We start from the raw sequence: 57,671 nt of genomic DNA on the forward strand, positions 1-57,671 counted from the left end.
ATAATTTCCCCCTACAGGCGGATGCGATGGGGTGCGTGCCCGACATAACGTGGCGTTATGGCTGCTGATAAGAAGGCAAAACCGGATACTCCGGACGGGAACGCTGACAACCAGTTCTTGGCGATCGGAATCGGGCTGGGGCTCAGCATTGGTGTTACCTTGAGCATTGCACTAGACAGCTGGGCATTCTTGGGAGCGGGACTGGCCATCGGTGTCGCGTTCGGGGTTTCGCTGGATGCCGCGAAGAAGGACACGAAGGACAAAACGGAAGCTGGGGCGGGCGAGGCGCCGTTTGTCGGGGATGCGCCCGACGAGGGTGGACCCGACGAGCCACAGGCACCGGGCGATCCGAGTGACCCGGAGCGCGACAAGTAACTCTCGCCAATTCGCTAGTCGATCTCTAGGCTCGAGTCATGTGGACGTTCCTGATCGACATTGGGCTCGGCATTCTCGCTTGGGTCATCGACCCGCGACGGAAGCAGCCTCGCCGCGAGTCGAACTGAGTTCGCTGAAGCGGCTCTATGCGAGCAACTCGCGAACCCGCGGAATGACCTGCGTGCCGTAGAGCTCGATGCTCTTCATGAGCTGGTCGTGCGGCATGGGGCCGTTGGCGTACTTCAGGTCAAACCGGTCGAGTCCCAGCGTGCGTGCGGTCTTGGCGATCCGTTGCGCGACGGTCTCGGGAGAACCGGCATATAGGGAGCCGTGCTCCACTTCGTGGACAAACTCAGTCTCCGTGACGGGCGGCCATCCGCGCTCGGCACCGATGCGATCACGGTTGAGTTTGAAGTGCGGCCAGAGCTGCTCGCGTGCGAGCTCATCAGTCTCGGCGATGTGCCCGGGGGAGTGCGCGCCGAGGGGCATGCGCGGAAGTCCCAGCTGATCGGACGCTCGCCCGTACAGTTCGACATAGGGGAGGAACCGGCCGGGGTCGCCACCGATGATGGCGAGCATCATGGGGATCCCGGTGCGCACCGAGCGAACAACGGACTCGGGCGAACCACCGACACCGATCCATGACTTCAGGCGACCCGACTCCGTCTTCGGGTGTACATCGGCGTCCACGAGCGGGGCACGGTAACTGCCCGACCAGCTAAATGTCTCCTCTTTGAGCAGTTGCACAAACAGATCGAGCTTCTCGTTGAAGAGCGCCTCGTAGTCCGCCAGATCAAAGCCGAACAGAGGGAAAGATTCAGTAAACGAGCCGCGACCGAGGATGACTTCCGCGCGTCCGTTACTGGCAGCATCCAGTGTCGAAAAGCGCTCGAAAACGCGAATCGGGTCGTCGCTGGACAGCACAGTGACCGCGGTGCCCAGGCGAATTCGCTCGGTCTGGCCAGCGATTGCGGCGAGCACCATATCGGGAGCGGAGATCGAGAAGTCGTCACGGTGGTGCTCACCGATGCCGATGAAGTCGACGCCGACGGAGTCCGCGAGTACGGCCTGAGCGATCACATTACGGATGACCTTCGCGTCACTCTCAGGTGTACCCGTGCTGTCGACGGTGACGTCGCCGAAGGTGTCGAGGCCGAGTTCGAGCTGTTGTGCCATGGGGATCCGTCCGGTTTTTCGAAAGTCAATGCGTACGCATCAATCAGAGCCAACTGTGCCTGAGTGAATGCTATTCCCGTCGCGGGTCGGCGCGGCAAGAAGGCAGCCCAGGCTGGGCTAGGCCAGCTTTATGGTGTTGATTCGCGCCGTCGGCGAGACGACGGTCAACGACGAGTAGGAAATCAGAATTGGGATTGAGTGGGCCGGAAATGAAGCCCTGACAATCTACGAGACGGACGAGTTTGGAAACGACTATGCGCGCTCATCCGTGCCTTTGCATCGTTTTTCTCCCATCAAATCAATTGTGCGCGCAGGCGACTCGGACGCCGACTTTCACCGGGCTGTCCACGACGTGGCTATTTTCCTCCGCTGAAGCGCTTGTCCTTCGCGTTGAGGTTAGTTGCGACGTAAATGTCTGTGAACCCTGTTCCCACGTTCAAGCTTTTCGTGCCGAGTCTGGTTAACCGCTTGACCAAATGTTCTGAGCGCCGCTAACTTAGTGCGTAACCGATTAACCAGTATTGATGAGGTACCGATGAACCAACGAGGGTTCTACAAGCCGGACAACGCGTGGGTCGGGGATATCATCCCCTGGTGCGAGGACGGCGTGTTCCATTTGTTCTACCTTCACGAGTCACGCCGTGAGCCGAAAATCGGCATGCCATGGCATCGCGTCGTGACGACTAACCTCGTCGATTTCGACGACACCGGCGAAGCGCTCCCGTCCGGTGGGCACTCGGCCCCTGACTTCAATGTCTACACCGGCAGTGTCGTCCTCGACGGCGACGGGACGCACCATGTCTTCTATACCGGCCAGAACCCGGCGAACTGCGGGCCCGATGGGCAGCCAGTGCAGGTAGTGATGCACGCGACGAGCCGCGACGGGATGACTTCCTGGCAGCGCCATAGCGCTGACACCTTCGGCTCGACAGGCGGCTACGAGTCTGCGGACTGGCGGGATCCTTTCGTCTTTTGGGACGCCGAGGCCGGACTGTGGCGGATGCTCATCACGGCACGTCGCACACAGGGCCCCGCGCGGCGCCGTGGGGTTATCGCGCAGTGCACCTCCCATGACCTCAAAAATTGGGAACCAGTATCACCGTTTTGGGATCCGCAGCGGCATATCGCACATGAGTGCCCCGAAGTGTTCCAGTGGGGCGACTGGTGGTATCTCGTCTTCTCGGAGTTCAGTGATGCCTTCACGACGCGGTATCGGATGTCACGCAGTCTGCACGGACCGTGGTTCGTGCCCGAGCACGACACGCTTGACGGGCGCGCGTACTACGCCGCCAAGTCGGCAGAGCGTGACGGCCGCCGCTACTTCTTCGGATGGATCGCTTCACGCGAAGGCTCTCACGACGACGGCGACTGGCAGTGGGCCGGCACCATGTCGGTTCTCGAGGCTGAGCAGCGGGCAGATGGTACTCTCGCTTTTCATCCGACCACGGAACTCCGGGGAACCTTCACGGAACCTGTCGATGCAATCAATGGAAGCACCACTCTTCGCGCACCTGATGGTTATGCCGATGTCCTGACGACGGAGGATGCTCCATCGTCGTTCCGGCTCGTCGCTCGCTTCGATATAGCCGAGCACACGAGCGAGTGCGGTGTCCTTTTGCGTGCCAGCATCGACGGCGATGAGGGCTACGCCCTTCGACTTGAACCCAAGCGCGGCCGTTTGGTGTTCGACCGCTGGCCGCGTTCTGCAACTGGGACGGAGCAGTGGCAGATCTCGGGTGATGTACCGTTCGCCGTCGAGCTGGAGCGCCCCTGCCCCCTGGACCCAGGCAAGCATGAGCTGGAGGTGATCGTCGACGGTGACATTTGCGTCGCCACCGTCGACGACGCCACCGTGCTAAGCACGCGGCTCTACGACAGACCGACCGGCCGCGTTGGTGCCTTCGTCGGGGAGGGAACCGTCACGGTCGAGCAGTTCTCAGTCTTCACCCGTGCCAATCAGAATTCTCGTTCCGAGGCGACTGCGGACGCGCTATTCGCCGGGGCGAATTCGTCCTGACTTTCGCTAGCACTCAGACCGCACCACACCTCTGTATCCGCACCACACCTCACTGTCGATCAATCAATGGAGATCCTGACTATGTCAAACAACACGCGCAAGGCGGCGTTCATTGCCGCAGTCGCCGCCTTTGCACTCGCGCTTTCAAGCTGCGCGGGCACAGCCCCAGGCGCCGACCCCACCAACGTCAACCCAGAAGGAGAAATCGTTCCACGCGAGATTTCCTGGCTTCTCTCTCGCCCAGCGGATGGGGGTGTCATCACCGCGATGGAACAGATCGCCGAGGCGTATGCCGAGAAACACCCGGGTTTCTCGTTGAATTTGATCACCACACCGGACCGTCCGTCATACATCCAGAAGTACGAGACCCTAGCCGCCGCGAACAAACTCCCTGAGCTCTTCGACACTGATGCAACCCCGTTCGCGCAGAAGCTCGCAGAGCAGGGACGCATGGTCGATGTCGATGCGTTGCTGAAAGACCTCGACCTAGCCGATGGATATCGAGACGCCGCTCTGAACTATCAGCGCTTCGATGACGGTTCGCTGTACATGGTGCCGTTTGAGTTCCAGCTCGAGACCTTCTGGTACAACTCGACTGTGTTTGAAGACGCCGGTGTCGAGATCCCCGCGACGCTCGACGACTTTCCGCAGATGTGCGAGGCGCTCCGCGCCGAAGGGGTCACGCCGATCGCGCTCGACGGACAAGACCAGTGGCCACTGGAGCGGTACATGGCCTATTACCCCTTCCGCATGGCGGGGCCGGAGTATATCCAGGACTTGAAGAACGGTGACGCCGCCTTCTCCGATCCCGCTGGCCGGGCCGCGGCCGAGTGGCTGTACGAACTGGGCCAGGCTGGATGCTTCCAGGAGGGCTTCTCGTCCACCGGATACGCGGATGCGCAGGCCTTGTTCACGTCCGGCCGTGCCGCTGTCTACAACATCGGTACGTGGGAGCTGAGCAACCTCGCAACGGAATCACTCGACCCGGCGATGCGGGACTCGATCGACTACTTCACCCTGCCAACCATCGACGGTGCCGTCACCGAGGACAACGAGTACGTCACCCCGTCGGGCATCGGTATGGCTGTCAACTCGAAGACGTACGACCCGCTCGTGCGGGACTTCCTCGCTTTCGCGCTCTCAAAGTACCCGGAGGTCTACGCTGCGACCGGCGCCCTATCTCCGACGACGACCGCGGAAACCACCGTTCCCGCTGACGCGACCGAACTGTACACGCGCGCCGTTGAGCAAGCAGACGAGGTAGGCGAGGCGATCGCGATGCCGTGGGACACTCAACTCGATCCAGCGACCAACACTCGACTGCAGCAGGAACTGACGCTTCTCGTTCAGGGTGACATCACACCCGATGAGTTCATCGAGACCATGGATGCGAGCTTGAAGGAGAACATCGATGACTGAATTAGCTCCTGCCGGGGTGGGTGCGAGGCCTTCGCGGCCGCCCCGGCGACGGCCGATGTCGACGTCGATGCTCCCTCGTCGATCTGCGCTGTCGGTGGCAATATTTCTCGTTCCCCCGCTCATTCTCTACGGTGTGGCGGTCCTACTTCCGATCGTGCAGTCGCTGTTTCTTAGCCTGTTCAAGTGGGACGGCATCACCGACATGGCATTCGTCGGCCTTGACAACTACGTGAAGATGCTGACCCGAGACGACGTTTTCTGGCCGGTATTCGGTAACGCACTCGGATACCTGGCGATCTGCCTGATCCTGCAGCTCGGCGGAGCTTTGGTCGTCGCGGGCCTGCTCACAGCGCTCCCCCGAGCGCGTGAGCTGGTGAAGACGCTGTACCTCTTACCGGCCGTCATCTCGACTGTCGCGATCGCCATCCTGTTCCAACGCCTGTACGCACTCGAACCCGCGGGGCTGTTCAACCAGATCCTCGAGTGGATCGGCCTGGGCGGCTTGCAGACGGCGTGGCTCTCGAACGTGCAAACCGTGTTGGCTGCGGTGTCGATCCCCGAGGGCTGGCGGTTCACCGGACTTTACATGCTCATCATCTATGCAGCTCTCATCGCCGTGCCCCGCGATCTCGAGGAGGCTGCTCGGCTGGACGGCGCATCGTGGTGGCAGGTGTTCTGGCGCATTCGTTTCCCGTACATCCGGCCCGTGTGGATCACGACGACCATCATGGCGACCACGTTCGCCTTGCGAGGGTTCGACATCCCTTACCTGCTCACCAATGGTGGCCCCGGTCAGTCATCGGAGTTGCTGACCACCTACATGTATAAGACGGCGTTCGTCCACACCGACTATGGCTACGCCAGCGCGATCTCCATGTTCATCGTCGTCGAGTGCCTCGTCGCTGTCGGCCTCATCTTGCTCTTGCTTCGTCGAAGGGACGACTCGTGACTGCTCCCGCACTAACCCGACCTGCCAAGCATCTGCCACCAGTGCAGCCGAGCCAGCGAAGAAGCGTCCGCTCTCCGAAGCTTCGAGCCCAGCGCACACTGCTGACTGTGACGATCGTGATCATCGTGATCGTGCAGGTCTACCCCCTCGCTTGGTTGTTCCTTACAAGCTTTCGCACCGCAGCCGACTTCGCCGGCGGCAATCCATTCGCGCTTCCCTCCGAGTTCACACTCGACAACTACGACCGAGCATTCGCGACCGGCAACCTCGGGTTAAACATCATCAACAGCCTCATCGTCACCCTCGGAGCGAGCGCCCTCATCGTCGGGGCAGGCATGATGGCTGCTTTCGCCCTACAAGTGCTCGGATTCCGCTTCAGCGGACTCATTCGCGGACTCTTCTTGTTAGGGATCATCGTGCCCGTGCAGATCGCGCTAGTACCGCTATTCATTGACTACTCGCAAGTCGGACTGCTGGACACGCACCTCTCAATGATTATCCCGTTAGCGGCCTTCGCACTGCCGATGGCCGTGTACCTCTTCTCCTCGTTCTACGAATACATCCCACGAGAGATGTATGAGGCCGCGTCTCTCGATGGAGCCGGTCCGTACCGCATCTTCGCTCAGATCACATTCCCGCTGTCGGTGAACACGATCATCACGGTTGTGTTGGTCAACAGTATTTTCATTTGGAACGATTTCATCTTCGCGAACACTTTCGTGCTTTCCGACGGTTTGAAGACCATCCCGCTTGGCCTGCAGAACTATATCGGTGCAATGGGCAACACTGACTGGACGGCGACGTTTGCCGCCGTGTGCGTCACGGTAACACCGCTGCTGTTGGTGTTCCTCGTGCTGAACAAGGCAATGATTAGCGGTCTCGAGAGCGGAGCAACCAAGGGATGAGCACTGCAGAGCACGGTAAGAGCACCTCGGGCATCACCATGCGCGACGTCGCTAAGGCCGCGGGCGTTTCGGTAGCGACGGTGTCACATGTTGTGAACAACAAGCCTGGCGCTCGTATCGGCGATGATGCTCGACGCAGAGTGCAGGAGACAGTCACCGAGCTCGGCTATCGTCCGAACGCACTTGCGAAGACCCTCTCAGAAGGTACCTCCCGCTTCATCGGCCTCGTCGCGGACGCGATCGCCACGACTCCCTTCGCCGGCCAGATCATCCACGGTGCGCAGGATGAGGCCTGGAAGCATGGGTACGTACTGCTCGTCGCTAACACCGACGGCAACACGGCCGCAGAAGACGAAGCGATCGCCATGATGCTTGAACATCAGGTACGCGGCATTCTCTATTCGACCTGGTACCACCGAGAGATCGTCGTTCCGGAAGCGCTGCATCAGACCGACTCGGTGCTTGTGGACTGCTTTGCTGACGGAAGCGGGCTCCCCGCTGTCGTGCCCGATGAAGAGCAAGGAGGGCGCACGGCCACGGAAGAACTCTTGGCCGCCGGTCACCGCAGGATCGCGTTCATTAACACGACGACGCCCTCACCAGCCCAGAGCGGACGCCTTGCCGGCTACCGCTCAGCCCTTGAGCTGGCAGGAATCACCTTCGACGAATCGCTCGTATTCGCCGCCGCGCCCGAGCAAGAAGGGGGATACGCTGCCGCGCCGCGGATCATCGACTCGACAGCCACAGCTGTGTTCTGCCACAACGACCGCGTCGCCATGGGCCTTTATGACGGGCTCCGAGAGCAAGGGCTCCGAATCCCAGACGACATCGCCGTCATCGGGTTCGACAACCAGGACGTCATTGCGGCGCATCTTCGTCCGCCGCTTTCAACCGTGGCTCTCCCTCACTACGAACTCGGTGCCGCGGGCGTGCGGTTACTCCTTGGCCTTGACCCGGCGACGGCGACAGATCCGCTGAAGGTCGCCTGCCCGCTCATCCAGCGGCAATCGATCTGAGAACGCCCATGCCCACATCAAAAGGTCAAGTATCTCGACCCGCATTCCACTTCACGCCGCAACGCAACTGGATGAACGACCCCAACGGGCTCGTCTACCATCGAGGTGTCTGGCACCTCTACTTCCAGTACAACCCCGAGAACGCAGATTGGGGCAACATGAGCTGGGGCCACGCCACCAGCCCCGATCTCCAGCACTGGACCGAGCATCCCGTTGCCCTGCGCTACAGGGAAGGAGAACAGATCTTCTCCGGTTCAATCGTCGCATCGACAGTCAACGGCACCGAGCAACTGACGGCCTACTATACGAGCGCCTATGGCGATCACCGGCAAGCGCAATCGACGGCAACCAGCCACGACGGCGGATTCACCTGGCAGCTTAATCCCAACAACCCCGTCCTCGACCGGGGCACGAGCGCCTTCCGCGACCCAAAAGTCATCCGCTACACCAACCGGAACGGCGACTTCCAGTGGATTCTCCTAGCCGTCGAAGCCGATGACCGACAGGTACTGTTCTATGCGTCGAGCGATCTCCGCTCATGGGAATACCTCAGTACTTTCGGCCCGATTGGCGACGAAGGCCTCGTGTGGGAATGCCCGGACTTGTTTCCGCTGGCCGTCGATGGCGACCCTGAATGCATCCGTTGGGTTTTGGTGCTCAGCACGAACCCAGTCGGTCATGACGCAGACGCGGACGGCTCGTCAATGAGTTATTTCGTCGGCCAGTTCGACGGGGTTTCGTTCATCGCGGAGACCCAGGAGCTGACGCGCGTGGATCACGGACGTGACTTTTACGCAGGAGTCACCTTTGACAGCGCGCCCGGAGGGGAGGTCATCCTGCTCGGGTGGATGAGCAACTGGCGCTACGCCACCGCGTTCCCCACGGCACCATGGCGGGGCGCGATGTCGATCCCACGCCGGCTTTCGCTCCGCGTCCTCGATGGCACGCCGCGCCTCATGCAGGAACCTCCCGCCTTTGTCAGCGAGCACCTCGCGAAGGCGGTACCGGCCACCGTGTTCGGCGCTGATCCGCCGTTCAGCCTTAGCCTGAGCGGCCACTCGCTCATCGACTTACGATGGGACCCCGCCACCTCCGGAGTCCTCCGGCTGCGCCTGCAAGGCGACACCGATTCGAAAGTCGAGATCATTCATTCATCCACCTCCCAGACGCTCCACATCACACGATCCGGGCCCGTGTTGGAGGCTTTGCACCCGGATTTCGCGTCGAGGAGCACGGTCGAGCTTGCTACCGGTGGCGCGGCACGGCTCCTGTTGATTCTTGATGGGCCGCTGCTGGAGGTGTTCGTTGGCAACGGAGAGTCCACGGTCTCAAATCTCGTTGTTCCCGGTAGAAGCGCGGTGACCGCGACTCTCGAGACCGAACGGCACACCCCCGTCACCGTGACCTCCGTCGACCTGGCACAGTCAGAGAGAATCACCACGCCGGCCGCTCTCGACCATTCTGACTAGCTCGCTTAACCCGCCGAGCTCCACTACCGCTACCACCCCGCTGTAGGTGCATCTCGCATCGAGTCCGCCGCAACACCGCTCTTCCCAAATGATCACGACAGGACATGTTTATGACCGCCGAAACAACTCGAGCCCCTGTGGGTGGGGCGCCAGACGTGCTCGTCGTCGGGGAAGCGCTCATCGACGTTGTGCACCGCGCCGATGGGACGTTCAGCGAGGCGCCCGGCGGTAGCCCGGCCAACGTAGCGCTGGCGCTTGGCCGCTTGGAGCGCAATCCACGTTTACTGACATCACTCGGGGATGACGACGGCGGGCGCGCCGTGCGCGCCTGGCTGGAAGCCTCGGGCGTTATCGTGCAGGGACGGCCCACCGCACGTACCTCGACCGCGGTGGCGCACCTTGACGCGCACGGAGCCGCTACCTACGAATTCGCGATCTCGTCGGAGATCGACGCCGACGGTGTCGATCTTGCGGATGTGCTCCACATCGGATCGATCGCCGCGATTCTCGAACCGGGAGCCGCATCGGTCGCCCGACTGCTCGATCGCCACCATGACCGAGCGCTCGTCTGCTACGACCCGAACATCCGGCCGACCCTCATCCGCGATGAGGGTGCCGTGCGGCAGCGGGTGCTCTCACTCATCGAGCGGTCCGATGTCATTAAGGCGAGCGATGAGGATGCCGCATGGCTGTATCCGGGAGAGGATGTTGCGGCGGTCGCGCGACGGTGGTTACGATCTGGCCCGGCGCTCGTGGTTATCACCAAGGGGTCGGCAGGAGCGCTTGCCGTCACACGCGGTTTTGAAGTCAGGGTTGGCAGTACACGCACCGAGGTGATCGACACGGTCGGCGCGGGTGACACTTTCATGGGCGCGCTCATCGACGGTTTGGTTGCTGAAGGTGCTTTCGGGAGCAAAGCAAGGCAAACACTGATGTCACTCAATAAGGCGCACCTCACAGGTCTGTTGAATAGGAGTGGCCGTGCTGCCGCTGTCACCGTCTCTCGCGTCGGCGCCAACCCGCCCACACGGACCGAATTGGGTGCTGCGATTGAGCCATGAACGATGCGTGTTCGGAACGCGGTGGGCTCATGTGGAAGGAACTCGCGATCCCCAAACTCGAGCACCGCACCAGTCAGAGCGTCGCTACGCGCATGTCCTGCGAATTGCTTTGCGAGAATTCTTTGATTCAAGGGAACTACAAGGTGATGCCTCATATGGATCCCTCGTCACCAGCACAGTTACCCTCAGCCCGCTAACCGGGAAGCGAGGCGTCCTCAGAATGAGGCAGCCGAGGCACCCAGCACCGCACAGCGGCTCGATAGCGCTGGAACTCAGCACCGAAGCGTTCTTCGAGGTCGGTCTCCTCAAACGGCCGAACGACATAGTTCCAGACGAGCGAACCGGCGACCGCCCACGCGACGACAAGCCATGACTCGAGAATGAGTCCGACCGCCACACCCTGGCTGATGCCCGCGAGGGCCATGGGATTGCGAACCCAACGGTAGGGACCCGCGATCACCAAGTGATTGGCCATGGCTGAGGGCAACGGCGTGCCCCGCCCGAGCGCCGACATCACAATTGCTGACCAGACGCCCAACGCGCTGGCGCACCCGAGGAGTGTCAGCCCAACCGCCTGAGTGCCGGCCGGGAAGGAGATCGCGAGGTCCCAGCGCTGCTCGAGAAGGGCAATCACGCTCGGTATCACCACCAGGAAAAGGCCCCAGAAGACGAAAATTTGGCCGAACGTCGCGGCGACGTGACTTATCGTCGTGCGGCGAACCCGTGCGGGACGAAAGGCGAACGGACCGCGAATGATCCATCCCACGGGAACCCGACCAGTGCTCAGAAGGCTGAGGGCGACGACGGATCCCGCGGCGGCGGCGAACATCAACAGAACTCCCCACCCTGCCTGACCCGTCACAGTGGCATAGATGGCGAGTGCTCCCGCGACCACGCAGGTCCACACGGTGCTCACGAGGGCGGCCGCTCGCGCCCCCACGGCTGCTACAGCGGAAGCGACAACAAACAATGGGATGTCCAAGATGGCGATCGTGACTGCGTTCAAATCACCGAGTGTCGAGTCCCGCACCCACGGCACTGTGAACACGGCGATCCACCAGACGCCGCCAGCGATCGCCTGCACGCCGAAGTAAGCGCGCCCAAGCCACGCCGGTACGGTCACAGTCGCAAACCCAATTGGGCCATGGGCTCATCGTTCATGGCTCCACCGTCCCACACCGTGCGCGTCGTTCGTGTACGACCTTCGCGACACGATTCGGTTTCTTGCGCGACAGCATCCGTTCACCTGCCGTTACTCCGTGCTCCCTAGGTTCGATGAGTCCCCCTCAAACGAAGGTTCTTTCTGTGTCTACGCCTCTGCCCCGGCGCATTCGCGGAGTCCTCGCTACAGCCACCGTGTGTGCGCTGAGCCTGGGCTTCGTTGCTGCCACTCCCGCTTCCGCAGCGCCCGCTCTCGGTGTTCCGCCGTTGGTCATCACCGAGATCGTCGCGGACAACCCGGGCGACGATAACTTCGAGTACTTCGAAGTGCACAACACGACGACGGATGCTCTTCCGCTCGCGAACGCAGGCATCACCTTCGCCTATTCTTACGTGGACTCGAGCGATCGCGCACGCGATGTGCCGCTCGCCGTTGACGGTGATGTCAGCATTGCGGCGGGCGAAACCGTTCTGTTCTGGCTCAGCTATACGTCAGGGAAAATCGACTCGACGAAGTTCACGATCGACGGTTTCCGCGACGCCGTGGGAGCGGATGCCGCGACAAACGTGGTGCGCGTGACCGGACAGGCTGGCATGGCCAACGGTGGCGATCGGGGCATCCGAATTCTCGACACCAACGGCATTGTGTCGTGGTCGCACTATCCGGTCGGGTCGATGGGGCAGGGCCAGGCGACGCACTTCCGTCTGCCGGCCGATAGCGCTGACCTGGGAATGGACGTCTTGGCCCCGAACGCCGCGTTGAGCCCGGGCGTCGTTGACCCGGCCGCGTTCGTGCGACCGACACCCGAGCCCGACCCGGTGCCTGCGCCCGGTCCGGCCGCGAACTGGCCACTCATCGTGACCGAGATCGCTCCCGACCACGTCGGGTTCGACAACTTTGAGTTCTTCGAGGTGCATAACACCACGAATCTGCCAATTGACCTGGCGGCCGAAGGCTACAGTTTTGCCTACGGACCGGTGGCCTCTGACGATCTGACCGGCGACAAGGCACTCACCGCTGAGACCAACCTGGTGATCGGCGCCGGCGAGACCGTGCTCTACTGGCTCAGCTACACCGACGGCAACGTCGACTCGTTTGCGAAGACCGAGGCTGACTTCCGCACCCAGTGGGCCGTGCCCGCCGGAACTCAGGTTGCGCGCATCACCGGCCAGAACGGCATGGCCAACACCAGCGCCCGCGGTATCCGCGTTGTTCAGACCACACCGGCCGGCGTGGAGAACGTGAGCTGGTCGCACTACCCGGTCGAGTCGGTCTCCACCACGACCACCGCACAGTTCCGGATTCCCGGCGACATCGCCGAAAACGGGCTGTCCCTCCTCGAAACGGCCGCGGCGACCCCCGGTGTCGTGAAAGATGAGGCGCTCACCGCGCCTGAGCCCGAGCCGACACCCGGCTGGAGCCCGAAGCCCGACCCGTCGCTCACCACCGCTCGCCTGCAGGTCACTGAGCTGCTGCCCGACTCGACCAACGTCGGCGCCGCAGACGGCTTTGAGTTCATCGAGCTGTACAACGCCACGAGCGAGCCGATCGACTTCAGTGACTACACGATCAACTACCTCTATCCCATCGACGCCACGTCGAACAGCAACGAGGTGCTCTGGCCAGCGCAACCCGATGACGTTGTGATCAAGCCGGGCACCACCCTCGTGTTCTGGATCAAAAACAGCTCGAATGCCCAGCTGGGTGCTGACGCATTCAACGCTCAGTTCGGCGCCGACCTCGAGCTCGGCACGGACCTCGTGGAGATCACCTCCGCTGGCATGGCGAACTCCGGCGCTCGCGGCATCGAAGTGAGAACCAACACCGGCTTCAGTGTGAGCCGCGCCTACTTCAACATGGGCGCAACCGACGACACTGTCGCAGACCAGGGCATCCGGTACGCGGTCACACCCGAAGATCTTGGTCTTCAGCGGATGCTTGGACTCGCCGCAGCAACACCCGGCACGATTCAAGAAGACCAGGTTCCGGCCGGACTCATGATTGACCCGGTCGACACGACCGCACCGGTGATCACCGACCGCACAGCCACGACCATCGACCCAGCCGCGAACTTCACGATCGAGTTGGACGTGAACGACAACGTGCAGGTGCGCACGGTGAAACTGGAGCTGTCGAACAACGTGGATGACGGCATCCGTTCGATCAATCTTGTGAGCGGTGCTGATGGGATGTACCGCTCCGTGGTGAACGCCGCCGACCTGATTGGCAAGAAGTGGTACGAGTACACGGTCACCGCGCGTGACGGCTCGAACATCACGACCACAGAGACGCGCCGTGTGGCGGTCGACGGTGTGAACACCGACCCGATTCGGCTGAATGTCACCGACGGCCAGTATGTGGGCGGCGACCCCACGGTGATCGCGGCGGGCGACGACTACCCGAGCGATCTCGAGCTGAGCATCGACGGCACCCCGATCGAGGGCAGCCCGAGCCTGGAGAGCGCACCGACCTTCGTGTTCGAAGCGGGCAGCGTCAACACCTTCTTCCAGAACGGTGTGCGCATCGGCGACGACGTGCTGACCATCTTCGACGACGGCATCCCGTCGGGCTTCGAGACGGTCGTCACTCCGGTGCCGCTCGACTACGTGGTTGAGGGCGACGAACTCGTTGTGAGCATCTGGGCCGGAACCAAGGCCGCTCCGGAGATTGACCTCAACGAAAACAACGATGACTTCCAGGTGAAGGGAATGCGACTGGTCCTTCCGGACGGTCGCACGCTCACACCGGCGCGATACGACAGCCCTGCGACGGTGCTCGAAATGGGTGACAGTGCGGGCAAGCTTGACTTCTACGACGCGCGCTTCACACTGCCGACTGACGCCTTCACGGGCGAGTCGATCGTGTGGAACACCGCGGACGCCACCGACGGCGAGCACGTTGTGTCGGCGACGAATGGCGCGGCCACACTCAGCCGCACAGTGATCGTCGACAACACGGCCCCAGCGGTCACCTCGTCGATCGTTGACGGAACGGCCTACCAGGGCGAGATCCGTATCGAGGCCGAGATTAGCGACGCGGGCGCCGGGGTCGGTTCGTACACGGCCACCCTCGACGGGATGCCGATCACCCTGCCGTACACGACCTCGTCGTTGACGCTCAACGCGGGCACCCACGCCGTCGTCATCGAGTCGACCGACAAGGTGGGCAACCTCACCCGGTTCGAGGCCAGCTTCACCACCTTTGTAGAGCAGCCCACCGGCGGTGTGATCAGCCCGGCCGAGGGCGACCAGGTCGAGGCGGGCGACGTGAGCCTGTCGGCCAAGGTCGACGACCCGACAGGTGACGTGCTCGACGTGTCGTTCCGTGAGGGCTACCGGCTCGACCTGAAAGACGGCGACGTGTCGGCTCAGTCCGGTACCACACAGGATGCCGCCGCCACCGACCGCGAGAAGCCGGTCGCCCTGAAGGCCAGTGACGTGGCCGCACTCGAGACCGTCGACGGCATCGCCACCGAGGTCAGCTCCGACACCGAGTTTCCCTACCAACTCTTCGACGTCGCTGTCCCCGCCGATGCTGGGGCCGACGCCTCGGTCCGGGTCAACTGGTCGGGCACGGCAAACGCCAACGCTCAGGTCATCCTTTACGCGCTCACCGCGGACGGCGGGTCGTGGACCGAGGTCACCCGCCACTTGACGGCAACCGACGATGAGGCGTTCACGCTCACCGGCACCGTTGATGTCGCGAGCCATGCGGTCGACGGAAGCGTCAGCATCCTTGTGCAGCACTCTGAAGGGTTCGCTGGGGCAGACCAGACCGACCGCGACGACGCCGTGGCACCGCACAACGCGGCCGACGTGCCGCGGTCAGACTACGACTTCACTCTCGCGTGGGAGTCGGACACGCAGTACTACAACGCGGAGTACTACGACCACCAGGTCGCGATTCACGACTACCTGCTCGACCGTCGTGAAGAGCTCAACCTGCAGTACGTGTTCCACACCGGTGACATCGTCGACGACAGCCTGCAGCCCTACCAGTGGGCGAATGCCGACCCGCAGTACCAGCGGTTCGACGACGCGGGTCTTCCGTACGGGGTGCTCGCCGGCAACCACGACGTCGGGCACAAGGAGGTCGACTACACCCAGTACGGCCAGTACTTCGGTGAAGACCGCTACGTCGACAACCCCTGGTACGGCGGCAGTTACCAGAACAACCGCGGCCACTATGACCTGATGACCGCTGGTGGCATCGACTTTCTGATGCTCTACATGGGCTGGGGCCCGGCCGACGCTGAAATCGACTGGATGAACGAGGTGCTCGCCGCCTACCCCGAGCGCATCGCGATCGTCAACCAGCACGAGTTCATGCTGACCACCGGCGGGCTCGGCGCCATGCCGCAGCGCATCATGGACGAGGTCGTCGCCACCAACCCGAACGTCAAGATGGTGTTCTCCGGTCACTACCACGACGCGTTCACGCGGGTCGATGAGTTCGACGACAACGGTGACGGCACCCCTGACCGCAAGGTGCACTCGATGCTGTTCGACTACCAGGGGCTCCCGGAGGGCGGCCAGGGCTTCCTGCGTCTGCTGCACTTCGACAACGAGTCCGGCCAGATGATGGTGCGCACCTATTCACCGTCGCTCGATCAGTACAACTCCGATGAGGCCAGCCTGCTCGGCCCGGTGGAGGACCCGTACATGTACCAGGACTTCGAGGTCTCCTACGCGGACCTCGGTATCACCCCGGCGACCAAAACCTTGGCGACGGATGCCTTCAGCGCCGAAATCTTGACGGCTCACGACATCGCGTCGTTCGCTGATGTGCCCAGTGGGTCTGTGCTGACGGCGACCTGGCCGCTCGAGGAGTTCGGTGAGCACGGGTGGTACGTACGCACCGCGGACCCGTTCGGTGCCGTCGACTACTCGGCCGTGAGCCTCTTCAGGGTGATCGCCGCGGCGGAGGAGCCGGAACCCACGACACCGCCCGGCTCAGGTGGTGGCGGTACGCCGATTCCGGATCCGGCCGGTGATGGGGGAGCGACACCGATCGGGTCGGGCGCAACACCCGGCAAGGGCTCTGGCACGGCGAACACGGCCGACGGGTTGGCTCACTCCGGCTCGCCGATCGACGGAGGTGGTGCGGCCGCACTCAGTGGGCTCGCGCTCCTGCTCGCCGGGCTTGGGTTGCACCTGTTGCGGCGAGGGAAACGCCAGCGGGTCTAGCGAGCCGTGCTGGTGTAGCTGGTCGCCAACCTCACAGGGTTCCTCGACGATGCCTCGCGCTCGTCGAGGAACCCTGTCTGCGGCCGAGCGGTCCCATACCGTTGCTCGGGCGCTAATGGTCACGGAGGTGATTGCTCGGTCGATTTTGGTCGGAGAATCGCGAAGCTTTTGACCCTTTTAGTCCGGGCAGCTGAGTGTCTGACCGTTACTGTCCGAGCAGGCGGTGCCGAGGAAACGCGCTGGCCGAGTCGTCGAGAGTACAGTGGCTGCCCCAGTAGAGGCCCGTTGTCAAGTGTTCGTGCCAAGTCCTTTCGGGGCTTGACCCTACCCCTGTCCCTCGCCGACAGTAGCGGCATGAGCACGAGTATCGACGCCGCTCCCGCCGTAGTGGCTCTCACAAACCGCGGACCCGACGACAGGTTCGCCCACCTGTTGAATTGTGCACTCGATGACGACCGGCTGGACGCCGAATACGTCCTCCCGCTCAAGTGGAAAAATTACCGGGCCGGCGACGTATTTGAGCTCACCGACTACCTCCTCACCATCGCGGAGTACCTCGACGTCACGGTCGTCGACGGGTCACCCGGGTCTGTCTTCGCGGCACACCACGCGTTGTGGGGAGACCTTGTGCGCCATGTTCAACCCGACGGCCCCAGCACTTCCAATGGAAAGGTCGCCGGCGTGCTCACCGGTCTCCGTCTGGCCCGGCACCGTAAGGTGATCCTCGCCGATGACGACGTGCGCTACGACCACCGCGGGCTCATTCGAATGGTTGCGGAACTGCACAGTGCCGACCTTGTTCGCCCGCAGAACTATTTCACCGCCCTGCCGTGGCACGCCCGCTGGGACACCGCACGCAGCCTGCTCAATCGCGCGGTCGCCTCAGATTATCCGGGCACGCTCGGTGTCAATCGCGATCTCGTTCTTGCGTTGGGCGGATATGACGGCGACGTGCTCTTCGAGAACCTTGAGCTGATCCGTACCGTCCGCGTCGGCGGAGGCCGTGTGCGCTGCGCCGATGACCTCTACGTCGGGCGAATCCCGCCACCCTCGGCTCACTTCGTCCGGCAGCGCATCCGGCAGGCATACGACGACTTCGCGCAGCCCGGCCGGCTCGTGGTGGAGTTGGCCCTCCTGCCTTTGCTTGTCTGGAGTATTCACCGACCACAGCACCTGGCCGCGATCGCCGCCACGTTGCTCACCCTGGCCGAGTCGGGCAGGCAACGATCCGGCGGCTCACGGGTTTTCCCCGCAACGAGCGCGCTGTGGGCACCGGCCTGGCTCCTGGAACGTGCGATCTGCGTGTGGCTTGCCGTTGGCGAGCGGATGCTTGGGGGAGCGAAATACGGCAAATCTCGCCTGAAAAAGGCGGCTAATTCGACGGCCGCGCTGCGGCAGAGGCTGGGGCGGGGCGACTCTGAGGCGCCCACATCTTTTGGGCGCGGGACGCGATTGACCGGGGTCGCGCGGTCACGCAAGCCCGGTTCGCCCTGACGTCACCGAGCGTAGTCTGACCTCAGCTTTGTGAGGGGAGCCCTTTGTGACCGTCATCATCGCGTTCGTCGCGAACGTCCTCGTCGCGGTGGCCAAATCCGTGGCCGCATTCCTGACCGGGTCGGCGTCCATGGTGGCGGAAGCCGCCCACTCCTGGGCGGACGCCGGAAACGAAATCTTCCTGCTGATTGCGGATCGCAGGTCGTCCAAGGAAAAAGACGACAGACATCCGCTCGGGTATGGACGCGAAGCGTGGGTGTGGTCACTCTTTGCGGCGGTGGGTATCTTCACGGCCGGTGCTGTTGTGTCGGTGATGCATGGCGTTTCGGAGCTGACCAATCCGGAGCCGGTGGAGTCTCCCGCGATTGCATACATCGTCCTTGCGGTGTCGTTTGTGCTCGAGGGGATATCGTTCACCCAGGCGTTGCGGCAGTCGCGGGCGAGTGCGCGCAAGCGTGAACTGTCGACCGTTCGGTTTGTGCTGACGAGTTCGAATGCGACGCTGCGGGCCGTGTTTCTCGAGGATTTCGCGGCGCTCACCGGTCTGGTGATCGCGGCCGTGAGCATCTTCACGCATCAGGTGACCGGGGATGCGATTTATGACGCGATCGGTTCGATTCTGATCGGCGTGCTGCTTGGCATCGTGGCGTTGATCCTCATCAACCAGAGCCGTCGGTTTCTGGTCGGCGCGAACTCGACGCCAGCCCTGCGGAACGCGGTCGGGCACGCCCTCCTGAACTCGCCGGATATTGAGCGGGTGACGTATCTGCACCTCGAGTTCATCGGTCCAGAGCGGCTTTACCTGGTCGCGGCGGTCGATCTCGCGGGTGATGCGGCGGAGTCGACGGTTGCCGAGCGCCTGCGACGGATCGAGCGGTCGATCGAGGAGCACGACGGTATCGAAACGGCGATTCTGTCGCTCTCAGTGAATGACGAGGCATCGCTGGAGTTCGCGCCCGCCGAGTAGTGGGTCGGCAAAACCGACTCACCCCTTGACTCGTCACTATCGGATAGTGCTACTATCCGATAGTGCGAATATCCGAACTAGCCAATCATGCTGGCGTTGCTCTGTCCGCTGTGAAGTACTACCAGCGAGAGGGGCTCTTGCCGGCCGGAGAACGGACGGCTCCCAACCAAGTTGCGTATAGCGGGGAGCACGTACAGCGCGTTCGGCTGATTCGCGCGCTATTGGAGACCGGTGGGCTGTCGATTGCGGCCGCGAAAGACGTCATCTCCGCGCTGGATGCCAGCGATGCGCCTCTCTCGGAGACCTTCGAGGTCGCACAGCACGCCATGAGCACGCCCCGTACCAAAGAGTCTGAGCCGAGCGAGTCCGCGCGGGCTCGCGTCGCGGCGATCGTCGTATCCCGTGGTTGGGCATTTAGTGCGGACAACCCCGGCATTGACGCGGCCGCTCGAGCGCTGGATGGACTGAGTGCGATCGGTTTCGACGCGCCCGATGCCTATCTTGAGGCCTATGCGAGCGCGGCAGCCAGTGCCGCGGCGGCCGATCTCCGTGCACTTTCTGAGCGAACGAGCCGAGACGCCATCGCCGAGCTCATGGTCGTCGGCACCGTGTTGGGCGACCCGCTCTTTGCCGGACTGCGCCGCGTGGCGCACGAAGACGCCACCCATGAGATGTTCGCCACCCAGAGCCCGAAATGAGCCCGTCCATGCCAACTGCAACACATGTCGTTCTCGGCGCCAACGGCATCATCGGCCGTGAAACTGTCACGAGCCTCCTCAAAAAGGGCCACCCCGTGAAATCCGTTGGTCGTCGACCGTCCTCTATCGACGGCGCGGTTTCCGTCATTGCCGATCTGCTTGATCAGACCGACGTCTCCCGAGCTCTCGACGGCACGAAGGTCGCCTATCTGGTCGCCGGACTGCCGTACTCCTCGCGGGTCTGGGCAGAGCAGTGGCCCGTCATTCTGCGTAATACCATTCATGCCGCGCTTCAGCACGGCACACACTTGGTCTACTTCGACAATGTGTACGCCTACGGGCGCGTCACCGGCTCGATGACCGAGAGCACCCCGATTCTGCCGTCAAGTAGAAAGGGGCGTGCGCGTGCAGCCGCGCTCCACCTCCTGACCGAAGGGGTGACGCGGGGGCTCACCGTGACGATCGGACGCAGTGCCGACTTTTACGGTCCCGGAGCGTCGACAAGTGTCTTCAATACCTTCGCCCTCGACAAAATTGCGGCGGGTAAAACCGCCACCTGGCTCTACGACGCCGATCAGCCGCATTCGCTCTCCTACACGCCAGACATCGGCAACGCTCTCACCATTCTCGGTACCGATGATCGCGCACGAGGACAGACCTGGCACCTCCCCACCGCTCCCGCGCTCACCGGTCGCGAATACCTCATGCTCGCCGCGGACGATGAGGCCAGGATGTCGGTGATGAGCTCGACCACCATGCGGATCGGAGCGCTCTTCAACGGCTCCGCACGCGAGACGCTCGAGATGGATTATCAGTACACGTCGCCGTACCTATTCGACTCGCAGCTATTTGAAGGAACTTTCGGTATCCACCCCACGCCGACAGCGGACGGCATCGCGGCGGTGTTGTCCAACACTCCGTCACCATTTCGATGACTGCCGCCCTTCGCCGCGCCTTCGCGTGGCATCCGCCTCTCATGACGGTCGCCGCGTTCATGATTCTGTGTGCGGCGCTGTGCGCCGCAGCCATCACTTTTGATCCCCGTGAAATACTCGGTGCGCCCGCATGGGCGAAACCGTTGAAATTCTGCTTATCGATCCTTCTCTATACGGTTACGTGGGCATGGCTCATCGCCCACCTTCCGCGGTGGCGGCGGTTCGCGCGCGGGCTCGGCACTGTGATCGCCGTCACCCTGCTCACTGAGCAAGTGCTCATTGTGTGGGCGGCGGCAACCGGAACGACCAGTCACTTCAACGTCTCCACCGGCCCGCACGCGATCGTCTGGGCCACCATGGCTGTCTCGATCACAGTCATGTACCTCTGTACCTTCATCACGTCAGCCGCAGTCTTTTTCCTCCGTCTCCCTTCGCCAGCAATCACCTTCGCGGTGCGTGCGGGAGCGATCATCGCGCTGTTTGGAATCGGTATCGCGTTCTTAATGACGGCACCGACGTCGGCGCAAATCACGGCGCCGACCGGAATCTATGGTGCTCATTCCGTCGGCGTCGACGACGGAGGACCCGGCGTCCCGATTCTCGGCTGGAGCACTACGGCGGGCGACTACCGTGTCGCGCACTTTGTCGGCATGCACGCGTTGCAGGTTCTGCCGCTCATCGCGTTGACGCTCCAACTAGTGGCGCGCCGCGTTACTCATCTGTCTGCCGCGTCCCTGCAGCTCCGGCTCACCGTCGTCGCCGCGGTCGTGTACGCCGCGGCGACCGTCCTCCTCACGCTCCAAGCAGCACTGGGCGAATCGGTCATGCGGCCATCCGGGGCGATACTGGTCGCCGGGTGGGCATTGATCTGCTGCGGTGCGATCGCGGCAATCGCAGTCGTTGTTGCGGCGTTGCGGACGCCGGTCCAGACCGACGCGACGGCAAGATTCGAACTTGCGAATAACGGGTTATGAGTCCGTTCCCTTGGACCACTTGGGTACGCCGCGGTGGACGCGATGACGGGAGTCGAACCCGTTTGAACGGTTGTGCGGACCGTTTCCGTACCCTTCGGCACCGCGACTCACAACGAGGCTATGAACTGAGTTTGCCCCACGCAAGAGATGTGTCGCCGTCTTACGCCGGATGTCGTCACAGACGTCGGGCGTCAACCTTCGCCTCTTCTTGATGACGGCAGGCCTTCGTCACGGGACTGACTCAGCGCGCCAGCATGGGCGCTGAGTCGAACGACAGCAGGTGCCGTCTACCAGGCCACAGGCACCTACTCGACGCGGGACAGGCTGCTGCTCCCGGGCAGAAAGGTTGCCGTAGCTCTGCGGCATCTGCGCTGACGGCACAGGCTGGACCGCTCAACATGGCTAGGCTGGCCAGATGGACGAGGAGCTTGTCGGTCGGGTCGTCATGGCGCTCATCCTGATCGCCGGCGGAACCGTCGTGCTGGCGGTGGCACGCGCCACAGCGAGCGCACGAATTGGTCGGAACCCGATCGCAGGCATTCGGATTCCGGCGACTATGGCCAGCGACGAGGCCTGGCTGGTCGCTCACCGGGCTGCAGAGCGCCATACGACACTCGGGGCCTGGTGTGCCTTCGCCAGTGTGATTCCGGCGATACTTCCTGTTCCCTTTGGAGTTGCGGTTGTCTCGATCTTGGTCGGGTCGATCGCGATGATGGTTTTGGTGCTGATCGGTGCGGCGGTTGGTGCCCGAGCGGCCCGGGGTCTGAGCTCCGAGAACTGAGAATCCAGTCGCGTCTCTAGCCCGCGCGTCAGTCGTAGATGACGTTCTTGCCTTCCCGCTCCAGCTTCGCAAGCCCATCCCGCATGGACTGGATCTGATCGGCCGTGTGGCCCGCCCAATCGATGAGCTCACCGACCACCTTGACCGGGTCCTTGGTACGGAACGACCGCGTCGGGTTGCCGGGAAACCTCTTGTCCGTCACGTTCGGGTCATCCTCGATTTCACCCGTCGGCTCCACGAGGTAGATACGACCGGGTCCGTCGCCCGCCGCCAGTTCGGCGCCCCAGGCCGCGGCGTCGAGCGTCTTCGTCATGTAGACGTGGTTCGCCGTGCGCCCGCCGCCGTAGTTTGACTGCCGTCCGGGAACAAGAAGATCACCCACGGTCAAATCGGCTTTGGTTCCGTGGAGCATCGCTCCCGACTCGTGCACCTCAAAAGGCTTCAGCGGACTCATACTCGACGCCTCCATCCGACTCGATTCAGAATCGTAACCGGCGGGACGGCTCGACACTAGAGCGCGGCCTGATGCGAACGGCTGGATCGATCAACCCCCGTGCTGCCCACCGATATGCGTGTGACCATGGAGGAGGAACGGCGCATACGATCGACGCCGCATCGGAGGGACGTTCAGTGGGAGAAACTATGAGGGTCATCGAGTATCAGGGCGCAGGCGGGCCCGAGATTATGCGTGTCGTGGACCGCCCACGACCTGAACCGGCCGCGGGCGAAGTACAGATTCGAGTCGCCGCCGCCGGACTCAACCGCGCTGACGTGCAACAGCGGCTGGGCGTCTACCCACCGCCTCCCGGTGCCTCCGACATCCCCGGGCTGGAGGTGTCCGGCACGATCGAAGCCCTCGGCGACGGCGTCACCGGGTTCAAGTTGGGCGCCGAGGTCTGTGCCCTCCTCGCCGGTGGCGGATACGCCGAGTACGTCGCCGTCCCGACTGGCCAGGTGCTTCCCGTCCCGGCGAACACCACGCTGATCGACGCCGCGGCCCTGCCCGAAGTCACGAGCACCGTCTGGTCCAACCTCTTCATGAACGCCCACGTTAGCCACGGTGACTGGGTCCTCATCCACGGCGGTGCCGGTGGCATCGGCACGATGGCAACCCAACTCGTCGCCGCGTTCGGCGCCCACCCCGTCGTCACGGCGGGCAGCGCCGAGAAGCTCGACTACTGCCGCACCTTCGGAGCCGAAGCCGGCATCAACTACCGCGACGAAGACTTCGTCGAACGCATCCGCGAGATCTCCGACGGGCATGGCGCGGACGTCATCCTCGACGTGATTGGCGCGAAATACCTTGACCGCAACATCCGCTCCCTCGCGCTCGGCGGCCGCCTCGTCATCATCGGATTGCAGGGCGGAGCCAAAGCCGAACTCGACCTCGGCTACCTGATGTCACACCGTCAGAGCGTCGCCGGGACGACACTTCGTGCTCGTCCGGCTGCCGAGAAGGCGCTCATCGTTTCCGAGGTTGCCCAGCACGTCTGGCCGCTGATCGAAGTGGGAACCGTCCGCGCCGCTGTCGAGGCGCGCTACCCGCTCGAGCAGGTCGCCGCGGCGCACCAGCACTTCGATTCCGGAAACCACACCGGCAAGATCCTCCTGACGATCTAACGAATTAATCAATCAAACGGATGCCACGGGGCGCGTTGCGGTTCCCTTCTCTATCCAACCGCCGGTTCGGCCAGCGATCCGAGCAGGCGAAGTTTTTCCGCCGCGTCACTCTTCTCATCGGGGTAGTAGATGACGAGAATGACGTCGTCGACGGGCAACTTTTCGCGGTGAAGGTGCAGAGTGCCGACAAGAGGGTGGTGAACGGTCGTCGTCCCACCTTCGAGTGGTCGAACGTCCTGGCGCGCCCACAAAGTCCGAAAACGTGCGCTCGATAGCGAGAGCTCGCCGACGAGTTCGACCGCGCGTGGATCGCTGATGTCCTCGCCAAGGGTCTGCCGCGCGAGAGCCACAAAGCTGGTCACCGCCGCTTCCCAACTGTCGTGAAACTCGCGCTCGGCCGGATCCAGCAGAAGCGACCGCAGCCGATTCTCGCCCGGCGCAAGGCGAGGTGAGAATGCCAGGGCGAGCGAGTTTGACGCGAGGACATCGAAGTATCTGCCCTCTACAAATGCAGGCAGGTCGAGCGCTGCCAAAAGGTGGTGCAACCGATCTGGCACCCGTTCCATCCGCGGCCGGCGCTGCACCCGCCGACGTGGGTTTGCCAGACCGTGAAGGTATTCGGACTCCACCTCGTCGAGTTGTAGCACTCGAGCCAGCGCGTCCAACACCTGTGGCGACGGGTTGTGATCACGCCCACGCTCAAGCCGCAAGTAGTAGTCACCGCTGATCCCCGCGAGCAGTGCGACTTCTTCTCGCCGCAGCCCCGAGACGCGACGGTTCGAACCCGCGGGAATACCGAATTGCTCCGGCGACACCAACCCGCGTCGCGCTCGCAGGTACTCACCGAGTCGGTTCGACTCGCCTCCACCATCCATAGCCCTCACCCTACCTACGCTGTGCGCGACAAGAGGGGGCCCTGTCACTCCCCGGATCGACGGGGACCTTCCTCACCGTGGCCGCCACAGCGAACATTTCGGTGTACCAATCATCGAAACAGAGAAAAGAAGACACTCATGAACATCCGCAATCGCACCGTCCTCATCGTTGGCGGCACCTCAGGCATCGGTCTCGGTTTGGCTCGGCGTTTCGCTGCGGCCGGCAGCACCGTAATCGTCGGAGGGCGCAACACTGGCAAAATCGACGACCTAGAGACCGTCGAGATCGACGTCACCGACGCGGACTCGGTTGCGCGGGCGCGTGACCATGTCCTCGCTACCCACCCGGAATTGGACGTCGTCGTGACGATGTCGGGCATCATGCTGATGGAGGACCTCCGCGACCCGGCCCATTTCGCTGAGGCGGAGACCACCATCACCGTGAACCTCCTCGGCACTATTCGCGTGATCGACGCGTTCACTCCACATCTGATTCGTCTCGGCGACGCCGACATCATCACCGTCACGTCAGGGATCGCCTTCATGCCGTTCCCGCCGATGCCTAGCTATGGCGCTTCGAAAGCGGGCGTGCACGCATATACCGAGTCCCTACGCGCGCAACTTGCCGGGGCAGGGGTTCGCGTGACCGAGCTCGTTCCGCCCGCCGTGGCAACGGCGGGTCAAGAGAAAGTCAACCCGGCGGCGCTGCCGCTCGAGGGCTTTCTGGACGAGGTGATCGACCTGTTGACGGCCACACCAACCCCGAACGAGATCGTCGTTTCGGCCGCGAACCGGCTTCGCTGGGCAGAGCGTGACGGCACATTCGCTGAGCTTCTTGAAGCCCGTTCGCAATCGCTCGCGTCCCTCTTCGGCCAGTAGGGTTGGGGCCAGATCTGAAGGAGTCACATGCTGGTTGAAGAGCGCACATACGTCCTGCACAGCGAGGTTCGTCTCGCCGATTACATGGCGGCTTACGAAAATGTGGGGCTACCCATTCAGAAGGAGATCCTCGGCGGATTCCTCGGCTACTTCGTCACCGAGTTCGGTGTGCAGAATCAACTCACGCACTTCTGGGCATACGAGAACCTCGAGCAGCGCCGCGAACGTCGGGCGCTCCTGGCCGACCACCCGCAGTGGCAAGAGTGCATGGCCGTCATCAAGCCCATGATCCGCACCATGGAAAACAAGATCATGTACCCGACGGGCTTCTCGCCGATTCGATCACTGCCTGTGGCGAGCACCGATGAAAACACGGCGTTCACCTGGTCGATCTAAGCGAGCGGATGCCACGCGGCGCGGTCATTAAGTCCGGCGAACGTCAACCTGTCAACACCTTGCGGGTCTCATTGCCGACCCTTTGAATGGGCAACACAGGAAATCACGAGGGAGGACAACCGATGACCGAATCGCTTTCACACAGTGACCTGCCGCTGCCCGAGTTCGACCACATCCCGCTCGGCACGCTGCCCCAGCGCATCGCCCCGCTCGACGTCACGGGTGTCACCGCGTTGCTCGACTACGAGAAGGCGCACGGCAACCGCCTGCCCGTGACTCAGGTGCTCGAGCACCGTATCGAGGCGCTGAACAACGGAGCCGAGCCCAGCGGAACCCTCTCCACCTCCATGCCCGAGGTGCGCACGGGTGCAGACGCACCGCTTGCCGGACCATCGACCGACGCGCCCCCGATCAACCCGCCGTCGCACGGCGACCCCACGAACCCCGCGCAGCCCCGCTAGATCTGCCGGCCCCGTGGCATCCGCTCCTTATATGTAGAGAGCGGATGCCACGTTGTGCGTTAACCGCGCAACGAACGGCTACGGCAGTAACGGACGGAGGATCACGGCGATTCCCGACCAGACCGCAGCAATCGGTAAGACAATGGCGGCCAGCGCCCACAGCAACTTCACTCGGCGGGCGCTCGTGGCCCGACGAGTGACATCGCCAGCCAATTCGTCGAATGCGGCGATATGCGGTCATAGTGAATATTCCGGACGATCTCGATGTGGACGAAGTCAACTGTCCAGCGCAGAATGGATATAGGAGGTCCCAGTGGTTCAAAAAGAAAACAAGCCCAGTGCTCTCCAGCGCCGAATAGAAGCGGGTAAAGCCGAACCGATTAGCGATCGCGAACGCGCGCAACTCGCACAACTGCGGGCGACTTATGCCAAGCGCTTCGGGGCCAAGGCTGAGCGTCGCCTTTCCGATGCATTGCGGAGCGCATAGGGCGATTCGCCTCCTGTCCGCGGCTTTCCTCCAGTGCCATTAGTTGGCCGCGTTCAACGTAGTCATGACGCGCTGAGGTGGCCTGAACGCCGGTGTGCGGGGCATGGCCTGATCGTGTTCAGCACTCCAGCGGCGTTGATCTGTCTGCGGCTCAGCGGGTCAGCGCTGCATCAGTGCGTCCATGCCCACTGCGACCGATGCGGCCAGGCGGAAGTCAACGCGCTGGTCCGGCACGGTGACCGTGTACCGGTCGCGGAGGCTGAACTGGCGTTCGCTGGTTAGCACCGGAGCGCCGGTTGCACGATCGGTGAAGTCGAAGTGGAACGCCACCGGGATATCGACAAACCGGCGAATGAGGGCAACCGCTTGGTTGCGTTCCTGGCCGTACGCCTCGAGCCCCGGAGCGTGGAGGTGGAAGGAGGAGCGGAGCAAGCTGGCGCCGAAGTCCTTCTGGAACGAGCCGAGAACGGTCCCGTCGGCGGCGGTTATGTCGTATGACGCAGCGAGATCGAGCGCTTGCCTAGCCCTGAAACCGAACAGCGGCTGCGTCTTGCCTTCATCGGCGAAAAACGTAACCTGCTCGCGCATGGCGAGGCGTTTCTGCTGGGCGAGCGCGAACATCCGCCCCTCTGAACCGTCCGGGTTCACCTCGCGAATCTCGTAGCGGTTCACCATCATGGTGATCCGCTGCGTCACGTAGAACTGCGGGAGGTATTGGAAGGTGGGGGCAGGCATAGGGCAAGTCTTCCATGGGCCCCCGTCGGCGCCGAAGCCGTTGAATCCCTGATGACGGGCCCCAGCCGCTGGGTTGGGGCCCGTCGCTGAAGCCTCCGAGTGTCGACCGCTCACTCCGCTCGGTAGCCCCCGCATTGGGCAGCCCTCGAGCACCCCAGCGACGCGTGTGAAGTTCAGAGCCATTACAGGCCGTGGAACCATTACCCCCGTGTTGGAGTCTCGACCGACCAATGTAGGGCAGATAGCCTTCCGCATAAGCAAAGGAAAATGATGGGCAACGAACACGACACAGAAGTCGAGCACTCAGAGTTGGCTCTTGATCTCGGCTCCGAACACAGCGTCGTCGTGGAACCGAATTCCTCGCGTCTCGCGTCCACACGTCTGAGGTTGGGAGCTCTTCCGCCATGGGCCAGAAAAGGGCTGTTCGTGCTCAGCGGTGCGACGGTCCTTCTGTTGGTCGCGTCCATTGTGGGGTTTGCCCTCAACGCATCCAGCCAACAGGTGGCAGCTGATCGTCTCGCCACGTCAGAGAAGCTCGAGGAAAGCCTGACCGAAGCGAAAGAGGACCTTTACGCCGCGAATGGAATGGTTACTGATCTCGAAAAGGAAGTTGACACTATTGAGAGTCGCGAACGAGTCGTTGCTGATCGCCAGACCGGATTAGACGCTCGCGAGAAGCTTGTTGTTGAACGGGAGACCGCCGTTCAAGCCCGAGAAACAGCAATCGACGCAAAGGAGAAGCAGGTCGAAGCCTCCACGTTCGGAGACGGTGTGCGTGTCGTTGGCACGACCGTGCAGCCTGGAACGTACACGACACAGGGCGGCGATGGATCGAATTCTGTTGGTTGTTACTACGCGTGGAAGACGGGGACGGGGAGTGATTCAGACATCGTTGACAACAACATCGTTAACGGTGCTGCCACCGTGACTCTTCGTGCGGGCGAGATCTTCGAATCGTCGTCGTGTCAGGATTGGATCAAAGTCGGTTAACGAATGGTGTGTGTCGGCCGGATGGTTGTCGCGCTCTAGCCGACCTCGAAGTAGAACGGCTCAGTATCGGTGTCTCCGTCGTCGTAGGAGAGCGCCCAGTACCCGCTCGTTGGATCGTCCACCGGAACAGCGATCACGACATTGCCCGTCGTGCTCTCGCCCAAGTTGAGGTCCGGGAGCAGCGCGAACTCCGGTTCCGGCGCGATCACGTACTCGTCGTCGGGGCTGAAGCTGTGGCCGTCGGGTGAGACGTATTCCACGATCATCTCGGTGGCCGCTGAGGTGTGCGTCGCTGACAGCGATGTGACCGTCACTCGCGCGAGCGCCCACTGCATGCCGGCAGGCGCTTCGATGTTGCGGGCATTGCCGAGGACCTGCTCGGTGGCATCGACAACGGATGCCGTCACCGTCGCCTCGTAGGCCGGCTCGCCAGCCTCGTCGAGAAGGTCAACGACCGTGCCGAGTGGAAGCAGCTCGATCGGCGCGGAGAACGGAGCCTCTGTTGCCTCCTCGGAACTGCGCGGCACCTCGCTCGAGTACTCATCGACCGCTCCACCCACGGCGAAGATGAAGCCGAAGGTGTACACGAAGATCATGATGAACGCGACGATCATCGAGACGCCCGACAGTACGAGCCCCCAGATCGCCTGGCGGCGGGGCCGGTCGGCAAGCGCGAGCCCGACGATCCCCACGATGACGCCAGCGGGTCCGAGTAAGAACGAGAAGAAATTCGCGATCGGGATGAACGCCACGACGATCGACCCGATGCCGATGATGAGGGCCGCGAGTCCGGGTCCGTTGCTGCGTTTCGGTGGCGTCGGCCCGACCGCGGTGTAGCCGTACGGCAGCTGTGGCTGCGGGTAATAGTGGGCTGCGCTATACGGCGGCTGCGGCGTCGGGGATGGCAGCGGGTTCTGGCCTTGGCCTGCGGGATCCGCGGGTCCGTAGGGGCTCGGCGGGGAGTTCGTCATACTCCCCAGTCTTCCGCATCACAAGTTCTCGCTCGAGGGGAGTGACGCGCACCCGTGCAGGTATAACGTGGCCATCACCGAAACGGGTCGAGGGAGAAACGACAGTGACTGTTGAAGCATCGGTACTTTCACGGCTGGCCGAGATTCGCGCCTGGCAGGAGGACCTGTACCGCGACCTGCACGCGCACCCGGAGTTGTCGCACCAGGAGCACGAGACTGCTCGCAAAGTCGCCGAACGGCTCGCCGAGTTCGGCTTCGACGTGCACGCGGGCATCGGCGGCACCGGCGTCGTCGGCATCCTGAACAACGGCGACGGGCCGACCGTGCTGCTGCGCGCCGACATGGACGCGTTGCCAGTGAAGGAGTCGACCGGGCTCGATTACGCCAGCACAGCGACGGCAACCGATGCGGCGGGCAACGAGGTACCGGTTGCGCACGCGTGCGGACACGACACCCACGTCGCCAGCCTCGTCGGCGCTGCCGAACTGCTCGCGAACGCGACCGACCAGTGGAGCGGCACTCTCGTCGCCCTGTTCCAGCCAGCGGAAGAGACCGGCGACGGCGCTCAAGGCATGCTCGAGAGCGGGCTGGCCGAGCTCATCCCGACACCCGACGTCGCGTTCGCCCAACACGTCCTGCCGGGCATCGCTGGCACCGTCAACACTCTCGCCGGCCCCGTGCTCTCGGCCGCAGACAGCATGCGCATCACCGTGTTCGGTCGCGGCGGCCACGGTTCGATGCCGCAGGCGACGATCGACCCGGTCGTCCTCGCAGCCATGATCGTCGTCCGCCTACAAACCGTCGTCTCGCGTGAGGCCCCGCCGAGCGAAACTGCCGTGCTCACCGTCGGCAGCCTGCAGGCCGGAACCAAGAGCAACATCATCCCCGACCGCGCCGTCATCCAACTCAACGTGCGCACCTACAGCGACACCACCCGCACGACGATCCTCGACGCCATTCGACGCATCGTCACCGCGGAATGTGACGCGTCCGGGTCGCCACAGCCGCCCGAGTTCGAGCTTTTCGACCGCTTCCCGCTGACCGACAACGATGCCGAAGCCACGCAGAAAGTGACGGATGCCTTTGACGCATTTTTCGTTGATCGCGCCGGTTCACTGCCGCAACAGACCGCGAGCGAGGACTTCAGCGACATCCCGACGGCACTCGCTACTCCCTATACCTACTGGGGCATCGGCTGCACGGATCCCGGGCTGTGCCGCGCGGCGGTGGAGGCGGGCCGGGTCTCGCAGGACGTGCCGGTGAACCACGCGCCGAACTTTGCGCCCGTGCTTCAACCGACACTCGACACCGGAACCGAGGCGCTCGTCGTCGCCGCGCTCGCGTGGCTGGCCCGATGAGCGACTGGAACCAACGGATCATTGACGAGTTCCGAGCCAACGGCGGGCAGGTCGAGACGGCGGGGTTCGGTCGACGGCTGGTGCTCGTGCACCATGTCGGCGCGAAGAGCGGCACGGAACGTATCGCGCCGGTTATGGTTATCCGCACCGACCCCGACACCTGGCTGATCGCTGCGTCGAAGGGGGGAGCGCCCGACAACCCGTCCTGGTTTCACAACCTCCTCGCGCACCCCGACGTGACTATCGAAACGCCCGACGACGGTGTCGTGCCGGTGCGCGCCGAGCGGCTCGAGGGCGAGGCACGAGACGACGCGTGGGCCCGGTTCAAGGAAACGAGTCCCGGGTTCGGTGAGTACGAGCAACGAACGCACCGAGTGATCCCCGTGTTCGCGCTGCGTCGCCGAGCCGCGGAGTAGTCCTGGTTAGTCGTCGGCTCTGTCACTGTCGTCGGTGCGGACCCCGGGCGGCATGGGCGCGTTGAGGTTGAAGCGAACGCCGAGCACCCGGATGACAAAGCACACGGCGGCGGCGATCATGGCTGCGACGAAACCCTCGACGCCCAGCAGAATCGCCACAACGATGATGAGCGCGCCGATGAGCGCAGGGATCGCATAGAGCCCGTCGCTCATGACGGAGGGCACCCGTCGAATGAGGGTGTCGCGCAGGGTTCCGCCACCGACTGCGGTGATGGCACCGAGGATGACCGCTTGCGCCGGGCCGAGTCCGAAGTCGAGCGCCTTCGTCGCACCGGTGACAGCGAAGACGCTGAGCCCAACGGCGTCGAGGATCTCGATCGGCCAGGCGAGCCGGTCGAGCCGCTGGCTGAAGGCGAAGGCGATCAGTGCGCCGGCTGCGGCGACCGTGAGGTAGCGCCAGTCGCTGAATGTCGCCGGGGGAGTCGCGCCGAGGATGAGATCCCGGATGATGCCGCCGCCGATGGCGGTGAGCATGCCGAGTGTGAGGACGCCGACGATGTCGAGCCGCGCGAAGCGCACGGCGGCGAGTGCGCCGTTGAGCCCGAAAGCGAAGGTGCCGAGCAGGTCGAGCGTGAGCAGGAGCGGAGACTCAAATCCCATGGCGACCCTTCTGGCTGCTCATCATGCAAGAAGTCTGCCGCACTCTGCGTTCGAGTGCGGGATCACTGCAGCGCGTTCAGGCGGCTGGCTCGACGGCGATCTCTCGCCACACTCCGAGGAGGTGGGCGCGTGAGTGGGCCTCTGCTTCGTCGCCGTCTCCCGCAGCAATGGCCTGAGCGATCACGAGGTGTTGTTCCAGCGTCCCGGGGGCGGGGACCGTCGGGTGCAGTCCGAGGTGTGTGCGCCCCGCAAGCTCCTCGCGCACGGGAGTCTCCAGTGCAACGAGCAAGGGGTTGGCCGACGACGTCAGCAGGAGCGTGTGGAACGCGAGGTCGACCTCGAGGTACTCGGGGCTTTGCCCGAGTCCGCGTTTGCCGAGATCATGCAGCCGCTCCGCGACGCGGAGGAGTTCGGCACGCTGAGCCGGCGTGGCGCGTTCGGCGGCGAGTCGCGCAGCCATCGGCTCGACAGCCACGCGCAACTCCATGAGTGACTCGAGTTGTTGTTGCCGGAGAGGTCCGTGAAGCGTCCAGCGGATGAGGGAGGGGTCGAGTGCATCCCACTTCTCCCGCGGTTGGACCGTGATTCCGACGCGGCGTCGCGAGGCAACCATGCCCATGTTCTCGAGAACGCGGATGGCCTCACGGATCACGGTTCGTGACGCGGAGAGTTCCTTCTCAAGCAAGGCAAGTTTCAGCACGGAGCCAGGCTGAGGGTTGCCCGCGGCGATTCGCCCACCAAGCTCGTTAAGCACGTCTCCGTGCATCCCTGTTGCCATTACCGCTCCTTTGCCGTACCGATACGTAGTATCTTATCGCTCAAATAAGTAGTACCTTTGTCGAGGCTTCGTGCGATGGCCGCGCGAATTGAACGAATTCAATGGAGAAGCAGATGGAAGATTGGACCCAGACGCTGGGCACCGGACCCCTACTCGGGATCGCGGCCGCGGCGGTGGCACTCATCCTGTTCTTGGTGATCAAAGTCCGACTGCACGCCTTCCTGGTGCTCATAGTCGTCTCGTTGCTCACCGCGATCGCAACCGGAATCCCCGCGGCGAACATCGTGAACGACGTCCTGGTGACGTCATTCGGCGGAACCCTCGGGTCGGTTGCCCTGCTGGTTGGTCTCGGTGCGATCCTCGGACGGATGATTGAATCCTCCGGTGGAGCCCGTGTGGTCGCCGAGAAGATGGTGTCTATCTTCGGCGAGAAGCGCGCGGCATTTGCCCTTGGTATTACCTCGCTGATCCTCGGTTTCCCGATCTTCTTCGACGCCGGCCTGATCGTGATGCTTCCGATCATGTTCGCTGTCGCCCGCCGCATCGGTGGCAAGAACCTTCTTCTCTACGGTTTCAGCGGTGCCGCCGCATTCTCTGTGATGCACATCTTCCTGCCGCCGCACCCGGGCCCGGTCGCCGCGACGGAGTTCTTCGGCGCCAACCTCGGTGTCGTCCTCATCATCGGTCTGATCATCGCCTTCCCGGTCTGGTACATCAGCGGTTACCTGTGGGCCAAGGTCGTCAACAAGCGCTACCCGATGATCGTCCCCGACCTCTTCGGTTTCAAGGATGAGGACGAGATTGCCAACCCCCCGAAGTTCGGCACGATCATCGGAATCCTGCTGCTGCCGATGGTGCTGATCCTCATGAACACGGGTCTCGCTGCACTCGCTTCAGCGGGCGCCGTCGACGACTCGCAGCTCTGGGTCCAGGGCCTGCAGATGATCGGCACCTCGCCGGTTGCCCTGCTCATCTCGGCTCTGGTTGCACTCCTCGTTCTCGGCAAGGCGCGGGGCGAACACGGCACCGCGCTGGAGAAGCTGGTCGACCAGACGCTGGGCTCCGTGGCATCCGTCATTCTGATCACCGGTGCCGGTGGAATGTTCGGTGGAGTGCTTCGCGCATCGGGCATCGGTGACGCGCTCGCCGACTCGCTCTCCGGTCTCGGTGTGCCGATGATCTTCGCGGCCTACCTCATCGCGGTCGCGCTCCGCGTCGCACAGGGTTCGGCAACGGTCGCGCTCGTCACGACCGGTGGACTGCTTGCCCCTGCCGTCATCGCCGGTGGATTTGGACCGATCGACACCGCAGCGATCACCCTGGCCGCCGCTGCCGGTTCGGTGTTCGCCTCGCACGTCAATGACTCCGGCTTCTGGTTGGTTGGTCGCCTGATGAACATGGATGTGAAGACCACGCTGAAGACCTGGACCGTGCAGCAGACGCTGGAATCGGTGGTCGCCTTCGTTCTGATCCTCGTCATCTACTTGATCTTCTAAGCCGGGAGGTTTTTGTGAGCTTGTTCGATATCACCGGGCGGGTGGCGCTCGTCACCGGGTCGTCTCGAGGTCTGGGCCGATCGCTGGCTGAAGGCCTGGCGGACGCCGGGGCATCCGTCATTCTTCACGGACGCAACCAGGATGCTCTCACAGACACCGCAGACGCCATCGAGCGCTCGACCGGTTCGCGGCCCGCCGCGGTGAGCTTCGATGTGACCGACGCTGACGCTGTGAAGGATGGCGTCGCGCAGGTGATTGCGGAGCACGGTGTGCCGGACATTCTGGTGAACAATGCGGGTGTGCAGCGGCGTGCGCCGTTCGAGGAGTTCGCGGTCGAGGACTGGGATGCGGTGATCAGCAGCAACCTCTCCAGTGCGTTTTACGTCTCGCGCTTCGTCGTGCCGGGCATGGTGGAGCGTCGCTCCGGCAAGATCGTCAACATTGCGTCGGTGCAGTCGAAACTGGCGCGGCAGACGATTGCGCCGTACTCCGCGTCGAAGGGTGGGCTTGCCCTTCTCACACAGGGCATGGCCGCGGACCTCGCGCGCTACGACATTCAGGTCAATGCCATCTCGCCCGGTTACTTCGCCACCGAGATGAACAAGGACCTCGTCGAGGACGAAACGTTCAACAACTGGCTCGTGAACCGCACCCCAGCTCACCGCTGGGGAAACTTCACCGAGCTGCGCGGAACCCTGCTGTACCTGGTGTCGGACGCATCGAGCTTCGTGTCGGGGCAGAACATCTTTGTCGACGGCGGCATGACCGCGGTCGTGTGAGTGGGAGGACAGTAATGCGCGCAGTCATCATTGAAGGAAAAGACCAGCTCGACGTGGTCGACCTGCCGCTTCCGGTGCCCGGCGACGGACAGGTGCGGGTGCGAGTGTCGGCCGTGGGGATCTGCGGGTCGGACCTGCACTATTACTTTGCGGGAGCGAACGGCGAGTACGTCGTGCGGGAGCCGCTGGTGCCCGGACATGAGCTGTCCGGGTGGGTGGACGAGGATCCGTCGGGCGAACTTGAGGTCGGCGCCCCCGTCACCGTGCACCCGGCCCGCTTCGGCACGTCGGTTGACGGAATCGAAGACGCCGCGCACCTGTGGCCGGGCGGTTCGTACCTGGGGAGCGCCGCGACAACTCCGCACACCCAGGGTGGAATGAGCGAGTACCTCGTTGTCGAGCGCCAGATGATTCGGGTGCTCCCGGCTGAGCTCAACGTCGTAGATGCTTCTCTGGCAGAACCGCTCGGTGTCGCGCTGCACGGCGCCGCCCGTGCCGGCGATCTGACCGGGCGTCGGGTGCTGGTGTCCGGCGCCGGGCCGATCGGCCTGCTCGCCCTTGTTGCTGCGAAGGCTCGCGGTGCCGCGCACGTCACCGTCAGCGATGTGCTGGCTGCTCCGCTCGCTCGGGCTACCGAGCTCGGCGCTGACGCCGTCGTGCAGGTGAGTGCTGAGGCGCTTCCGGCCGAAGCGTTCGACGTGATTCTGGAGTGCTCGGGCGCTGCTGTCGCGATCTCGGCCGCGGTCGTTGCCGTGCGCCGTCGGGGCACCGTGGTTCAGGTGGGCATGGTGCCGAACGAGGCCCGGCCGATCAACCTGGCTCCGTTCATCTCGAAGGAAGTGACGATGGTTGGCTCGTTCCGCTTCCTCGAGGAGATCGATGAGGCGATCGAGCTTCTCGCCGCTGACCCGAGCATCGCCCGGATCATCACACACCGATTCCCCATCGACGAGGTGCGTGAGGCTTTCGCTGTCGCCCGAGATTCGGAACAATCGGGCAAGGTTGTTGTGACCTTTCCGGACGCGAACTAAGTAGAGAAAGCGGAGAGTATGAGCAGCGCTGACGTCGTCATCGGGGTCGACATGGGCACCACGGCGACAAAATCCGTGGCGTACACCGCGGACGGCGTGCAGGTCGCTTCGGCGGCGCAGGGCTATCCACTCGATGAGCCGTTCCCCGGCCACGCGACCCAGGACCCTGAGCTCATCCTGGCCGCGGTCTACGAGACGGTCCGCGCGGTTGTCGCCGAGGTGGGTGTTGCTCGCATCGCCGGCCTGTCGTTCTCCTCGGCGATGCACAGCCTGCTTGCTCTCGACACCGAACTGAAGCCGCTCACACCGGTGATCACCTGGGCCGACACCCGCGCCTCCGTGCAGGCCGAGCGTCTCCGGGCCTCGGCAACCGGTCTCGCCCTGCACCGGCGAACGGGAACACCGGTCCACCCAATGTCCCCGCTCGTGAAACTCATCTGGTTCCGAGAGCAGGAGCCCCGCATCCGCCAGAATGCCGCCTTCTGGGTCGGCATCAAAGACTGGATCCAGCTGCGGATGTGCGGCGCGCTCGTCATGGACCACTCGCTCGCGTCGGCCTCCGGCCTGATGGACATCTTCCGCCTGCAGTGGGACGACGAAGCCCTGAGCCTCGCCGGCATCCGCCCAGACCAACTCCCCGAACTCGTTCCGACCACAACCATCCTGCCCGAGCTGACCGAAGAGGCCGCGCTGGCCACCGGCCTCCCGCTCGCAACCCGCGTCGTCGTCGGTGCCGGTGACGGCCCCCTCGCCAATCTCGGCGTCGGCGCCGTGCGCCCCGGCGTCGCCGCGGTCTCCGTCGGCACGAGCGGTGCCCTGCGTGTCGCCGTCGACCGACCCGCCGTCGACCCGCGGGGTGGCGTCTTCTGTTACGCGCTCACCGAGAACCGCTGGGTCATCGGCGGCGCGATCAACAACGGTGGAGTCACGCTCGACTGGGTGCGCGAAGAAATCGGTGCGGGCCCCGACGTCACGACGGCCGAACTCCTCGACGCCGCGCAAACCGTCCCGGCCGGTTCCGGCGGACTGATGATGCTTCCCTACCTGCTGAGCGAGCGCGCCCCGCACTGGAGCAGCCTCGCCCGCGGCGCCTACATCGGCCTCACCCGCGCACACCGGCGTGAGCACCTCGTCCGCGCCGCCGTCGAAGGAGTCTGCCTCCAACTCGCCCTCGTACTGCAGTCCATGCGCGCCGCGGGCCTCGACATCGACGAAATCCGCGCCACCGGCGGGGTGATGAAGCACCCGCTCTGGACCCAGACCCTCGCCGATGCACTCGGCTCACCGATCGGCCTGCTCGAAAGCCAGGAAGGCTCCGGCTTCGGCGCCGCCCTCCTCGGCATGTCGGCACTCGGACTCGTCGAGTCCATCGACGACGCCGCCAAATACATCCCCGTCACAGAGACCGTCCGGCCGAAACCCGCAGACGCCGCTGTGTACCGCAGCCTGCTGCCGATGTTCGACGAGTTGTACGACGCCCTGATCCCGACCTTCCAGCGCCTGAAACGCCTCGCACCCTCGCTTCCGCTGAACTGAGAATCGCGAGGTACCAGGCTCGTCCCGAAAACCATACGGCGAGCGGATGCCACGTGGTCGCGACCGCAGAACACTTACGTTCGATGTTGGCGCTTGTCGCGCTTTCTTCGCGCGCGAATTCCGCCATCCACCGTCACTCCCTCGGCCATCGGGATGTGCAGCGTCCCGGCGGTGGGCGGGACTCGACTGCCGGTGCTGAACTCGACGTTCACGACCTTCGCGGAGAAGTAGCGGGCGAGCGAGGGGAACAAGTGATGGACCATACCCGCTGCCCGAGGCTTGGCGCCGACGGAGACCTCGGCCTTCGGATTCACGCACGCGGACACAATCGCGTTCACGACGTCAGCCGGGTCGCTCATCGCGTCGATTCCCACCGCATGGCCGGTGTAGTTTGCTGCGTGAGTCCAGCAGGGCGTGTCGACAGCCCACGGCATAATCGTGCTCACTCGGATCCTTCTGTGCTCCCCGCTGAGGCGAAGCTCTTCGTTGAGTGACCGACCGAGACTCAGCACCGCGGCCTTCGACGCGGCGTACGAGGCTTGATTAGTGAGCGGCACCTTGCTGTCGATCGACGCCACGTTGATCAGGATCCCCGCGCCTTGCGAGCGGAAGTGGCGAAGTGCCACGTGGGCTCCGTAAACGAGACCGGTGAGGTTCACGTCGATCAGCCGCTTGTGGTCCTCGATCGGAATGTCCCAGAACATGCCCAGGGCGGCAACGCCGGCGTTGTTGATCCACACGTCGATGCGGCCGAAGCGCTCCACGGCAGTGGTGGCCAGAGTGGAAATGGCATTTGGGTCACTGATGTCTACCGCCGTGGCGACCACCCTTCCGCCGGACTCTGTGATCAGCTGGGCGACCTCGCTTAACACCTCAACGCGGCGCGCGGCGAGCACCACATCGGCGCCGAGCTCTGCGAGCCGCAGCGCGACACCGCGCCCGAACCCGCTCGATGCGCCGGTAATGACGATCGTTTTACCCACAAAGTTCTCGTGGCGTCCCATGCGTTCATCTTGAGGCGATGCCGTCATGACCTCAAGCGGTTGCTCCGTCGTTGCCTTCGGTCTAGTTTCGAGAACGCCTCAGCGCGTTCACTCACCACGCAAACCTCTCAACGCGACAGCTTCCGCGAGTTCAGCCAAGCGGTTGCACGGGCCGACTCCGCGGGGGTGAAGGCTCCTCGCGACGTGAAAGGAACAACGCTCCGTGCTCAACCGACGGCACCTTCATCTCGGTGCCGTCCGCAGCGCCGACTATCGAAGGAACCTGCCGCGCACGCAACAACTCCGCAATGGCGTCCCTCACAGCATCCGGGTCCCTCGCGACTCGGGCCGCAATAGTCAGAGCCCGGGTCTGATTGTCAATCGCGGCGACGGAAGTCGATGGATCGACCGAAACGTTCCGACCGCAGATATCAGCAGTGCCGCGTGAATACGATCCGAATTGACACCTTCCGGTGCGCTCAGAAGCAGCTCATCGAGCACACCATCCGGGAGCGGGCGAACATGCAGGCTTACGATGTTGACGCCGAATTTGCTCGGCCCGCCGGTAACCGCGGAATACCTCCGTCGCCGGCCAGTCACCCGTGCTTTGTTCTGTAGCGGATCGTGGGACGCACGCTGTTGCCCAGCCAGTATGGCGGCACATTGGAGCTCGGCAATCGGCCGGAAGACCGAGTAAGCGTAGATCACTCACACGTTCTGGACTGCAGCGCCTGGGGTGGCAGAACCCTTTCGGAGTGATTGCTGGCGGGCCCCTGATCTAACTCAAGTCGAGCACGCCCTTCAAAGCCGCTGCTGCAACGGTCGTGCCGATGGTAGTCGCCGTATCCACCACCCACTTGCCCAATTTCCGAAAGCCTTGAATCGCCGCATCGTCATTGCCAAGCGCGAGCTGTTCCGTTGCCGCTTTGAGCGCTTCAGAGTCTCCATAGGTGAGAGCACCCTCCGCTGACGTCACTTCTTCGAGGAGAGTGCTCAGTTCGTCCAATAATGCCTCACGCTGTATTTGTTGACTCCCGATGGCGATAGTACCGTTGAGCCCGCCGATGACACTGCGGTCTACGCGTGCATTGTCGCCGACGGCCCCGTAGGTTCCGCCCGAAAACTCGTACTTCGGCATACTCAAATTCCCTTCGACGTTAATCGTGAACGCTCTGTTAAGGCCCCGGTCGCGGTCTGCGATCTTATTAGCGCGCGATCGCGCCTCCTCAGCTTCGCGGAATGCGGTCAACTCCGCACGCAATTTGGGGCGCATGACGTCAATCGTTCGATCGAGCACTTCCTCTAGATCGCGGCCGGAAAAACTGCGAGAAAAGAAGGCCGTGTCTAGGACGGCGCCGGGGTCCGCTCCGCCCGGGTGCGCCTTATTCTGAACCGTCCGGACACACGAGAGTAGGGTTCGTTGAATCGCCTCGAAGCCAGAAGAGCCCTTGATATCTGAAACTGCGCCGTGATTGGAATGGACTGCGGGTGAGGCGAGGTACAACATGAGTTCATATATGGAGTGAAGGCGAAGAAGATGAATGCGCAACTCCCGGATCCTTTTCCGGTCTCCACTGCTCCCTGTGGTGTCCCAAAGGACATGGCACATCAATGAACCACCGCCCGTGACGGGTGCGTCAAAGCTTGCGAGGCGTACTCCGCCGATGCGCAGTTGTTGCATCTTCAGTTTTTCGTGCGTGTCCGCCATAAGGCCGGGGGCCTCTACGACTACCGCTATTTTTCCCGCACGAACAAACGAGCTCGAAGCCGTATCTAGGGTAGACGTGTGACCTGCAAATCGCGCGGCGAGTTGCTTCCCGGCGGTCAAGAGCCGCACTGGGGAGCCCGGTTGTTCAGAACGAACTCGAACCGGCAAGGCGGCAGCGGCGCCGACGACGTGCCGGACTTCAGCGAGAGAAAAGACGCCACGGCGCGGGTACTTGAGCCAACGGTCCGAAGCTGGAGCTGTTTGAAGCGCCAAGTCCACATCAATTAGTGCCGACGAATTCGGCAGCGCCATCCATGCGCGCTTGCGCACTGCATGGATCGTGTGGTCGCGAAAATTCTTGTTGAAGGTTGCCAGCGGCACATTTTCGAACGAAACAGTGCGCTGCAAATCAGCAAACGATGATTCGTGGGACCAAGGCTCCACGCCTCCGGACGGTCGCCGCGTCACACGGCCGAAACCCCGAACAAAATCGCCGTCGGCCCATGCGGCGGGCAATACGACTGACTCCGCAATGGTGGGGTCTGCCGCGAACCGCCGGCCGTCAGTGATGGGTAGGCGAAATGTCATCAACACGCCCGAAGTCTAGAGGAGAGTGTCGAGAAACACTTCCCCTTCGCGCGAAGTCCGGGGGAAGTCGGTGACTCGGACGAGGGCACCCTACAAAGTAGGTGTCCACATCGAACGACCACCAAGCGCCGCTGGGGAACGCTGACTCCGATGGTCAAGCGTCTGCCTGAGCGACAATGACCACCTTAGCGTCGGAACTCGGTTGTGGCGCCATTCCTGCTTGTCTCGACTTGGATAATGGTTCAGCTGAGCCCACGCATCTATGCAGTGTGGTCCAAGTCGGGCACCCGCAGGACCCGGAGATTGAACGCTTAATGCCAACCTCCCGCGTCGTGCCGGAGGCCCTGACTATGCCGCCGCACGCGCACCAGCAGACGCAAAAGCTCCCCAAGCTTGAGAAGTCCTCGCTACCGCACCGAGAACTGACTAGTGGCACCGCCTTCCTCGATGTCTAATAGTGAGTATGGACGAGCTGTCGGACGACCCTGCGCGCACTCCTAACTGCCCCAATTGCCTCACGCGAATGGTGGTCAGCGGTACTGATAACGACCCGTACTGGCTGTGCGACGATTGCGGACTTATTCGATTGACTTGAGTAACCGCGGTTGTGTTCGCCGAGGTCTGGCACCCGCCACCGATTGCAGGTTGTGACCTGGCCCTTCCCCTTTTTCTGGCGACCGGCTACGTGCCGTTTACTGAACTCAATGGGATCTTGTACTTCTCAGACCTGATAATGGCCTTCTCTAACCGCACCCTGCTTTGAGCGCGACAACGCTCGGGCCGGGGTGTTCGCCTAAGCGGAGAAGACACAGATACGCCTCCGCGTTCTGGCTTTGATATCTGTGGGTTGTGTCACCGCGACAATTGCCAGGTCCTACCAGCCCTAACCTTCAGCGTTTGAGACTCGAATCGGTCCACGCATCCGGAAGCCGCTCGTGCAGGTCTATGAAACCGAGCCTTCGGGCCCGACGCAGGAACGAGCAACTGCTCTGCTTGTTGAGCTTGTACTACTCGATCCCGTTCTCGGCGCTCGCTACCAGGAGCCCCTGTGCTTCGCTCTCGGCGGCCTTTACCAAGGCGCGAAAATCGCTATAGGAAAGGATCGTTAGATCTTCGTCGCGAACCCATCTGAACTCTTCAATGAGGACCGGGTGTCCCGCAGCTCCCGCTTTCCAGTCTGGCTTCGAGTCGTCACTCACCCAAACATAATGGTCGCGGCCTTCTGACGGGTCCATACGGAGAGCGCCAAGCAGGAAGTCACACCATACGAAGAAGTCGCCGCCAGCGGCAGACTTGAGTTTTTCGTCGGCGAATCCCGGAGGAGTCCTCGTCGCCATGCGAATCGCCGCCAGGTCAGCGAATCGCGTGCGCGACACGCGAGTGCATATGGCGATGTCTAAGAGTGACTGGATCAGCTTCCGCGACTGATCGAAGAACTCCGGTTTTTTCGAATCGAGTAGGTCGCCAGAAACTTCCTCGACTAGCTCTTGGAGCTGACGCACCGCCCCTTGGTCATACCCTCCAAGCTTGCCGGACTCAATTCCTTTCGCCAATCTGGTCAACTCACCCTGGAAAGAGTCCAACTCGCCGCCTGCGAAAACGTGGAAGTTGTTCCAGTACTCGGTGATTGTCTGTCCAGGAGCGATAAGACCCACATTGCTCGCCTCAAGGGTAAGAAACAGTTGATCGGCGGACGAAACATCTTTGCGAAGTAGCTTCAAAATGTTCGTGTCCAAACCAATGGCGACAACTTCCTTGAGAGACGCAGGCGGTGCAACCTCGAGTGCCGCGAGGTGGTGTGTGACAGAGTCTGTAGCCGCACCCATGCGCTCAAGAATTCGATCCTCGGCTTCAGAGATCTCCATACCAGAGCTCACCCACTCTATTCAGGATCGCCTCTGTCCGCTCCCTCACCATTTCGGCAGTCCAAAGATCTAATTCAAAGCGGTCAACCGATTCCGTGCCGATCAGATTGGGAAGGATGCGCTCCCTGACGGTCGCTGGAGTGTGAGAGTTCTGTGGCCTTCGCTCCTGCTGGGTCAGCACCCAATTGCCGACAAAGCCACCCAACTCCCGGTATTGATTTGCATCAAAACCGGGCCATTCCACGCCATTCCGCGGGCGGACTTGGTGCGGGAAGCCTAAGAGTGTGGGCGTCCGAACTTCTTGTAGATAAGCAGCCCTCACAACGTGGGCCTGAGCCTTACTGAGATTTCGGGAAAGCCGGATTGTGAATATATCCCGACCGGGGCGCAATTCGCGGAGTTTGCGCAGCTCGGAGGCCCATTCTGCACCGTTATGGACGCGCCGAGCGGCGCGGGCAAACTGCGCTTCGATGCTCCCCGTCCCGAACTCGTTCGCGAGGACGCCGGGAACCAGAATGTCCAGAAGGTCTTCTAAGAGTGGGTCGGGGTCAGCGGTCAGGCTGGCAGCGAGGAGAATCGGCCGGAACCGGGACATCGACAGAGTGTCAGCTAAGGCGAACGCGCGGGTACGGGTCTCGCTGGATTCCACGTCTGCGGACGGATCTAGCATCTGCGCGTACACCGGTAGGCGTGACTCGAGCCTTTCGAATAGGCGCTCGACCCCTCGTTCGTCCCTGTAATTAGTGGAAACGACGTGATACAACTCCCGTGGAATGACGTAGCCGTGATCCAGAGTGACGACGTGCCTCACAAAAGTGGTCAATTGGTCGAGGGCATCGAGCCCGTCCAGTAAATCCTCGATTGCGTTCCACCGCTCGTGGGTTCTCCGTTGATCACCCGCTGCGCTGCTCCCAATAAGGAACGATTTGATCAGCTCTGCCGGCGTCAAGTTCCTCCCGCGGGTGTTTACGACCTCGTAAACCTTGAACGCGGCCTCGCGGTTAGGGTGCATAAACACCGCGAAGGTGACACCTTTAGTGATGAACTCGGTCCATTGGCCAACGCGCAATGCAGGGTTTTCATGGCGTTCCAAGTCCTCCCGAAGCCAAAGATACATTACTCGGTGGGCCTCGTGAATCACCGAATCAGGCCGAAGAATCAGCTCGTCGACACTCTTTGCGTTGAGCAGCATCGCCAAGTCGTCTCTATCCGAAGGGTCGGTCAGTTCGATTCGCCCCACCTGCTCTTCCGTTTGGAAGTCCATCGAGAAGAGAAAGTCAGAACGGACGCTTTCCGCCACAAGACGCCGTCCGAGTTGCTGCGCCGACAAGCGCAACACGTTCGCCAGAATGGTCAGCGTCACGAGACGCTGCTGACCATCGACGACTTCGAGCCGGTCGGGGCCGTCGGAGAGGATAACAAGCCCCAAGAAGTACTCTTTTTGGGTGATTCCACCGGAAAGGTCTCGCCAGAAGTCAACAACCTGTGTGTCTTTGTCCCAGCTGTATTTGCGCTGATAGTCAGGAACCAGGAATCGGTTCTTTGCGAAGAACCGGCCGGCGGCCTCTGTCGATGCGTCAACTTGCGAGTTCATCGGATCTCCGTCCCCTCAACCTTCTTGGCAAGGCTCGGAGATTTCTGTCGTGGGTTACGCCCGCTTCTCGCAGGTGCTATCCCGAGCGTAGTGGAGCACGCCGCGCCCGCGCATTCACGGGATATCGGGTTAGCCGTAACGCGACTAGGGAAGTCAATTGAATGCGCGTCCGACGCGACCCTGTGATCAAAGTGTCGGTGGCATAGGGCAATCTTTCGCGAGGGTAATTCGACGTCGAATGCCCTGCTCTTCGCCGAGACTAGACTCAGCGAGGCGTTCATAGTGAGCAGCTCATTTCTAACTAAGGATTTATGTGAAGCCAGAAGAATCGGTCCGACAAGACGTCATCAGGCGGCTCGAGTCCATTGGGTGGTCGTCCGACAGGTTGCGGTGGAGGCCCGAATGGTCCATTCCAGCAACACCACACGACCTGTCCAAACGCGAAAAGGGCCAGAGATACGCGGTGGCGGGGTCGGCCGACTTGGTCGCCTTCGCGGACGACAGCGGAGGCTCGCATGCCCTGCAGGTCATCTTCGAGTTCAAAGCGCCTTCCATCGACGCGGGGCGTGAACAGTTGCTCAGATACTTGTCCATGGAGCCGATGGCAAAACTTGGCTACTGGACGAACGGTACTGCAAGCCTGGCGATCTACAAGCGGCACGTAAACGATTGGCTATTTATTGAAGGGGCTGCGCTCCCTCAACCAGACGACGACCTCACGCGGCCGCCGGAAAAACCTCTGACATGGGACTCGCTGCGACTCCCAACCGAGGTGGAGCTTAGCGCTGCGCTCAAAAGACTAGTCGCAACAGTCATCGTGGCGGATTCACGCGCTACACGTAGGGAGGATCAGCTCAGGGAACTCCTGCATGTGATGCTCGTTAAGCTCGACAACGACTCGTATTTCTCCAAGTCAAAGAACGCGGACAAGCCTGTAGCCTTCCGCATCTACGGGGATGAGCACAACCGTGTAGAAAAAACGGCTGAGCAGGTGAGAAAGCAATATCGGGAGTATTTTGCTCGGCAACAGAACCGCGTGTTCAATCAGGACGACAGAAACGAGATTCAGCTAACCGACACCACGCTTTATCGTGTGGTCGCGGAGCTGAGTGGCTACCGCATCCTGGGCGATGACATGGACGTTCTATCAAAGGCTTTTCAGGTATTCCGAGCCAGCGCGTTGAAGTCGGGCGAGGGACAATTTCTGACGCCCCAGCGCGTTATTCGACCGTGCATCATGGCTCTGGATATCACATCTCAGGACACTGTTATCGACCCGGCGTGTGGCACTGGTGGCTTCCTTCACGAGGCTCTGCGCCAGGTGAAAGAGAACGAGTTCCCGGGCGCCGATGAGAGCTATCACATCGTCAAGTACGCCAATGAGAGTCTTTACGGCGTCGATATGGACAACATCGGCGTGAAGTTGACGAAAGCGCTCATGATTGCCTTTCGTGACGGGTCAACGCACGTCTTGCAGGGCGACTCCATTCGGGTGAAGAACTGGCGGACCGAATTTCCGGGCCTCGCACAAGAGCTGGGTAGCTCCCAGATGGCCGACGGTATTGCTAGGAAGTTCACCGTTGTCGTGACTAACCCGCCATTTGGCGAAAAACTCAAGGTTTCCGCGGCGGAGGCGAGAGCCAGCAAATATACGATCTCCCAAGCTGCGGCTATGGGTCGGAAAAATGGCTATGCAGATCTCGAGATTGGGCTGATTTTTCTCGAGCATGCATACCGGCTGTTGCAGGTGGGCGGTCGAATTGGCATCGTTCTGCCCGAGACTTACTTTTTTTCGTTTAGCTACCGGTGGCTCCCCGGTTGGTTGGAAGGGCGGCTCAAGTTGCGCGGCATGGTCAACATTCCCATGGAAGCGTTCGAAGAATTCTGCCGAGCCAAGACAAATTTCTACATATTCGAAAAAGTCGGCGAAATCCAGTTCATTGAACCGCAGACAGAAAGGGAAGGTGTCAAGGCATGATCCACAAGCCATCCTGGTTCCGAGACGGTGAAGTAATGGTCTCTACGGCACCAACCTGTGGACTCGCAAAGGGCGGGCGTCTACTTCCTCTAGTCGATCGCAAGACTGGTAAGAAGGTGCAGGTAGAGGATCCCGAGACTCGCGAGTTGGTCGACGCTGTCGACGATCAACTGAAGGCAGACATGGAAGCCCTCCGGGACGGGAATGAGACTCCCACACTGCGATTCGTGCCCATGGACGGTCTCTCTCTTCGTACGGCAGTGCCGACCTACTTCGATCGGCGGTTTGACAGCGCCTTCGATGAGGCGATGAGAACCGAGAAATTCGCGGGATTCACTTCGATGAGTATCGGAGAAATGGTCGAGGCGAAGCTATTGACATTCCGCAACGGCCACGGCTCACCAACCCAAAGTGTGCGGGTTGGTAAGGTGCCGTACATCAAAGTCAGCGATCTCCGTGCAGGGCTGGTGAACATCAACCCGACCAATCGGGTCCCCACGGCAGTGGCCGAGCAGTTTTGGAAGGGCACAAGTTCAGGCCTAAAGGCCTGGGATCTCATTTGTCCTGAAAGGACCTCAAAAAATATTGGCGACTTCTGTATGCTCATGCCGGGTCAGGAGCAGGTTGTCACAACAAAAGAAGTGATCGTCTTGCGACCCGGTGACCGAGCAACCTTTGACCCGTTCTATCTCATGTGGGCGATGTCGTTGACAATAGTGCGCGATCAGTGGCGGCGCGTCGTTTTCATGCAGACAAATCGAGAAGACGTTGGCGATCGGTTCCTGGAAATTCGCATTCCCGTTCCGACCGACCGTAGGCATGCGGATAGTGCATCGGAGCCCTTCCGCGGTTACTACCGAGGTCTCGCCGCTGCTCGCGAGCAGCTCAGTTCTTATCTGACTAGTGAAGATGACCACCACTTCTTCCTCGGTACTGCCGCAGAGCCTGTTGCGGACGTGCTCGCGATAGAAGAGGACGCGGCTCTGGCTGACCCAAACTAGCTATCAGATCTCAGCTTGCAGGTAGATACAGACTGTTTCGCGCCTCTCGCGAGAACTGCACGTGCGGGCGCTGGATCTTCCAGCCACGACAGGGCAGCTCGACCTCTCGGCGCTGCCGCCAGCCGCCTTCGGTGCGTGTCGCGCCTCCGGCGGCTGGCGGGGGAGCCGGGGCATTCCCCGCACAGGACCTGAGCCCTCCGTCTCGGGTACGGTAGCGGCAGGTGGGCCGCGCCACCCGGCTTACTCGTTGTGTATAGGGTCTAATTTGAATAGCGCGAGTTCCCCCGCCATCGCAAGACGTCCGCTTGCCGCCGGGCGCCGGATTCGTCGGTATCGATCCGTTGGCGGACTTGCCTGACCCAGTTATTGAATCGATGAACGATTCGGTCTCGCATTCGGCTGTGGGCGCTTGAGCCTCCACCAGCCTGCTCACGAGTCCAATTCGCCTTCATGCGGTGTAGAGGACCGCGGCCTTGTAATGTTCGTCCCCAGCCATTCGCCGACCCACGATTCGCCCGGAAGGCTCAAAGTTTCAATAGATTCGTTGAAAGCGGGACGTCCGACGTCGCTGCACCGGCTCACGGTGAGTGCTTCCAATCGTTGGGCGCAATTGCGGGTGTACGCACGCTCGATGGATTGTGCGCAGTAACACCGAGCGGCCGCTTTGCGTAACAGCGCGAGCGACGCCCTCCGGACGCAGGATGCAGCCCACAGAACCATCGCACTGAGGACTCGATACGACGTTTGTTCATTTCGATCAGCCGATTTCCGTCAGTCCCATGATCAATCAGGTTGATGCAGAGAAACCACCGCTCACCGAGCCCGATACAAGGGCTTCCCGGCCCTGCAAACGGGCCGCCTCGCGTCGCGCCGAGGACCCTTTGGGCATCCGGTGGGCGCTGCGCTTGTCGGTCTAGCGGCGCTCGAACTCGTCGGGTTGTATGACGACGTGACGTAGTTTCTCCTGCGGTCTGTTGTAGAAAGCTGCGACAGAGCGAGCGACGGAGGCGCCGGGCGATTGGAGGCGCCGGGCGATTGGAGAATGTTAACAACTCTTCTGCAAGCGTCTGCGACCGTTCGGAGATCTAGCTGCTGGGGTAGTTTGTACGGCTCGTAGTTTCAATCCATGCTGTCTCCTAGGAGTTGGCGACGCCAATAGCGATCGCAATTGCTGCAACAAACGCGCCGGTCGCCAGCGCCGAACGAATAGCCCATTTCGCGAACTCTGCCTTCACCGTCGCAATTTTGGCGTTGGCGTGGATCTGATCAGCCAGATCTTTGGTCAACTCAGCTGGATCCGCTGTAAGAGTGTGAAGGACATCGCCGTAATGCTGCCGCCTGCCTTTGAAATTTCGGGAAATGCTCGCGAAGAATAGGCGGTTGATAGCGTCGCGATCGGCGTCCTTGTCGTTGACTCTGGGTGTCAACGTCCATGCGCAAAGAGCGCCCGTGAGAACGAGCAACGCGCACGCGGTGACCACGAGGGCGTCGAAAAGTAATGAACGATACTCGAAGCCATTAGCGAGGTTGAAGGTCATTGTGCCGAGCGCTCCTGTGAAGGCAAGGGTCACACCCGCCTTTGCGTCAGAATGGCGGATCCACTCATTGACGAGTGTCAGTGCTTTCCATGCATGATCTGGGTTCGGTGGGAGCGCTGAACCACCGCGCATTGATACAGCGTTGCTCGGGCGGAGCTGGCGCGGAAAGGGCCTTCGGGTCATGCCGTTAGATTAGTAGCAGAGCTCACAGAAGTTAGAGATTCGCGCCGCCACGAGCGTCCGACGTTCACTTGAGACCAATTCGGCGATTTCTAGCATCCCTGCGCTTCTGCTGAGCAGTGACTGACAGTGCGTTCGCGAACAGTTTCTTCCTTAATGCCGCTCGAGCATCCTCCGCGTCATCTCGCTTCTTCAGGCCATCGAGGACCGCAGAAACATACTCGTCACCGTGAACAGTGCACCAGCTGGCCGACAGTAGGCGACCCTCCCGCTCGGAGTTTGACTCCGGAATTTTTGCAACGGTCACGTCGTCCCAGAGACTTGCACTCGGCCCACCGTTGCACGGGCACGTAAGCGTCAGGTAGTCATTGCGCTCAATGTGATCCCATACGGAGCCTGTGACTATAAGTTCGTGGCGCTCGGCCTGCTGAGCAGCTTTTGTTGCGAAGTTGACTGGCGTGCCGGCCCAAACAGGCTCTTGTTCGGACAGGTTCCGTGGGGTTCCGATTCGCTTGACCAGAACCCGGCCAGAGGCAACACCGACCTTGAATCCGGTCGGAAAGTCTTCCGCATGCGTCTCCCATTTGTTTTCCAGCCGAGGGACGAGATGAAGCGAGCTGAAGGTTTTTACCGTAATTCCCGAGCACAATGCTCGCTCATATCGTTTGTCGCCCCAAAATAGTGCGAAAGCGCCATCGCCCTGGATCGCAATGAAGTCCGCGCCGAAGCGGTTGTAGATGCTTACCGTGCCACCTGTCGCCGCCTGGTAAATGCTGGCTGTAGATGCTGCGTGCTTTCCCGTGCCCAAGTGGGTTGAGTTCTTAAGGTCCGCTACTACGGCCACCACATCGGGGATCTGTATCCACTTACGGGCTTCAATAGGCAGCTCGGTGACGTCGAAGTCGTCGTCCCATTCTTCGACGGTCGGCTTTGACCCGAACTCTTCCTTGCCCATTTCATCGAGCTCCGCAAGGAGCGTGTCAAGGCTGACAGTTGATTCTTGTGGCATATGGCCCTCCTGTGTGAACCATAAAAGAAGCCACCGACACAGTGGTGACAGCCCGAGGACGCTTGCCAAGCGATGGGGCCACAATCGGAAGTTGGACTCTGAGTGCCTTCTGTGTGCTGTCATCGCACCTTCGTGTTTCGTGGTCGGTGCATGCGTAAGTGCAACACCCGGCAGAATTGACCCATGACCATTCCTCTCTCCGGGACCCAGTTCGAGCTCACCAGCGGTGACTACACCGCGACCATCGCCAGCGTCGGCGCCTCGCTGCGCTCACTGAAGCACAAAGGCCGTGACCTCGTTGTGTCGTATGACGCTGACGAGGTTCGCCCGGCCTACCGCGGTGCGACGCTCGCGCCGTGGCCGAACCGTGTGGTCGACGGGCTCTACAGCTTCGAGGGCACCGATTACGAGCTCGCGCTCACCGAACCGAAGCGCGGCCACGCCCTGCACGGGCTCGTCGCCTGGCACGACTTCATCGCGATGGACGAGGCCGCCGACCGCGTGATGCTCGCCACCACGGTTGAGGCGCAGGAAGGCTACCCGTTCCGCGTCCAGGTTCGCGTCGAGTTCGTTCTCGACGCCGACGGCCTCCACACCACCGTTGCTGCCCGCAACACCGGCACCGCACCCGCCCCGTTCGGCACCGGCCCGCACCCGTACCTCGTCGCTGGTGAGGGCACAGTCGACGACTGGACCCTCTCCCTTCCTGCCGAGCAGGTTCTGACGGTCACCGAAGATCGCCTGATTCCCATTGAGAAAGCGGATGTTTCCACCGAATCAGGCGGAACGTTCGACTTCCGCACACCCCGCGTCATCGGCGACACGTTCATCGACCACGCGTTCACCGGTCTGATTCGGGACGAGAACCGCACCGCCGAAGTTCGAGTCACCGCGCCGTCGGGAACCGGCGTGAAGATGCGTTGGGACTCCTCGTGCAAATGGGTGCAGGTGCACACCGCCGACCAAAAACCGGAGACGGGGCTGCCCAGCCGCATCGGCCTCGCTGTCGAGCCGATGACCTGCCCGCCCGACGCGTTCAACTCCGGTGAAGACCTGCTCGTGCTTCAGCCCGGCGCCGTGACGTTCGCGTCGTGGAGTATCGCCGCGATCTAGGTTCGCCGCTTGTGGGTGCTGGCCACGTGGCATCCGTTTCGATATTTCGCGCCATGCGCGGGCTTGATAGGTAAGGAATTCTCTTGGAACCGACATTGAATCGCCGACTCGGCGTGCCCGGAATCGTCTTCATGGTGATTGCGGCGGCTGCGCCGATCACCGTGGTGGCGGCGAACTTCCCACTCATTCTCACCGTGTCTGGATCGATCGGTGCGCCGTTGATGGTGCTCGTCGCGACCGTCATTCTGCTGCTGTTCTCGGTCGGATACGCGTGGATGACACCGCGGGTGCCGGATGCTGGTGCGTTCTACTCCTACGTGAGTCGCGGGCTGGGGCGCCGTGCCGGGCTCGGAACCGCGTCGATTGCGCTGCTCTGCTACGTGCTACTGACCGTGTCGATGACGGCGTACCTCGGTGTGCAGGCCGGCAACCTGATCGAGCTGTGGACGGGGCTCGAGCTGCCGTGGTGGCTCATCTCCGGTGTGATGCTCGTGATCGTCGGACTGCTCGGGTTCCGCAGTATCGACCTGTCGGCGAAGGTGCTCGGCGTTGTGCTGGTGCTCGAGGTCGTCGCGGTGATCGCCATCGACCTCGGCGTGCTGTTCTCGGGGCGCGAACTCACCGCGACCCCGTTCAGCCCGGCTGAAGCTTTGTCGGGCACGCCCGGACTCGGGTTGCTGTTCGCGTTCCTCGGGTTCTTCGGATTTGAGGCCACGGCCGTGTTCCGCAACGAGGCTCGGAACCCGGAGAAGACGGTGCCGCGGGCGACGTACATCGCGGTCATCTCGGTTGGTGTCCTGTACTTTGTCTCGTCATGGCTGGTGATCGCCGGGCTCGGTGGCAAAGACGCGATTGCTGCCGCTTCAGCGAACCCAGACAGCGTCGTCGTCGGACTGGCCGGTGAGGTGATCGCTCCAATCGTGGGTGACATCGTGCAGGTGCTCGTCGTGACCAGCATGTTCGCGTGCATGCTGGCCTTCCACAACATCGTGACGCGCTACCTCTTTACCCTCGGGCAACGTGGTGTTCTGCCGCAGAAACTGGCGGATGTCCACCCCAAGCACCGCGCGCCGTCGCGGGCGTCGCTGTGGGTGAGTGGCATCACATCCGTTGTTATTGTGGTGTCGGCTCTCGCCCAGCTCGACCCGGTGGTGCAGATCTACACCTGGTACTCGGGTGCTGGCGCTGTCGGAGTCATCGTGATGATGGCGCTGACGAGCTTTGCGGTGCTCGCCTTCGGCGCGAAGCACCGTGGACCGTCTGGTGACGCGCCGTCGCGGTGGGTGACCGTCGCGTCGGTTCTCGGCGGCATCGGGCTTCTCGGTGTACTTGCCCTCTCGGTGTGGAACTTCCCGTTCCTCGTCGGTGGCACGGTGGCCGCGATCATCTGGGGAGTGGTGCTCCTCGGAGTCTTCGTTGCGGGAACGTTCCTGCCGCAGCGAGACGTCAGGCTGACGCGGGCTGAACCGGTTCTCGAGGATGCCGCGAGCTGACGTTCAGGGGAGAAGAGGTCACAATCTGACCTCAGCGGATGCCACAGTGGGCACTATGGAAAACTTGCGCTCGTCGGACCGGCTCCTCGTTGCTGATGCGGCCGCGTGGCGCGCCTGGCTTGACGCAAATGAATCCCGCTCCGACGGCATCCGCTTGGTGCTCGCTAAGAAGGGCGTGACGGAGCCAACGTCCCTGACCTATGCGGAAGCGCTCGAGGAAGCATTGTGCAGCGGCTGGATCGATGGCCGTCGCAACGCGCTCGATGAACTCACCTTTCAGCAGCACTTCACTCCGCGTCGGAGGGCCTCGATCTGGTCGCTGCGAAACGTCGACATTGTCGCCAGGCTGAGTGCGGACGGTCGTATGCGGGAACGTGGACAGGCTGAAATCGAGCGCGCGAAGGACGACGGCCGGTGGGATCGGGCGTACGCCGGCCAGGCAGCAGCCGAGGTTCCCGATGACCTCGTTGCGGCGCTCGCTGAGTCGCCTGAGGCAGCAACTCGTTTCGCCTCGCTGAACCGGGCAGAACGGTACGCCGCGATTCACCAGGTGATCACCGCGTCGAGCCCAACCAGTCGAGCGAATCGAGTCGGCAAATTCGTCGCCACGTGGGCGACTTCCGACCTCGACCTCCCGAGCCGTCACACGAAAAGCCGATAGCCACCTTTCTTCCGCCCTGTCGTCCACGGTGGTACTGTCCCGGCATGAGCTCGTGCTCCCGCAATGGCAGGGTTCCAGCGCTCACAAATTGGTGTAGTCGTATCCTTCACCGCGGAACAGATTGCGACGGAAAGCGTAGGCGAGGGCGCAAGTGATGGCGAGCGCCCCCAGCGCACAAACCGGCAACGGTAGCGAAGTCACAAACGCGAGAACGAAGGTGAGCGCGGCGGCGAAGACCGCCACAGCCACGGCAAGAAGGATCCGCAGCCGCCAGCGCAGCGATCTGGCGGATTTTCGTGTGTGTCGGGAAGCGCTTGTATCCCGATATTTATTCGCGGTCATCGTGTTCTCATCATCTCATCAGCATTCGAACGAAGAGGTGGGTAGGAACTCACGGTGGTGCTTTCCTCGTCGTTTCCGTCGTGACGAGCCCCGTCAAGGCCCCCGAGGCCGAGCGCACCGGCTGTAGATTTAAGGACGGCAGCGCAGACGCGATTCGCCCACCACACTCCCGGAGGTAATTCTTGACCACCACCGTGCCCGCACTTGTTGCAGCAACCCCCGGAGCCTCCTTCGAGCGCTCCACCATCGAACGCCGCGACGTCGGCCCGAACGACGTGCAAATCGATATTGCCTACGCCGGAATCTGCCACTCCGACATCCACCAGGCTCGTGAAGAGTGGGGAGCAGGGATCTTCCCCATGGTTCCCGGCCACGAGATCGCCGGCATCGTTTCCGCCGTTGGCTCCGACGTCACCAAGCACAAGGTCGGCGACCGCGTCGGCATTGGCTGTTTCGTCGATTCCTGCCGTGAGTGCGAGAACTGCCTCGCCGGCGAAGAGCAGTTCTGCCTCAAGGGCAACGTCGCCACCTACAACGGCCGCGAGTACTCGGGCGAAGAGACCTACGGCGGATACAGCACGTCGATCGTCGCCAACGAGAACTACGTGTTGAGCATCCCCGAGGGCATCGACCTCGACGTGGCCGCACCGCTGCTGTGCGCCGGAATCACCACCTACTCGCCGCTGAAGCACTGGGGTGCAGGCCCCGGCAAGAAGGTCGCGATCGTCGGTATGGGCGGACTTGGCCACATGGGTGTCAAAATCGCCGCGGCGCTCGGCGCCGAGGTAACCGTGCTCAGCCAGACCCTGTCGAAGAAGGAAGACGGGCTCCGCCTCGGTGCGACCGATTACTTCGCGACGAGCGACGACGAGACGTTCAAGACGAACAGCAAGCGCTTCGACCTCATTATCAACACGGTGTCGGCTGATCTGCCCATCGACAAGTACCTCTCGATGCTCACCCTCGACGGATCGATGGTCTTCGTTGGTCTGCCGGAAAAGCCGCAGACGTTCCGTGTGTTCTCCCTCACGGGTGGACGTCGCAGCCTCGCCGGATCCAACATCGGCGGCATTCGAGAGACCCAGGAGATGCTCGACTTCTGTGCGGAGCACGGCTTGGGTGCCGACATCGAGGTCATCGGCGCCGACCAGGTCGACGAGGCGTACGAGCGTGTTGTGAAGAGCGATGTGCGCTACCGCTTCGTGATCGACACCGCGACAATTCCGGAGAACGCCGCGTAAGCATCCGCTCGAGACTTAAAACCGGCCGCTGCCCTTCACGGGGCAGCGGCCGGTTTCGTCGTTAGCTTGAAAGTACCTCGACTGTGCTCAGACCGCCGTCACTCGAATCGCCATGAACTGCCGGCCTGGAAGCGGCACCTGGAAGAACCCCTCCACCGTGCCGTCGAGCCGCTCGATGGTCATGTTCCAGGTGTCGATCACGTCGACGACATACTCCTGACCGGGCGGAAGGACGATGTTGCGATAGCGTGCCTGACCGAAGCCCAGGTAGAGCAGGTAGTACGCGCCCGAAACTCCTGCCCATGGCACATCCCAGTCGGACGGCAGGGGATCGAGCACGCCATCGGGGGCGTCAGCGGTGATCTCTGCCAAGAACCGAATGCGGTCGGGGCTGGAACCGACGAGGGCGCCGCCCTTCGACCACCACAGTTCTTCGCGGTCGTTAAGGTAGGTCTCGCCGTGGCCGACATATCCGCCTCGGACGGCGCCCTCCCAGAACCGTCGCACCATTTCCTGGCCGGTAATGTTGCCCCAGCCCTGGTCGATGTCGCCCTCGTACGCGCACTCGTCAATAACAATCGGCTTGTGCCACTCGTTGCGCCAGGCATCGGTGTTTTCAGCGGTTTTGTAGACGTCAACGCGCTGCACGCTGCAGTGAGTGATCCACGGCCTCGAGTAGTCATAGAACCCGAAACAGTTGTGGATTGACAGCAGGTGGCCGACCGGGTCATTGGACGTCACGACGGTCGCGATGCGCTCCCAGTCCTCGATCGACTTCCACGGCAGGAGGTCGTACTCGTTGGCGAGCGACCACCACACCGACGGGTGTGCGGCGAGGCGGCGAACGACGTAGGAGACGAATCTATCGTCCCCGGCCGCTCCCATTTTTGAGAAACCCCACCGGTCGTAGGCGTGGAAGAGGATGAGGTCCGCTTCGATTCCCAGCTCCGCAAGCTGCTCGATCCGACGCTCCAGCTTCTGGAAGTACTCCGGATCGAATCGGGTGAAGTCCCACCCCTCGTCGAGTGAGCCTTCAAAGGGATACAGCTCTGGTTCATTCGCGTTAAAGAGGTACGCCTTCGGGAAGACGCACATCCGCACCTTGTTGAACGGTGAGTTCGCCAGCGTGGCGAGCGTCGCCTCCTCGAGCTCGTCGGTCTGGTGGGTCCAGGCGTATGCGGTCGTTCCGATCGGTAGGTAGCGCGTGCCGTCGGCGTATCGGAAGTGGTGGGTGTCTGCGACCGCGACCGGACCGCGGGATGCGGGTTCCTCCGTGCAGGTCACCGCTCCGGTGTGCCCGTCGAGGGAACGCGCGTTCGATGACGTCGCGAAGGTCCACTCGCCCGGCGAATCCGCCAGGAACCGAATCCGCCAGATCCCATCACCGTCATAGAACCCACCAACCGTGCGGCTCCGACCGCCACCAGTAACGGTCGCGGTCAGTTCGACATCGGTGAACGGGTTGCCGTGGCTTGGGCCGTCGAGAGTGATCTCCACGCGGCCGCGCAGGCCAACCGTGCTTGGTGCGCTGAGGGTCGCCGAGGCGATCGGCACCGTCGATGCTTCATAGTTTGGGTCGACGTCAACGTATCCGGCTTCGGCGGGGGCGCTCGCCGCTGAGTCACTCAAAGCGCCCAACCGGCTCCACAGTCTCTCGAGCACATCGCTGTCATCGCGGACCGTCGGCGACACCATGACGACGTTGCCGACCGGCATCCAGGCGAGCTGTTGTGCCATCGGAGCGTTGATAATTCCCGGAATGAGCTCCGCGAGAATTCGGTTGCCCTCCGGGTGTGCGAGCACCTCGGCGAGCGAGTCGGTCTTGACGAATCCCACCGTTTAATCCTTCCCGGCATAGCGGAATGAGTCGAACGCAACGGTTCCACGCACGGCATAGAGTCCGATGACACGGCCGGTGAATGACGCGGCCGTCTCTTGAGAGAGATATCGTCCATCGACTCGGGCCAGCTCGAAGCGATCGTCACCCTCACCAGCGCTGAGCACAACGATGTCGCTGGTCAGAGCCGACAGCATGCTGTCGCCGACCGAGCGAATGAAATCGATGCTCAGTGTGGTCGCACCCTTCGGTGCGTCATGGGTCCAGGTCTGCCGAATTCCGGCGACCGAAGCACGAGCGGTCACGCGCCCCTCACCGACCTCGATCTCGTAGTGGTGATCTTCGTCATAACGCACGCTGAGGCCACCGAGTCCGGTTCCCGGATCGATAACCACGGATGCAGTCGCCCATGGATGCTGCTGCCTCCAGCCCACGAGTGCGGGGCGTTGGTCATCGAGGGTTGAGCCGTCACCGGTGAGGGTGAGCCA

The 57,671-nt window shown here is 62.4% G+C and carries 49 protein-coding genes and 1 tRNA gene (1 of these 50 only partly in view); 32 read left to right on the forward strand and 18 right to left on the reverse strand.

What is annotated here, in order from left to right; all coding sequences use genetic code 11:
• Positions 1-57 precede the first annotated feature (57 nt).
• Positions 58-375, forward strand: a complete 318-nt coding sequence (locus L1277_RS05955; protein WP_253375448.1) for a hypothetical protein — start codon at positions 58-60, stop codon at positions 373-375.
• A gap of 144 nt (positions 376-519) precedes the next feature.
• Here the strand turns inward: L1277_RS05955 and L1277_RS05960 are convergent, their stop codons facing one another.
• A complete protein-coding gene (locus L1277_RS05960; protein WP_253375449.1) occupies positions 520-1,551 on the reverse strand; it encodes an LLM class flavin-dependent oxidoreductase in 1,032 nt (343 codons plus the stop codon).
• Between the two features lie 535 nt (positions 1,552-2,086).
• On the opposite strand from L1277_RS05960, the gene L1277_RS05965 reads away from it, so the two are divergent.
• From L1277_RS05965 to L1277_RS05995, 7 genes are all read left to right on the forward strand, one after another.
• Entirely contained in the window at positions 2,087-3,568 is a 1,482-nt protein-coding gene (locus tag L1277_RS05965; RefSeq protein WP_253375450.1) for a glycoside hydrolase family 32 protein, read from the forward strand.
• A gap of 81 nt (positions 3,569-3,649) precedes the next feature.
• Entirely contained in the window at positions 3,650-4,987 is a 1,338-nt protein-coding gene (locus tag L1277_RS05970) for an ABC transporter substrate-binding protein (protein ID WP_253375451.1), read from the forward strand.
• Between the two features lie 67 nt (positions 4,988-5,054).
• On the forward strand, positions 5,055-5,936 hold the full coding sequence (locus L1277_RS05975; protein ID WP_253375911.1) for a carbohydrate ABC transporter permease: 882 nt from the start codon (positions 5,055-5,057) through the stop codon (positions 5,934-5,936).
• Positions 5,933-6,841 (forward strand): carbohydrate ABC transporter permease, encoded by a 909-nt coding sequence (locus tag L1277_RS05980; protein WP_374110169.1) that lies wholly within the window; start codon positions 5,933-5,935, stop codon positions 6,839-6,841. Before L1277_RS05975 ends, L1277_RS05980 begins: the two co-directional genes overlap by 4 nt.
• Positions 6,838-7,857 carry a LacI family DNA-binding transcriptional regulator gene (locus L1277_RS05985; RefSeq protein ID WP_253375452.1) on the forward strand — a complete coding sequence of 340 codons (1,020 nt, stop codon included), beginning with the start codon at positions 6,838-6,840 and terminating at the stop codon, positions 7,855-7,857. Before L1277_RS05980 ends, L1277_RS05985 begins: the two co-directional genes overlap by 4 nt.
• Before the next feature lie 8 nt (positions 7,858-7,865).
• Positions 7,866-9,326, forward strand: coding sequence for a glycoside hydrolase family 32 protein (locus tag L1277_RS05990; protein ID WP_253375453.1), 1,461 nt, complete (start codon positions 7,866-7,868; stop codon positions 9,324-9,326).
• A 110-nt stretch (positions 9,327-9,436) separates the two neighbouring features.
• Positions 9,437-10,387 carry a carbohydrate kinase gene (locus tag L1277_RS05995; RefSeq protein WP_253375454.1) on the forward strand — a complete coding sequence of 317 codons (951 nt, stop codon included), beginning with the start codon at positions 9,437-9,439 and terminating at the stop codon, positions 10,385-10,387.
• Positions 10,388-10,580: 193 nt separating this feature from the next.
• Here the strand turns inward: L1277_RS05995 and L1277_RS06000 are convergent, their stop codons facing one another.
• Complete coding sequence (locus L1277_RS06000; RefSeq protein ID WP_253375455.1) at positions 10,581-11,510, reverse strand: isoprenylcysteine carboxylmethyltransferase family protein; 930 nt, start codon at positions 11,508-11,510, stop codon at positions 10,581-10,583.
• 182 nt (positions 11,511-11,692) lie between these two features.
• On the opposite strand from L1277_RS06000, the gene L1277_RS06005 reads away from it, so the two are divergent.
• The 5 genes from L1277_RS06005 to L1277_RS06025 all read left to right on the forward strand — a co-directional run bounded on the left by L1277_RS06005 (position 11,693) and on the right by L1277_RS06025 (position 20,829).
• Complete coding sequence (locus L1277_RS06005; RefSeq protein WP_253375456.1) at positions 11,693-16,735, forward strand: lamin tail domain-containing protein; 5,043 nt, start codon at positions 11,693-11,695, stop codon at positions 16,733-16,735.
• Between the two features lie 354 nt (positions 16,736-17,089).
• Complete coding sequence (locus L1277_RS06010) at positions 17,090-18,229, forward strand: glycosyltransferase family 2 protein (RefSeq protein ID WP_253375457.1); 1,140 nt, start codon at positions 17,090-17,092, stop codon at positions 18,227-18,229.
• A 46-nt stretch (positions 18,230-18,275) separates the two neighbouring features.
• Positions 18,276-19,196 (forward strand): cation diffusion facilitator family transporter, encoded by a 921-nt coding sequence (locus L1277_RS06015; RefSeq protein WP_253375458.1) that lies wholly within the window; start codon positions 18,276-18,278, stop codon positions 19,194-19,196.
• A 62-nt stretch (positions 19,197-19,258) separates the two neighbouring features.
• Positions 19,259-19,894 (forward strand): MerR family transcriptional regulator, encoded by a 636-nt coding sequence (locus L1277_RS06020; protein WP_253375459.1) that lies wholly within the window; start codon positions 19,259-19,261, stop codon positions 19,892-19,894.
• 8 nt (positions 19,895-19,902) lie between these two features.
• Entirely contained in the window at positions 19,903-20,829 is a 927-nt protein-coding gene (locus tag L1277_RS06025) for an NAD-dependent epimerase/dehydratase family protein (RefSeq protein WP_253375460.1), read from the forward strand.
• Positions 20,830-21,762: 933 nt separating this feature from the next.
• Here L1277_RS06025 and L1277_RS06030 read toward each other — a convergent pair.
• A tRNA-Met gene (locus L1277_RS06030) sits at positions 21,763-21,836 on the reverse strand.
• Between the two features lie 382 nt (positions 21,837-22,218).
• Here L1277_RS06030 and L1277_RS06035 point away from each other — a divergent pair.
• Complete coding sequence (locus L1277_RS06035) at positions 22,219-22,584, forward strand: SdpI family protein (protein ID WP_253375461.1); 366 nt, start codon at positions 22,219-22,221, stop codon at positions 22,582-22,584.
• Positions 22,585-22,612: 28 nt separating this feature from the next.
• Here the strand turns inward: L1277_RS06035 and arr are convergent, their stop codons facing one another.
• Positions 22,613-23,038, reverse strand: a complete 426-nt coding sequence (gene arr, locus L1277_RS06040; RefSeq protein ID WP_253375462.1) for an NAD(+)--rifampin ADP-ribosyltransferase — start codon at positions 23,036-23,038, stop codon at positions 22,613-22,615.
• Between the two features lie 188 nt (positions 23,039-23,226).
• Between arr and L1277_RS06045 the strand changes: the two genes are divergently transcribed.
• Positions 23,227-24,204 (forward strand): NAD(P)H-quinone oxidoreductase, encoded by a 978-nt coding sequence (locus tag L1277_RS06045; protein ID WP_253375463.1) that lies wholly within the window; start codon positions 23,227-23,229, stop codon positions 24,202-24,204.
• 50 nt (positions 24,205-24,254) lie between these two features.
• On the opposite strand, the gene L1277_RS06050 is transcribed toward L1277_RS06045, so the two are convergent.
• Complete coding sequence (locus L1277_RS06050; RefSeq protein WP_253375464.1) at positions 24,255-25,079, reverse strand: helix-turn-helix transcriptional regulator; 825 nt, start codon at positions 25,077-25,079, stop codon at positions 24,255-24,257.
• A gap of 138 nt (positions 25,080-25,217) precedes the next feature.
• Between L1277_RS06050 and L1277_RS06055 the strand changes: the two genes are divergently transcribed.
• The 4 genes from L1277_RS06055 to L1277_RS06070 all read left to right on the forward strand — a co-directional run bounded on the left by L1277_RS06055 (position 25,218) and on the right by L1277_RS06070 (position 27,302).
• Complete coding sequence (locus L1277_RS06055; RefSeq protein WP_253375465.1) at positions 25,218-25,958, forward strand: SDR family oxidoreductase; 741 nt, start codon at positions 25,218-25,220, stop codon at positions 25,956-25,958.
• A 27-nt stretch (positions 25,959-25,985) separates the two neighbouring features.
• The gene (locus tag L1277_RS06060; protein ID WP_253375466.1) at positions 25,986-26,354 is read left to right on the forward strand and encodes an NIPSNAP family protein; all 369 of its coding nucleotides are present in this window, start codon (positions 25,986-25,988) and stop codon (positions 26,352-26,354) included.
• Positions 26,355-26,476: 122 nt separating this feature from the next.
• Positions 26,477-26,815 carry a hypothetical protein gene (locus L1277_RS06065; RefSeq protein ID WP_253375467.1) on the forward strand — a complete coding sequence of 113 codons (339 nt, stop codon included), beginning with the start codon at positions 26,477-26,479 and terminating at the stop codon, positions 26,813-26,815.
• A 313-nt stretch (positions 26,816-27,128) separates the two neighbouring features.
• Positions 27,129-27,302 (forward strand): hypothetical protein, encoded by a 174-nt coding sequence (locus tag L1277_RS06070; RefSeq protein WP_253375468.1) that lies wholly within the window; start codon positions 27,129-27,131, stop codon positions 27,300-27,302.
• A gap of 159 nt (positions 27,303-27,461) precedes the next feature.
• Here L1277_RS06070 and L1277_RS06075 read toward each other — a convergent pair whose 3' ends face one another.
• The gene (locus tag L1277_RS06075; RefSeq protein ID WP_253375469.1) at positions 27,462-28,037 is read right to left on the reverse strand and encodes a hypothetical protein; all 576 of its coding nucleotides are present in this window, start codon (positions 28,035-28,037) and stop codon (positions 27,462-27,464) included.
• 267 nt (positions 28,038-28,304) lie between these two features.
• On the opposite strand from L1277_RS06075, the gene L1277_RS06080 reads away from it, so the two are divergent.
• Positions 28,305-29,027 (forward strand): hypothetical protein, encoded by a 723-nt coding sequence (locus tag L1277_RS06080; protein WP_253375470.1) that lies wholly within the window; start codon positions 28,305-28,307, stop codon positions 29,025-29,027.
• A gap of 35 nt (positions 29,028-29,062) precedes the next feature.
• Here L1277_RS06080 and L1277_RS06085 read toward each other — a convergent pair whose 3' ends face one another.
• Positions 29,063-29,998, reverse strand: coding sequence for a DUF308 domain-containing protein (locus tag L1277_RS06085; RefSeq protein WP_253375471.1), 936 nt, complete (start codon positions 29,996-29,998; stop codon positions 29,063-29,065).
• 104 nt (positions 29,999-30,102) lie between these two features.
• On the opposite strand from L1277_RS06085, the gene L1277_RS06090 reads away from it, so the two are divergent.
• Positions 30,103-31,356, forward strand: coding sequence for an amidohydrolase (locus L1277_RS06090; RefSeq protein ID WP_253375472.1), 1,254 nt, complete (start codon positions 30,103-30,105; stop codon positions 31,354-31,356).
• A complete protein-coding gene (locus L1277_RS06095; protein WP_253375473.1) occupies positions 31,353-31,772 on the forward strand; it encodes a nitroreductase family deazaflavin-dependent oxidoreductase in 420 nt (139 codons plus the stop codon). The genes L1277_RS06090 and L1277_RS06095 overlap by 4 nt, the downstream gene beginning before the upstream one ends.
• Before the next feature lie 6 nt (positions 31,773-31,778).
• Here L1277_RS06095 and L1277_RS06100 read toward each other — a convergent pair whose 3' ends face one another.
• Together L1277_RS06100 and L1277_RS06105 are read right to left on the reverse strand one after the other, a co-directional pair.
• Positions 31,779-32,432 carry a trimeric intracellular cation channel family protein gene (locus L1277_RS06100; protein WP_253375474.1) on the reverse strand — a complete coding sequence of 218 codons (654 nt, stop codon included), beginning with the start codon at positions 32,430-32,432 and terminating at the stop codon, positions 31,779-31,781.
• Between the two features lie 76 nt (positions 32,433-32,508).
• Positions 32,509-33,210, reverse strand: a complete 702-nt coding sequence (locus L1277_RS06105) for a FadR/GntR family transcriptional regulator (RefSeq protein ID WP_253375475.1) — start codon at positions 33,208-33,210, stop codon at positions 32,509-32,511.
• A gap of 113 nt (positions 33,211-33,323) precedes the next feature.
• On the opposite strand from L1277_RS06105, the gene L1277_RS06110 reads away from it, so the two are divergent.
• From L1277_RS06110 to L1277_RS06125, 4 genes are read left to right on the forward strand one after another with little or no spacing between them, the layout of a single operon-like run.
• Entirely contained in the window at positions 33,324-34,706 is a 1,383-nt protein-coding gene (locus tag L1277_RS06110) for a GntP family permease (protein ID WP_253375476.1), read from the forward strand.
• Between the two features lie 14 nt (positions 34,707-34,720).
• The gene (locus L1277_RS06115; protein WP_253375477.1) at positions 34,721-35,485 is read left to right on the forward strand and encodes an SDR family oxidoreductase; all 765 of its coding nucleotides are present in this window, start codon (positions 34,721-34,723) and stop codon (positions 35,483-35,485) included.
• A gap of 14 nt (positions 35,486-35,499) precedes the next feature.
• A complete protein-coding gene (locus L1277_RS06120) occupies positions 35,500-36,516 on the forward strand; it encodes an L-idonate 5-dehydrogenase (protein WP_253375478.1) in 1,017 nt (338 codons plus the stop codon).
• Positions 36,517-36,534: 18 nt separating this feature from the next.
• Positions 36,535-38,052, forward strand: coding sequence for a gluconokinase (locus L1277_RS06125; protein ID WP_253375479.1), 1,518 nt, complete (start codon positions 36,535-36,537; stop codon positions 38,050-38,052).
• Positions 38,053-38,126: 74 nt separating this feature from the next.
• Here the strand turns inward: L1277_RS06125 and L1277_RS06130 are convergent, their stop codons facing one another.
• From L1277_RS06130 to L1277_RS06145, 4 genes are all read right to left on the reverse strand, one after another.
• Positions 38,127-39,056 carry an SDR family oxidoreductase gene (locus L1277_RS06130; protein WP_253375480.1) on the reverse strand — a complete coding sequence of 310 codons (930 nt, stop codon included), beginning with the start codon at positions 39,054-39,056 and terminating at the stop codon, positions 38,127-38,129.
• 757 nt (positions 39,057-39,813) lie between these two features.
• Positions 39,814-41,337 (reverse strand): hypothetical protein, encoded by a 1,524-nt coding sequence (locus L1277_RS06135; protein WP_253375481.1) that lies wholly within the window; start codon positions 41,335-41,337, stop codon positions 39,814-39,816.
• A gap of 1,001 nt (positions 41,338-42,338) precedes the next feature.
• The gene (locus tag L1277_RS06140; RefSeq protein ID WP_253375482.1) at positions 42,339-43,196 is read right to left on the reverse strand and encodes a PIN-like domain-containing protein; all 858 of its coding nucleotides are present in this window, start codon (positions 43,194-43,196) and stop codon (positions 42,339-42,341) included.
• Positions 43,183-44,790 carry a DUF262 domain-containing protein gene (locus tag L1277_RS06145; RefSeq protein ID WP_253375483.1) on the reverse strand — a complete coding sequence of 536 codons (1,608 nt, stop codon included), beginning with the start codon at positions 44,788-44,790 and terminating at the stop codon, positions 43,183-43,185. The genes L1277_RS06140 and L1277_RS06145 overlap by 14 nt, the downstream gene beginning before the upstream one ends.
• Positions 44,791-45,253: 463 nt before the next feature.
• Between L1277_RS06145 and L1277_RS15765 the strand changes: the two genes are divergently transcribed.
• A complete protein-coding gene (locus L1277_RS15765) occupies positions 45,254-46,768 on the forward strand; it encodes a class I SAM-dependent DNA methyltransferase (RefSeq protein WP_253375484.1) in 1,515 nt (504 codons plus the stop codon).
• Positions 46,765-47,769 (forward strand): hypothetical protein, encoded by a 1,005-nt coding sequence (locus tag L1277_RS06155; protein WP_253375485.1) that lies wholly within the window; start codon positions 46,765-46,767, stop codon positions 47,767-47,769. The genes L1277_RS15765 and L1277_RS06155 overlap by 4 nt, the downstream gene beginning before the upstream one ends.
• A gap of 1,136 nt (positions 47,770-48,905) precedes the next feature.
• On the opposite strand, the gene L1277_RS06160 is transcribed toward L1277_RS06155, so the two are convergent.
• Together L1277_RS06160 and L1277_RS06165 are read right to left on the reverse strand one after the other, a co-directional pair.
• Positions 48,906-49,490, reverse strand: a complete 585-nt coding sequence (locus tag L1277_RS06160) for a Pycsar system effector family protein (RefSeq protein ID WP_253375486.1) — start codon at positions 49,488-49,490, stop codon at positions 48,906-48,908.
• Between the two features lie 64 nt (positions 49,491-49,554).
• On the reverse strand, positions 49,555-50,496 hold the full coding sequence (locus L1277_RS06165; protein WP_253375487.1) for a hypothetical protein: 942 nt from the start codon (positions 50,494-50,496) through the stop codon (positions 49,555-49,557).
• A 183-nt stretch (positions 50,497-50,679) separates the two neighbouring features.
• Between L1277_RS06165 and L1277_RS06170 the strand changes: the two genes are divergently transcribed.
• The 3 genes from L1277_RS06170 (at position 50,680) to L1277_RS06180 (ending at position 53,763) form a co-directional block, all read left to right on the forward strand.
• Positions 50,680-51,609, forward strand: a complete 930-nt coding sequence (locus L1277_RS06170; protein ID WP_253375488.1) for an aldose 1-epimerase family protein — start codon at positions 50,680-50,682, stop codon at positions 51,607-51,609.
• An 83-nt stretch (positions 51,610-51,692) separates the two neighbouring features.
• Positions 51,693-53,102, forward strand: coding sequence for an APC family permease (locus L1277_RS06175; RefSeq protein ID WP_253375489.1), 1,410 nt, complete (start codon positions 51,693-51,695; stop codon positions 53,100-53,102).
• 55 nt (positions 53,103-53,157) lie between these two features.
• On the forward strand, positions 53,158-53,763 hold the full coding sequence (locus L1277_RS06180; protein ID WP_253375490.1) for a YdeI family protein: 606 nt from the start codon (positions 53,158-53,160) through the stop codon (positions 53,761-53,763).
• A gap of 81 nt (positions 53,764-53,844) precedes the next feature.
• On the opposite strand, the gene L1277_RS06185 is transcribed toward L1277_RS06180, so the two are convergent.
• The gene (locus L1277_RS06185) at positions 53,845-54,105 is read right to left on the reverse strand and encodes a hypothetical protein (protein WP_253375491.1); all 261 of its coding nucleotides are present in this window, start codon (positions 54,103-54,105) and stop codon (positions 53,845-53,847) included.
• Between the two features lie 182 nt (positions 54,106-54,287).
• Between L1277_RS06185 and L1277_RS06190 the strand changes: the two genes are divergently transcribed.
• Positions 54,288-55,346 carry an NAD(P)-dependent alcohol dehydrogenase gene (locus tag L1277_RS06190; protein ID WP_253375492.1) on the forward strand — a complete coding sequence of 353 codons (1,059 nt, stop codon included), beginning with the start codon at positions 54,288-54,290 and terminating at the stop codon, positions 55,344-55,346.
• A gap of 87 nt (positions 55,347-55,433) precedes the next feature.
• Here the strand turns inward: L1277_RS06190 and L1277_RS06195 are convergent, their stop codons facing one another.
• The gene (locus L1277_RS06195) at positions 55,434-57,182 is read right to left on the reverse strand and encodes a DUF5605 domain-containing protein (RefSeq protein WP_253375493.1); all 1,749 of its coding nucleotides are present in this window, start codon (positions 57,180-57,182) and stop codon (positions 55,434-55,436) included.
• Between the two features lie 3 nt (positions 57,183-57,185).
• Positions 57,186-57,671, reverse strand: partial view of a glycoside hydrolase family 43 protein gene (locus L1277_RS06200; protein WP_253375494.1) — the final stretch only. 1,023 nt of this gene lie beyond the right edge of the window; the window shows 486 of its 1,509 coding nt (coding positions 1,024-1,509); its start codon lies beyond the right edge, outside the window — the gene reads right to left on this strand; its stop codon occupies positions 57,186-57,188.

Origin of the sequence: Okibacterium sp. HSC-33S16, from assembly GCF_024171565.1 — a bacterium.
Lineage (GTDB): Bacteria > Actinomycetota > Actinomycetes > Actinomycetales > Microbacteriaceae > Mycetocola_A.

What these genes read in the sequence shown, in the direction of transcription:
- L1277_RS05955 (WP_253375448.1), top strand. Translation starts at nt 58, where the DNA reads ATGGCTGCTGATAAGAAGGCAAAACCGGATACTCCGGACGGGAACGCT.
- L1277_RS05960 (WP_253375449.1), bottom strand. Translation starts at nt 1,551, where the DNA reads ATGGCACAACAGCTCGAACTCGGCCTCGACACCTTCGGCGACGTCACC.
- L1277_RS05965 (WP_253375450.1), top strand. Translation starts at nt 2,087, where the DNA reads ATGAACCAACGAGGGTTCTACAAGCCGGACAACGCGTGGGTCGGGGAT.
- L1277_RS05970 (WP_253375451.1), top strand. Translation starts at nt 3,650, where the DNA reads ATGTCAAACAACACGCGCAAGGCGGCGTTCATTGCCGCAGTCGCCGCC.
- L1277_RS05975 (WP_253375911.1), top strand. Translation starts at nt 5,055, where the DNA reads ATGCTCCCTCGTCGATCTGCGCTGTCGGTGGCAATATTTCTCGTTCCC.
- L1277_RS05985 (WP_253375452.1), top strand. Translation starts at nt 6,838, where the DNA reads ATGAGCACTGCAGAGCACGGTAAGAGCACCTCGGGCATCACCATGCGC.
- L1277_RS05990 (WP_253375453.1), top strand. Translation starts at nt 7,866, where the DNA reads ATGCCCACATCAAAAGGTCAAGTATCTCGACCCGCATTCCACTTCACG.
- L1277_RS05995 (WP_253375454.1), top strand. Translation starts at nt 9,437, where the DNA reads ATGACCGCCGAAACAACTCGAGCCCCTGTGGGTGGGGCGCCAGACGTG.
- L1277_RS06010 (WP_253375457.1), top strand. Translation starts at nt 17,090, where the DNA reads ATGAGCACGAGTATCGACGCCGCTCCCGCCGTAGTGGCTCTCACAAAC.
- L1277_RS06025 (WP_253375460.1), top strand. Translation starts at nt 19,903, where the DNA reads ATGCCAACTGCAACACATGTCGTTCTCGGCGCCAACGGCATCATCGGC.
- L1277_RS06035 (WP_253375461.1), top strand. Translation starts at nt 22,219, where the DNA reads ATGGACGAGGAGCTTGTCGGTCGGGTCGTCATGGCGCTCATCCTGATC.
- arr (WP_253375462.1), bottom strand. Translation starts at nt 23,038, where the DNA reads ATGAGTCCGCTGAAGCCTTTTGAGGTGCACGAGTCGGGAGCGATGCTC.
- L1277_RS06045 (WP_253375463.1), top strand. Translation starts at nt 23,227, where the DNA reads ATGAGGGTCATCGAGTATCAGGGCGCAGGCGGGCCCGAGATTATGCGT.
- L1277_RS06050 (WP_253375464.1), bottom strand. Translation starts at nt 25,079, where the DNA reads ATGGATGGTGGAGGCGAGTCGAACCGACTCGGTGAGTACCTGCGAGCG.
- L1277_RS06055 (WP_253375465.1), top strand. Translation starts at nt 25,218, where the DNA reads ATGAACATCCGCAATCGCACCGTCCTCATCGTTGGCGGCACCTCAGGC.
- L1277_RS06060 (WP_253375466.1), top strand. Translation starts at nt 25,986, where the DNA reads ATGCTGGTTGAAGAGCGCACATACGTCCTGCACAGCGAGGTTCGTCTC.
- L1277_RS06065 (WP_253375467.1), top strand. Translation starts at nt 26,477, where the DNA reads ATGACCGAATCGCTTTCACACAGTGACCTGCCGCTGCCCGAGTTCGAC.
- L1277_RS06075 (WP_253375469.1), bottom strand. Translation starts at nt 28,037, where the DNA reads ATGCCTGCCCCCACCTTCCAATACCTCCCGCAGTTCTACGTGACGCAG.
- L1277_RS06080 (WP_253375470.1), top strand. Translation starts at nt 28,305, where the DNA reads ATGATGGGCAACGAACACGACACAGAAGTCGAGCACTCAGAGTTGGCT.
- L1277_RS06085 (WP_253375471.1), bottom strand. Translation starts at nt 29,998, where the DNA reads ATGACGAACTCCCCGCCGAGCCCCTACGGACCCGCGGATCCCGCAGGC.
- L1277_RS06095 (WP_253375473.1), top strand. Translation starts at nt 31,353, where the DNA reads ATGAGCGACTGGAACCAACGGATCATTGACGAGTTCCGAGCCAACGGC.
- L1277_RS06100 (WP_253375474.1), bottom strand. Translation starts at nt 32,432, where the DNA reads ATGGGATTTGAGTCTCCGCTCCTGCTCACGCTCGACCTGCTCGGCACC.
- L1277_RS06105 (WP_253375475.1), bottom strand. Translation starts at nt 33,210, where the DNA reads ATGGCAACAGGGATGCACGGAGACGTGCTTAACGAGCTTGGTGGGCGA.
- L1277_RS06110 (WP_253375476.1), top strand. Translation starts at nt 33,324, where the DNA reads ATGGAAGATTGGACCCAGACGCTGGGCACCGGACCCCTACTCGGGATC.
- L1277_RS06120 (WP_253375478.1), top strand. Translation starts at nt 35,500, where the DNA reads ATGCGCGCAGTCATCATTGAAGGAAAAGACCAGCTCGACGTGGTCGAC.
- L1277_RS06125 (WP_253375479.1), top strand. Translation starts at nt 36,535, where the DNA reads ATGAGCAGCGCTGACGTCGTCATCGGGGTCGACATGGGCACCACGGCG.
- L1277_RS06130 (WP_253375480.1), bottom strand. Translation starts at nt 39,056, where the DNA reads ATGGGACGCCACGAGAACTTTGTGGGTAAAACGATCGTCATTACCGGC.
- L1277_RS06140 (WP_253375482.1), bottom strand. Translation starts at nt 43,196, where the DNA reads ATGGAGATCTCTGAAGCCGAGGATCGAATTCTTGAGCGCATGGGTGCG.
- L1277_RS06145 (WP_253375483.1), bottom strand. Translation starts at nt 44,790, where the DNA reads ATGAACTCGCAAGTTGACGCATCGACAGAGGCCGCCGGCCGGTTCTTC.
- L1277_RS06155 (WP_253375485.1), top strand. Translation starts at nt 46,765, where the DNA reads ATGATCCACAAGCCATCCTGGTTCCGAGACGGTGAAGTAATGGTCTCT.
- L1277_RS06160 (WP_253375486.1), bottom strand. Translation starts at nt 49,490, where the DNA reads ATGACCCGAAGGCCCTTTCCGCGCCAGCTCCGCCCGAGCAACGCTGTA.
- L1277_RS06165 (WP_253375487.1), bottom strand. Translation starts at nt 50,496, where the DNA reads ATGCCACAAGAATCAACTGTCAGCCTTGACACGCTCCTTGCGGAGCTC.
- L1277_RS06170 (WP_253375488.1), top strand. Translation starts at nt 50,680, where the DNA reads ATGACCATTCCTCTCTCCGGGACCCAGTTCGAGCTCACCAGCGGTGAC.
- L1277_RS06180 (WP_253375490.1), top strand. Translation starts at nt 53,158, where the DNA reads ATGGAAAACTTGCGCTCGTCGGACCGGCTCCTCGTTGCTGATGCGGCC.
- L1277_RS06185 (WP_253375491.1), bottom strand. Translation starts at nt 54,105, where the DNA reads ATGACCGCGAATAAATATCGGGATACAAGCGCTTCCCGACACACACGA.